General features: G+C 73.8%; 50 protein-coding genes, 1 tRNA gene and 1 pseudogene (1 of these 52 running past the window's edge). 12 read left to right on the forward strand and 40 right to left on the reverse strand.

Going from position 1 to position 56,396, the window contains the following annotated elements; all coding sequences use genetic code 11:
* Positions 1-320: 320 nt before the first annotated feature.
* From ACIRQF_RS13545 to ACIRQF_RS13570, 6 genes are all read right to left on the reverse strand, one after another.
* Complete coding sequence (locus ACIRQF_RS13545; RefSeq protein WP_376626613.1) at positions 321-1,085, reverse strand: ABC transporter permease; 765 nt, start codon at positions 1,083-1,085, stop codon at positions 321-323.
* Entirely contained in the window at positions 1,082-2,038 is a 957-nt protein-coding gene (locus ACIRQF_RS13550; protein ID WP_404091925.1) for an ATP-binding cassette domain-containing protein, read from the reverse strand. Before ACIRQF_RS13550 ends, ACIRQF_RS13545 begins: the two co-directional genes overlap by 4 nt.
* 123 nt (positions 2,039-2,161) lie before the next feature.
* Entirely contained in the window at positions 2,162-2,806 is a 645-nt protein-coding gene (locus ACIRQF_RS13555; RefSeq protein ID WP_376627601.1) for a PadR family transcriptional regulator, read from the reverse strand.
* 81 nt (positions 2,807-2,887) lie between these two features.
* Complete coding sequence (locus tag ACIRQF_RS13560) at positions 2,888-3,430, reverse strand: DinB family protein (protein WP_376626617.1); 543 nt, start codon at positions 3,428-3,430, stop codon at positions 2,888-2,890.
* Between the two features lie 134 nt (positions 3,431-3,564).
* On the reverse strand, positions 3,565-5,040 hold the full coding sequence (locus ACIRQF_RS13565) for an aldehyde dehydrogenase family protein (protein WP_404091928.1): 1,476 nt from the start codon (positions 5,038-5,040) through the stop codon (positions 3,565-3,567).
* Positions 5,041-5,134: 94 nt separating this feature from the next.
* Positions 5,135-6,007: a helix-turn-helix domain-containing protein gene (locus tag ACIRQF_RS13570; RefSeq protein ID WP_376626621.1), complete on the reverse strand. Its 873-nt coding sequence runs from the start codon at positions 6,005-6,007 to the stop codon at positions 5,135-5,137.
* Between the two features lie 325 nt (positions 6,008-6,332).
* Between ACIRQF_RS13570 and ACIRQF_RS13575 the strand changes: the two genes are divergently transcribed.
* Positions 6,333-6,836 (forward strand): ATP-binding protein, encoded by a 504-nt coding sequence (locus ACIRQF_RS13575; protein ID WP_376626623.1) that lies wholly within the window; start codon positions 6,333-6,335, stop codon positions 6,834-6,836.
* Between the two features lie 67 nt (positions 6,837-6,903).
* On the opposite strand, the gene ACIRQF_RS13580 is transcribed toward ACIRQF_RS13575, so the two are convergent.
* From ACIRQF_RS13580 to ACIRQF_RS13610, 7 genes are all read right to left on the reverse strand, one after another.
* Positions 6,904-7,116, reverse strand: coding sequence for a DUF397 domain-containing protein (locus ACIRQF_RS13580; protein WP_030219358.1), 213 nt, complete (start codon positions 7,114-7,116; stop codon positions 6,904-6,906).
* Between the two features lie 238 nt (positions 7,117-7,354).
* Positions 7,355-8,203 carry a hypothetical protein gene (locus ACIRQF_RS13585; RefSeq protein ID WP_404091932.1) on the reverse strand — a complete coding sequence of 283 codons (849 nt, stop codon included), beginning with the start codon at positions 8,201-8,203 and terminating at the stop codon, positions 7,355-7,357.
* 57 nt (positions 8,204-8,260) lie between these two features.
* A complete protein-coding gene (locus tag ACIRQF_RS13590) occupies positions 8,261-8,806 on the reverse strand; it encodes a SigE family RNA polymerase sigma factor (RefSeq protein ID WP_404091934.1) in 546 nt (181 codons plus the stop codon).
* Positions 8,807-8,890: 84 nt separating this feature from the next.
* Complete coding sequence (locus tag ACIRQF_RS13595) at positions 8,891-9,496, reverse strand: hypothetical protein (protein WP_404091936.1); 606 nt, start codon at positions 9,494-9,496, stop codon at positions 8,891-8,893.
* 87 nt (positions 9,497-9,583) lie between these two features.
* Positions 9,584-11,629 (reverse strand): FUSC family protein, encoded by a 2,046-nt coding sequence (locus ACIRQF_RS13600; protein ID WP_404091939.1) that lies wholly within the window; start codon positions 11,627-11,629, stop codon positions 9,584-9,586.
* A 300-nt stretch (positions 11,630-11,929) separates the two neighbouring features.
* Positions 11,930-13,063, reverse strand: coding sequence for a DUF2786 domain-containing protein (locus ACIRQF_RS13605; protein WP_404092834.1), 1,134 nt, complete (start codon positions 13,061-13,063; stop codon positions 11,930-11,932).
* Positions 13,064-13,197: 134 nt separating this feature from the next.
* A complete protein-coding gene (locus ACIRQF_RS13610; protein WP_404091941.1) occupies positions 13,198-13,659 on the reverse strand; it encodes a winged helix-turn-helix transcriptional regulator in 462 nt (153 codons plus the stop codon).
* A gap of 90 nt (positions 13,660-13,749) precedes the next feature.
* Between ACIRQF_RS13610 and ACIRQF_RS13615 the strand changes: the two genes are divergently transcribed.
* From ACIRQF_RS13615 to ACIRQF_RS13630, 4 genes are all read left to right on the forward strand, one after another.
* Complete coding sequence (locus ACIRQF_RS13615; RefSeq protein ID WP_404091944.1) at positions 13,750-14,577, forward strand: NAD(P)H-binding protein; 828 nt, start codon at positions 13,750-13,752, stop codon at positions 14,575-14,577.
* A gap of 320 nt (positions 14,578-14,897) precedes the next feature.
* Positions 14,898-15,674 (forward strand): ABC transporter ATP-binding protein, encoded by a 777-nt coding sequence (locus ACIRQF_RS13620; protein ID WP_404091947.1) that lies wholly within the window; start codon positions 14,898-14,900, stop codon positions 15,672-15,674.
* Positions 15,668-17,929: an FtsX-like permease family protein gene (locus ACIRQF_RS13625; protein WP_404091950.1), complete on the forward strand. Its 2,262-nt coding sequence runs from the start codon at positions 15,668-15,670 to the stop codon at positions 17,927-17,929. The genes ACIRQF_RS13620 and ACIRQF_RS13625 overlap by 7 nt, the downstream gene beginning before the upstream one ends.
* Positions 17,930-18,150: 221 nt before the next feature.
* Positions 18,151-18,633 carry a DUF1877 family protein gene (locus ACIRQF_RS13630; protein ID WP_404091953.1) on the forward strand — a complete coding sequence of 161 codons (483 nt, stop codon included), beginning with the start codon at positions 18,151-18,153 and terminating at the stop codon, positions 18,631-18,633.
* 126 nt (positions 18,634-18,759) lie between these two features.
* On the opposite strand, the gene ACIRQF_RS13635 is transcribed toward ACIRQF_RS13630, so the two are convergent.
* Both ACIRQF_RS13635 and ACIRQF_RS13640 read right to left on the reverse strand, forming a co-directional pair.
* The gene (locus ACIRQF_RS13635) at positions 18,760-19,236 is read right to left on the reverse strand and encodes a DUF4265 domain-containing protein (RefSeq protein ID WP_376626640.1); all 477 of its coding nucleotides are present in this window, start codon (positions 19,234-19,236) and stop codon (positions 18,760-18,762) included.
* A 246-nt stretch (positions 19,237-19,482) separates the two neighbouring features.
* Positions 19,483-20,400 (reverse strand): NADP-dependent oxidoreductase, encoded by a 918-nt coding sequence (locus tag ACIRQF_RS13640; RefSeq protein ID WP_404091956.1) that lies wholly within the window; start codon positions 20,398-20,400, stop codon positions 19,483-19,485.
* Between the two features lie 119 nt (positions 20,401-20,519).
* Here ACIRQF_RS13640 and ACIRQF_RS13645 point away from each other — a divergent pair, with 119 nt between their 5' ends.
* Entirely contained in the window at positions 20,520-21,932 is a 1,413-nt protein-coding gene (locus ACIRQF_RS13645; protein WP_404091959.1) for a LuxR C-terminal-related transcriptional regulator, read from the forward strand.
* 238 nt (positions 21,933-22,170) lie between these two features.
* Complete coding sequence (locus ACIRQF_RS13650; protein ID WP_404091962.1) at positions 22,171-23,901, forward strand: bifunctional 3'-5' exonuclease/DNA polymerase; 1,731 nt, start codon at positions 22,171-22,173, stop codon at positions 23,899-23,901.
* Positions 23,902-24,153: 252 nt separating this feature from the next.
* Here the strand turns inward: ACIRQF_RS13650 and ACIRQF_RS13655 are convergent, their stop codons facing one another.
* The gene (locus tag ACIRQF_RS13655; protein ID WP_404091964.1) at positions 24,154-25,479 is read right to left on the reverse strand and encodes a hypothetical protein; all 1,326 of its coding nucleotides are present in this window, start codon (positions 25,477-25,479) and stop codon (positions 24,154-24,156) included.
* 73 nt (positions 25,480-25,552) lie between these two features.
* Positions 25,553-26,062, reverse strand: coding sequence for a SigE family RNA polymerase sigma factor (locus tag ACIRQF_RS13660; RefSeq protein WP_376626650.1), 510 nt, complete (start codon positions 26,060-26,062; stop codon positions 25,553-25,555).
* A 243-nt stretch (positions 26,063-26,305) separates the two neighbouring features.
* Between ACIRQF_RS13660 and ACIRQF_RS13665 the strand changes: the two genes are divergently transcribed.
* Positions 26,306-26,695 carry a DUF6479 family protein gene (locus tag ACIRQF_RS13665; RefSeq protein ID WP_376626652.1) on the forward strand — a complete coding sequence of 130 codons (390 nt, stop codon included), beginning with the start codon at positions 26,306-26,308 and terminating at the stop codon, positions 26,693-26,695.
* Positions 26,696-26,719: 24 nt separating this feature from the next.
* The gene (locus ACIRQF_RS13670; RefSeq protein ID WP_404091969.1) at positions 26,720-27,502 is read left to right on the forward strand and encodes a sigma factor-like helix-turn-helix DNA-binding protein; all 783 of its coding nucleotides are present in this window, start codon (positions 26,720-26,722) and stop codon (positions 27,500-27,502) included.
* A gap of 225 nt (positions 27,503-27,727) precedes the next feature.
* Here the strand turns inward: ACIRQF_RS13670 and ACIRQF_RS13675 are convergent, their stop codons facing one another.
* Positions 27,728-28,072 carry a VOC family protein gene (locus tag ACIRQF_RS13675; RefSeq protein ID WP_376626656.1) on the reverse strand — a complete coding sequence of 115 codons (345 nt, stop codon included), beginning with the start codon at positions 28,070-28,072 and terminating at the stop codon, positions 27,728-27,730.
* 125 nt (positions 28,073-28,197) lie between these two features.
* Positions 28,198-28,893 carry a pyridoxamine 5'-phosphate oxidase family protein gene (locus ACIRQF_RS13680; RefSeq protein ID WP_376626658.1) on the reverse strand — a complete coding sequence of 232 codons (696 nt, stop codon included), beginning with the start codon at positions 28,891-28,893 and terminating at the stop codon, positions 28,198-28,200.
* 127 nt (positions 28,894-29,020) lie between these two features.
* Between ACIRQF_RS13680 and lepB the strand changes: the two genes are divergently transcribed.
* Both lepB and ACIRQF_RS13690 read left to right on the forward strand, forming a co-directional pair.
* A complete protein-coding gene (gene lepB, locus ACIRQF_RS13685) occupies positions 29,021-29,809 on the forward strand; it encodes a signal peptidase I (RefSeq protein WP_389750874.1) in 789 nt (262 codons plus the stop codon).
* Positions 29,810-30,431: 622 nt separating this feature from the next.
* Positions 30,432-30,983, forward strand: a complete 552-nt coding sequence (locus tag ACIRQF_RS13690) for an EF-hand domain-containing protein (RefSeq protein WP_404091973.1) — start codon at positions 30,432-30,434, stop codon at positions 30,981-30,983.
* A 219-nt stretch (positions 30,984-31,202) separates the two neighbouring features.
* Here ACIRQF_RS13690 and ACIRQF_RS13695 read toward each other — a convergent pair.
* The 14 genes and pseudogenes from ACIRQF_RS13695 to ACIRQF_RS13760 all read right to left on the reverse strand — a co-directional run bounded on the left by ACIRQF_RS13695 (position 31,203) and on the right by ACIRQF_RS13760 (position 49,405).
* Positions 31,203-31,276 (reverse strand) — tRNA-Thr (locus ACIRQF_RS13695).
* Positions 31,277-31,371: 95 nt separating this feature from the next.
* A complete protein-coding gene (locus tag ACIRQF_RS13700; protein WP_404091976.1) occupies positions 31,372-32,907 on the reverse strand; it encodes an alpha/beta hydrolase in 1,536 nt (511 codons plus the stop codon).
* 110 nt (positions 32,908-33,017) lie between these two features.
* On the reverse strand, positions 33,018-34,220 hold the full coding sequence (locus tag ACIRQF_RS13705; RefSeq protein ID WP_376626664.1) for a DNA polymerase III subunit delta': 1,203 nt from the start codon (positions 34,218-34,220) through the stop codon (positions 33,018-33,020).
* A 96-nt stretch (positions 34,221-34,316) separates the two neighbouring features.
* The gene (gene tmk, locus ACIRQF_RS13710; RefSeq protein ID WP_404091980.1) at positions 34,317-37,640 is read right to left on the reverse strand and encodes a dTMP kinase; all 3,324 of its coding nucleotides are present in this window, start codon (positions 37,638-37,640) and stop codon (positions 34,317-34,319) included.
* A gap of 119 nt (positions 37,641-37,759) precedes the next feature.
* Positions 37,760-40,582: a type I DNA topoisomerase gene (topA, locus tag ACIRQF_RS13715; protein WP_382477105.1), complete on the reverse strand. Its 2,823-nt coding sequence runs from the start codon at positions 40,580-40,582 to the stop codon at positions 37,760-37,762.
* A gap of 236 nt (positions 40,583-40,818) precedes the next feature.
* Positions 40,819-41,016, reverse strand: coding sequence for a hypothetical protein (locus ACIRQF_RS13720; protein WP_376626670.1), 198 nt, complete (start codon positions 41,014-41,016; stop codon positions 40,819-40,821).
* A gap of 352 nt (positions 41,017-41,368) precedes the next feature.
* A pseudogene (locus ACIRQF_RS13725) lies at positions 41,369-42,061 on the reverse strand (ABC transporter permease); the annotation flags it as partial.
* Between the two features lie 143 nt (positions 42,062-42,204).
* The gene (locus tag ACIRQF_RS13730; RefSeq protein ID WP_404091983.1) at positions 42,205-42,876 is read right to left on the reverse strand and encodes a winged helix-turn-helix domain-containing protein; all 672 of its coding nucleotides are present in this window, start codon (positions 42,874-42,876) and stop codon (positions 42,205-42,207) included.
* Positions 42,877-42,882: 6 nt separating this feature from the next.
* On the reverse strand, positions 42,883-43,209 hold the full coding sequence (locus tag ACIRQF_RS13735) for a hypothetical protein (protein WP_404091986.1): 327 nt from the start codon (positions 43,207-43,209) through the stop codon (positions 42,883-42,885).
* Positions 43,206-44,759, reverse strand: a complete 1,554-nt coding sequence (locus ACIRQF_RS13740; RefSeq protein ID WP_404091988.1) for a methyltransferase — start codon at positions 44,757-44,759, stop codon at positions 43,206-43,208. The genes ACIRQF_RS13735 and ACIRQF_RS13740 overlap by 4 nt, the downstream gene beginning before the upstream one ends.
* A gap of 316 nt (positions 44,760-45,075) precedes the next feature.
* Positions 45,076-45,705: a small secreted protein gene (locus tag ACIRQF_RS13745; RefSeq protein WP_376626680.1), complete on the reverse strand. Its 630-nt coding sequence runs from the start codon at positions 45,703-45,705 to the stop codon at positions 45,076-45,078.
* 190 nt (positions 45,706-45,895) lie between these two features.
* Positions 45,896-48,250, reverse strand: a complete 2,355-nt coding sequence (locus ACIRQF_RS13750) for a sodium-translocating pyrophosphatase (protein ID WP_376626681.1) — start codon at positions 48,248-48,250, stop codon at positions 45,896-45,898.
* A 302-nt stretch (positions 48,251-48,552) separates the two neighbouring features.
* On the reverse strand, positions 48,553-49,011 hold the full coding sequence (locus tag ACIRQF_RS13755; protein ID WP_376626683.1) for an ATP-binding protein: 459 nt from the start codon (positions 49,009-49,011) through the stop codon (positions 48,553-48,555).
* A 40-nt stretch (positions 49,012-49,051) separates the two neighbouring features.
* Positions 49,052-49,405 carry an STAS domain-containing protein gene (locus ACIRQF_RS13760; RefSeq protein ID WP_265865258.1) on the reverse strand — a complete coding sequence of 118 codons (354 nt, stop codon included), beginning with the start codon at positions 49,403-49,405 and terminating at the stop codon, positions 49,052-49,054.
* Positions 49,406-49,484: 79 nt separating this feature from the next.
* On the opposite strand from ACIRQF_RS13760, the gene ACIRQF_RS13765 reads away from it, so the two are divergent.
* The gene (locus ACIRQF_RS13765) at positions 49,485-51,944 is read left to right on the forward strand and encodes a DEAD/DEAH box helicase (protein ID WP_404091991.1); all 2,460 of its coding nucleotides are present in this window, start codon (positions 49,485-49,487) and stop codon (positions 51,942-51,944) included.
* Between the two features lie 123 nt (positions 51,945-52,067).
* On the opposite strand, the gene ACIRQF_RS13770 is transcribed toward ACIRQF_RS13765, so the two are convergent.
* The 7 genes in view from ACIRQF_RS13770 to ssd are tightly spaced (at most 41 nt apart) and all read right to left on the reverse strand, a layout consistent with a single transcriptional unit that may run on beyond the window.
* The gene (locus ACIRQF_RS13770; RefSeq protein WP_404091993.1) at positions 52,068-52,562 is read right to left on the reverse strand and encodes an Rv3654c family TadE-like protein; all 495 of its coding nucleotides are present in this window, start codon (positions 52,560-52,562) and stop codon (positions 52,068-52,070) included.
* On the reverse strand, positions 52,559-52,915 hold the full coding sequence (locus tag ACIRQF_RS13775; protein ID WP_404091996.1) for a TadE family type IV pilus minor pilin: 357 nt from the start codon (positions 52,913-52,915) through the stop codon (positions 52,559-52,561). Before ACIRQF_RS13775 ends, ACIRQF_RS13770 begins: the two co-directional genes overlap by 4 nt.
* Positions 52,902-53,108, reverse strand: a complete 207-nt coding sequence (locus ACIRQF_RS13780) for a DUF4244 domain-containing protein (RefSeq protein ID WP_382477088.1) — start codon at positions 53,106-53,108, stop codon at positions 52,902-52,904. The genes ACIRQF_RS13775 and ACIRQF_RS13780 overlap by 14 nt, the downstream gene beginning before the upstream one ends.
* A 41-nt stretch (positions 53,109-53,149) precedes the next feature.
* Positions 53,150-53,911: a type II secretion system F family protein gene (locus tag ACIRQF_RS13785; RefSeq protein WP_404092000.1), complete on the reverse strand. Its 762-nt coding sequence runs from the start codon at positions 53,909-53,911 to the stop codon at positions 53,150-53,152.
* The gene (locus ACIRQF_RS13790; RefSeq protein WP_404092003.1) at positions 53,908-54,777 is read right to left on the reverse strand and encodes a type II secretion system F family protein; all 870 of its coding nucleotides are present in this window, start codon (positions 54,775-54,777) and stop codon (positions 53,908-53,910) included. Before ACIRQF_RS13790 ends, ACIRQF_RS13785 begins: the two co-directional genes overlap by 4 nt.
* Positions 54,774-55,925, reverse strand: a complete 1,152-nt coding sequence (locus tag ACIRQF_RS13795; RefSeq protein WP_404092005.1) for a TadA family conjugal transfer-associated ATPase — start codon at positions 55,923-55,925, stop codon at positions 54,774-54,776. Before ACIRQF_RS13795 ends, ACIRQF_RS13790 begins: the two co-directional genes overlap by 4 nt.
* Positions 55,922-56,396: the final stretch of a septum site-determining protein Ssd gene (gene ssd / locus ACIRQF_RS13800; protein WP_404092007.1), read on the reverse strand. The gene runs 656 nt beyond the window's last position; 475 of the gene's 1,131 nt are visible here — the last part of the coding sequence; its start codon lies off the right edge, out of view; the stop codon is at positions 55,922-55,924. Before ssd ends, ACIRQF_RS13795 begins: the two co-directional genes overlap by 4 nt.

Genomic DNA, 56,396 nt, shown 5'->3' on the forward strand with positions numbered 1-56,396 from the left:
ACTCCCCCTGCTCTCCTCCACGTTCCGTGTCTGCTTCTGTTACACCGCTCGCCGCCTCCGGGTTCCCGTCTCCGTCCCACCAATTTCCGCGACTTCCGCGGCTGCCGCGCCCTCCGCGGCTCCCCCGGCTCCCCCGCCCCAGTAGCCCCACAGCCCCACAGGCCCACAGGCCCACCGGCCCACCGGCCCGCAGCCCCGTGGGCCCAGAGCCGGCAGCACGCGCCACCGAGCACCGCAGCCCCTCCCCCGACCCCCGCAGCACCGCCCGAGCCCCGCGGCGCCGCAGCCCCCGCGCCCCGACATCCCGCGACCGGCCCCGGCTACCTCCCGAGCCGCCCGAACCGCCGTACCGCCAGCGGGAAGAAGACCGCGAGCAGCACCAGTGGCCACGCCACCGCCGCGCCCACCCAGCCCGGTTCGCCGCCGGGACCGCCGAACAGGTCACGGACGGCGGTCGCCGTCGCCGACATCGGGTTCCACTCCACGACCGTGCCCAGCCAGCCCGGCATGGCGTCGGGCGAGGCGAAGGCGTTGGAGAGGAAGCCGACCGGCCAGACCAGGATCTGCACGGCCTGCACGAGCTCGGCGCGCCCCGCGAGCAGGCCGAGGAAGATCCCGATCCAGAGCATCGCGAAGCGCAGCAGGAGCAGCAGCCCCACCGCGCCCACGAAGGCCCCGAAGCCGCCGTGCACCCGCCAGCCGATCGCGTGGCCCACCCCGATCATCAGGAGCAGCCCCACGGTCGACTGCAGCATGTCGGCCGCCGCCCGCCCCACGAGCACCGCGCCGTCCGCCATCGGCATGGCGCGGAAGCGGTCGATCACGCCCTTGTTCAGGTCCTGGGTGACCGCGGTCAACGTCCCTTCGAGGCCGAAGACCATGGTCAGCGTGAGCATCCCGGGGACGAGGAAGTCGACGTAGTCGCCCTCGACGGCCCGCCCGCCGCCGACGAGGTAGCCGAACATCAGCAGCATCATGACCGGGAAGACCAGCCCGACCACCACCTGGACCGGTTGCCGCGCCCAGTGGGCCAGCTCCCGGCGGGTCATGGTCCAGCAGTCGCTCACCGCGTACGCCGCGCTCATGCGGCCACCTCCTCGGCCCGGGCGCTCGTCAGGTGCAGGAAGACCTCGTCGAGCGTGGGCCGCCGCAGGGCGATGTCCTCCGCCTCGATCCCGGCCGCTTCCAGGGCCCGTACGGTCTCGGCGAGCGAGGCCATCCGGTCCCGCACGGGGGCGCTGATCCGCCGCCGGTCGCGGTCGACGTCGGCCTCGGCCGTGCCCGACGGCAGCAGTCGCAGCGCCTCGTCGAGCCGGGCCCCGTCACGGACGACCACGTCGATCCGGTCCCGGCCGACCCGGGTCTTCAGCTCGTCGGGGGTGCCGTCGGCGACCACCCGCCCCTGGTCGACGACGGAGATCCGGTCGGCCAGCTGGTCGGCCTCCTCCAGGTACTGGGTGGTCAGCAGCACCGTCGTGCCCCCGCCGACCAGCGAGCGCACGGACTCCCAGACCTCGCCGCGCCCGCGCGGGTCGAGCCCGGTGGTGGGCTCGTCGAGGAAGAGCACCTCCGGGTCCGTGATCAGCGAGGCGGCCAGGTCGAGCCGCCGCCGCATGCCGCCGCTGTACTGCCGTACGGCCTTGCGGCCGGTGTCGGCGAGCCCGAAGCGTTCCAGGAGCTCCTCCGCACGCCCCACCGCACGCCGGGCGCCCAGGTGGTGCAGCCGCGCGAACATCTCCAGGTTCTGCCGGCCGGACAGCTCCTCGTCGAGCGCCGCGTGCTGCCCGAGCAGCCCGATCCGCCGCCGCACCTCGGCGGCCTCCCGCCGTACGTCGTGCCCGGCCACCCGCACCTCGCCCTCGTCGTGCCGGAGCAGGGTGGCCAGGACCCGTACCGTCGTGGTCTTCCCGGCGCCGTTCGGGCCGAGCAGCCCGTGCACCGTGCCGCGCCGGACGGCCAGGTCGAGCCCGTCCAGCGCCTGCTTCCGTCCGTACCGCTTCCGCGCGCCCTTCACGAGGATCGCGTCGTCCACTGACATCTCTTTCCTCCCGAAAACCATGTAGTCAAATTTGACCACCATCAAGCCGGGGGAGGTTATGCCCTCCCGGGCAACTAGTCAAACTTGATTACGCACGGGATCACGCGCGGGATTGCCCGCGCCTCAGCCCGCCTTCTCGTCGTCCGGGTGCGGACCCGTCGCGTACGGGTTCTCCTCGCCCTCCGCGAGAACGCCCACGAAGGGCTCGCCCTCGCCCGCGAACACGTACGCCCCGCCCTCGATCCGGTCGATCAGGCCGAGCGTCCATTCCCGGCTGGAGTCGGCCGAGTGCACCCAGAGGTGCATGATCTCCCCGATGTGGCCGAGCTGCCCGGGACCGCCCTCCGGGGTGTAGTACGTGGTGACCGCCGCCCGCCACTCGTCCAGGCCCCGCACCCGGGCCCGGAGCAGCTCCACCGCCTCGTCCCGCGGCAGGTCCACGACGAAGCCGAGGGCCGCCGACAGGACGTCCATCTCCTGGTCGTACGTGGACAGGGCCGCGCGCAGCAGCCGGAGGTACTCCTCGCGGCCGGCGTCCGTGATCTCGTACTCGACCCGCGGCGGACCGCCCGCCGTGCTGGGCGCGATCTCGTCGGCCGCCAGCAGTCCCTGCTTCGCCATCTGCTTCAGCGCGTGGTAGATCGAGCCGGGCTTGGCGTTGGACCACTCGTGCGCGCCCCAGTACTCCAGGTCGTTGCGCACCTGATAGCCGTGGGCGCGGCCGTGCATCTTGACCGCGCCCAGGACGAGAAGGCGGATCGCCGACATCCCGCGGACCTCCCTGGTCAATTTCGACCAGGGTAGGCCAGGGGCGACGGCGGGACGGGGAGCGGGGCAGGGCGGCCCGGCTCAGCCCTGCTGCTTCTCCAGCTCGATCAGCTCGAAGGAGCCCTTGCCGTCGAGCGACTCCCGGATGATGTCCGCGTGCCCGGCGTGCCGGCCGATCTCCTGGACCAGGTGCAGCAGCATCCAGCGCACCGACACCCGCCCGTCCTTCGGGAACCAGGGCGCCGGCGGCAGCGGGAAGGTGTCGTCCAGGCTCGGTGCGTTCCGGACGAACTCCTCCGTCTCCTTCGCCACGCCCTCCCAGAAGGCCACGGTCTCAGGGATCGACTCGCCGTCGAGGAGCCGGAAGGCCTCGCCCCAGGTCTCCCGGGTCCGCTGCCGCTCGTTCGGCCGCTGCTGGGCCAGCCGCAGCCAGTTGAGCTCGACCTCCGCGACGTGCTTGACCAGTCCGGAGAGGCTGAGCTCACTGGCGCTGGGGCGGCTCGCCGCCTGCTCCTCGGAGAGTCCGAGGGTCGCCCGCACGACCGCGGCACGCTGTGCCTCGATGAAGTTGAGGAACGCGCCGCGCTCGTCGCCGGGGGTCTCCGCAGGAACAAGAGCAACCATGATGTCCGCCTTCCGTATGCGTCCTTAGCCGTTCGCCGGAGCCTCAGCCCCTCCGACAACGACCACGCTACGGACCCTTGCGGACAGCTACGGTCCTCAATCCGGAATTGACCGACGCGGAAGTGGAGCCGTGGCTAGAACGGGAAGCGGCTGCGCCCGTACTGGATCGAGATCCACTTCTGCGTCGTGAAGGCCTCGATCATCGCCGCGCCGTTGAGCCGGCCGATGCCCGACTGCTTCTCGCCGCCGAACGGCACGATCGGCTCGTCGTGCACGGTGCCGTCGTTGATGTGGATCATGCCGGTGTGGATGCGCTTGGCGATCCGCACACCCCGCTCGATGTCACCGGTGTGCACGGCGCCGCTGAGCCCGTAGGGGGTGTCGTTGGCGATCCGTACGGCCTCGTCCTCGCCGTCGAAGGGCACGATCAGGGCCACCGGGCCGAAGATCTCCTGGTTGAGGACGGGCGCGTCGGCGGCGATGCCGCCGAGGACGGTCGGGGAGACCAGGCTGCCCTCGACCGAGCCGTGCAGCAGGGCGGTCGCACCGCCCGCGACGGTCTGGTCGACCAGCGCGGCGACAGCCTCCGCCTGCTGGGAGTTGATGAGCGGGCCGATGTGGGTGGCCGGGTCGGCCGGGTCGCCGACCCGCAGGGTCTTCACCTTGGCGACGAACTTCTCGGTGAACTCCGCCTCCAGGGTGCGGTCCACCAGGATGCGGTTGGCGGCCATGCAGACCTGGCCCTGGTGCACGAAGCGGCTGAAGACCGCCGCGTCGACCGCGTAGTCGACGTCGGCGTCGTCGAGGACGATCAGGGCGCTGTTGCCGCCGAGTTCGAGGACGGCGTGCTTGAAGTGCTGGGCACAGACCGTGGCGACGTGACGGCCGGTGCGGTCGGAGCCGGTGAAGGAGATGACCTTCGGGACCGGGTGGGTCAGCAGGGCGTCGCCGATCTCGGCGATGTCCGTGACGACGACGTTGAGCAGTCCGGCCGGCAGACCGGCGTCCTCCAGCACCTTGGCGACCAGGGTGCCGCCGCAGATCGGGGTGTTCTGGTGGGGCTTGAGCACGACCGCGTTGCCCAGGGCGAGGGCCGGGGCCACCGACTTGATCGACAGGAGGAAGGGGAAGTTGAAGGGCGAGATGACGCCGACGACACCGACCGGGAGGCGGTAGACGCGGTTCTCCTTGCCGTCCACGGGGGACGGCAGGATGCTGCCCTCGGGGCGCAGCGCCAGCTGGATCGCCTCGCGCAGGAACTCCTTCGCCAGGTGCAGCTCGAAGGCGGCCTTCAGGCGCGTGCCGCCGAGCTCGGCGACGATGGCCTCCGCGAGCTCGTCCTCGCGCTCCTCGACGATCCGCAGCGCCCGCTCGAAGACGAGCCGGCGGGTGTACGGGTTGGTCTCGGCCCACTCCGCCTGCGCGCGCTCGGCGGCCCGGTAGGCGCGGTCCACCTCGGCGACGGTCGCGATGGTGATCGCGGCCAGCTTCTCCCCGGTGTACGGGTTGAAGTCGATGATGTCCCACGAGCCGCTGCCGGGCTTCCACTCGCCGTCGATGTACTGGTGAGCCAGTTCGGTGAAGTAGGCCGAAGACGAAGCAGACGCCATGGAACGAGACCCCTTACCCGCGGTGGCGGATTTCGGCATGGACAGCTGCCGCGTCACAACTGTCTCACTGATGTCTCGTCATCGTACTGACGTATCAGGAGAGTTGAAGGAGTCCTCGGAGAAGATCACGGCTTTCCGCGGGATCGGGGCTGTCGGCCTGCAGCCGCTCCAGCACCCGGCCGTACTGCGCCACTTCCTCGCGCTTGTCGAGATACAGGGCGCTGGTCAGCTGTTCCAGGTAGACGACGTCCGAGAGGTCCGACTCGGGGAAGCTCAGCAGGGTGAAGGCGCCGCTCTCGCCCGCGTGCCCGCCGAAGCTGAAGGGCATGACCTGGAGCGTGATGTTCGGATGCTCCGAGACCTCGATGAGATGCCTCAACTGTCCCTGCATGACGCCCCGGTCGCCGTACGGACGGCGCAGCGCGGCCTCGTCGAGGACGGCGTGCAGGTGCGGGGCGTTCTCCGACACGAGGACCTTCTGACGCTCCAGGCGCAGCGCGACCCGGCGCTCGATCTCCGCGTGCGGGGCGCCGGGCATGCCCCGGGTCACGACGGCGTGGGCGTACGCCTCGGTCTGCAACAGGCCGTGGACGAACTGGACTTCGTAGAAGCGGATGAGGGAGGCGGCGCCCTCCAGGCCGATGTACGTCTGGAACCAGCCCGGGAGCACGTCGCCGAAGCTGTGCCACCAGCCGGCCACGTTGGCCTCGCGGACGAGGCTGAGGAGCGCGCCGCGCTCGTTCTCGTCGCTGACCCCGTAGAGCGTGAGCAGATCCTCGACGTCCCTGGCCTTGAAGCTCACCCTTCCCAACTCCATACGGCTGATCTTGGATTCGGACGCTCGGATCGAGTAGCCGGCGGCTTCCCGGGTGATGCCGCGCGATTCGCGCAGTCGCCTCAACTGGGAGCCCAGCAGAATGCGGCGCACCACGCTCCCGCTCGCCCCGCTCGATTCGCCTGCCGTCACGGCTCCAGCCTCCCCTTCACGGTGCTGCTCTCGCTGTCGAGCCCCCGTCGAGCCCCGGATTCTGCCACTAAACGCTTCAGCGCGTACACATTCGATTACGGATAGACGGCGGGTTCCGGGCACCCGCGGTCCGCGGGGCGGACGACTTATGCACAGATTAGGCACGGGGCCGGACAGGTCCGGCGCGTGCACGTGCATCTGCCCTTGCATCCCCACGGCGCATTCGGAACCATGGTGCTCGCGCAGCGCGTACTCGCGCGGGCTGCCGCACCGTTCTCGCACCGCCTTTGTCGCACCACCGCCGCGATTCCCGGGAGTGCCTCGCATGGGACCGAATGGATCGACCATGCTCGAGCCGTTACGGCAGGGACTTCCGCCGATCGATCCCGCGACGGTCTCCAACTCCGCCTCCTGCGCACTCCCACCCCGCTACGAAGCGGTCCGCGGTGCGCGGACCTTCACCCGGCAGACGCTCGGCAACTGGGATCTGTCCGACCGTTTCGACGACGTCGCCCTCGTCGTCTCCGAACTGGTCACGAACGCCCTGCGGCACGCGGTGCCGGGCGAAGCGGCCCCGGAGCACGAGGAAGGCCTGAATCCGCCGGTCCGGCTGCACCTCATGCGCTGGGCCTCGCGCCTGGTGTGCGCCGTGCGCGACCCCAGCCGGGAGAGCCCGGAGGCGCGGCAGAGCGAGGAGGACTTCGCCGCCGAGTCGGGCCGGGGGCTGTTCCTGGTGGAGTCGTTCAGCGACAGCTGGGGCTGGCACCCGCTCGCGGGCACGCTCCAGGGCAAGGTGGTGTGGGCGCTGTTCCGGCTGGCGCCGGAGTAGTCCGCCACGACATACGGAGAAGGGCCCCGGGGGCAGCAGCCGCCCGGGGCCCTTCGCGTTCCGCTGTTCACACCAGGTGGTCGAACTCGCCGTCCTTGACGCCCAGGAGAAGGGCCTCTATCTCGGCGGGCGTGTAGACGAGCGCGGGGCCGTCGGGGTGCCGTGAATTGCGCACGGCGACGTTCCCTCCCGGCAGCTTGGCGAACTCCACGCAGGACCCCTGGGAGTTGCTGTGCCGGCTCTTCTGCCACACGACACCACGAAGCTCCGTGGCCGCCATGCCGTTGTACGCGTGGTGCGCGTGATGCACTGGTAGCTCCCCGAGATCTTTGGTGCAGGTGTCAACTTCCTCGGATCATAGCTGTGTTCACATGCCGATGCATGAGCAGATGCACGTGCACGCGGGGTGGCGTAGCGACTACACGACTCAGCGTGCTACTCCCCGGTACGCCGGAACGGACGGCTCCCACCAGCATGTTGACCCACATGGGCTGGGACGCAGCCGCGGCCCCTCCGGTTCACGAGCCGGGCATCCCGTCGAGGCCGGCCAGGCGCCTGCCCGTACGGTCGTACAGGGCGAGGTCCGGCGTACTGCCCGGGTCCCGCAGCGAGGCCGGCAGGTGCGCGTACCAGACGCCCCAGCCCGGCCGGCCCGGCAGCTCCAGCAGGGTCGCGAGCGCGGTCCGGCCGTCCGCGTCCCGCAGCTCGACCCGGCCCACCGCGCGCGTTCCGTAATAGAGCCCCGACAGGAAGATCCCGGACGGGCCGCCCTCCGACTGGGCCGAGATCCCCGGCGTGGACGTCTCCACGTTGCCGTCCGTCACACTGCGGAAGTTCTCCTCGCTCTCCGGCCCCGACCAGTGCTTGCCCTCGCTCGTCAGCCACACCCGCCAGCCCCGGCCCGCGTCCACCCGCTGCCCTGCCTCCACCACGCGCACCGGCGTCACCTGGGGCGCGGTCACCCGGCCCGGTCCGGCCGTGCCCGTCGGCAGCGCCGGGACGGACGGCACCAGCGGGGCGAGCCGGACCGGCCGCTGTTGCTCCCCGGGCAGGGCCAGCGCCGCCACCGTGGCCGCGCCGGACACCGACAGCACCGCGAGGGCCGCCAGCGTCACCGTCCGCCGCCGCCGGTGCGCCAGCCCCCGCCGCCGAACGGCCGCCAGCGGCACCGGACCCGGCGTGACGTCGTACGCGGCCCGCGCGAACACGGCCCGGAGGCGGTCGTCCGTGGCGGGATCGGGGCCGGGTGCACCGGGGGAGGCGGGATCGGGGCCGGGGACGCCGAGGGAGGCGGGCGCAGGGCCCGAGGCGGGGTCGGGGCCGGAATCGGCACCGGCATCTGGGCCGGGGCCGGGGGCCGGGGTCATCACCGGACTCCGGTGCGGGTGGGGGTCATCATTCGGCTCCGGTGGGGGTGTCGGGCATCATCGGGCTCCCGCGGGCGCGGAGGGAAGGGTGAGGCCCGGATGGCTCCGCAGCGCCGCGAGACCGCGCCGGGCGTGCGTCTTGACCGTACCGATCGAGCAGCCGAGCACCGTCGCGATCTCCTGCTCGCTCAGGTCCTCCCAGTAGCGCAGCACCATGACCGCCCGCTGCCGCGCGGGCAGGTCGGCCAGTGCGGCGAGCAGCGCGGTGCGCTGCTCCACCGACTCGGCGTGCCCTCCGGACGCGTGGCGCAGCGACTCCGGCAGCACCGGCGTCAGCAGGTGCACCACCCGCTTGCGGCGCAGCCGGCTGAGGTTGTTGTTGACCAGCGCCCTGCGCACGTAGAGGTCGATCTCCTCGCGCGGCACCCGCCGCCAGCGTCCGTACACCTTGGCGAGGGTCGTCTGCACCAGGTCCTCGGCCTCGTGGAAGTCGCCCGTCAGGAGCTGTGCCGTGCGCACCAGCCGGGGCCAGGCGGCGACGGCGAACGCGGCGAAGCCGTCGTCCGCGTCGGTGGACTCCTGCGGTGCGGGCTCGTACGACACGCTGACGGACCTCGTGCTCGCTGCGGGTGAGGGGCAGGGCCCGCCCCGTGCCGGGCCCTGCCATGAGACACGCATGACGAGGGGTCAGGCGTTCCAGCCCGGCAGGTCCGCGAGCAGCCGCCCGTTGCGGTCGTAGAGCGCGACGGCGGCACCGCCCCTGCCCTCCGGACCGGTGTGCGCGTACCAGACGCCCCAGCCGGGCCGTCCGGGCAGTTCGAGCAGGGTGGCGGAGGTCTTCCTGCCGTCCGTGCCGGTCAGCACGACCTTCCCGACCTTCTTGGTGCCGTAGTAGAGGCCGGAGTGGAAGACGCGGACCGGGTCGCCCTGCGACTGGTGGCTGACGCCCGGCCGGGACAGGTCCACGTTGCCGTCGACGACGCTGCGGAAGTTCTCGTAACCGTCGGGACCCGACCAGTACTTGCCCTCCCCGGTCAGCCACACCGCCCAGCCCTGGCCGGCGTCGACGCGCTCGCCGGAGGCGACGACCCGGACGGGGGACGGGGCCTTGGCCGCAGCGGACAGGAGGGGAGCGGCCGCGGGCCGGGCGGACGCGGCAGGGTGGGACGCGGTCTGGGCGGACGGGGCGGACGCGGTGCGAACGGCGGCCCGGTCCGGGGCGGCGACGGCGGGCGCCGCGGCGGTCGTGCACACGGCCACGACCACGGCCGCGGCCCACAGGTACTTCTTCATACGGTGGCTCCTGGTCTCCGATGAGCTGTCCTCACCCCTTCCAACCCCCCTCCGCCGTATCCCGGATGACATGCCGTACGCAAAATCTCAGCTGTCGCGGCGAAGGACCGCCGTCAGCTCGTCCAGGGCCTCCAGGAGCAGCACGGCCCCCTTGCGCAGCAGGAAGTGGTCCGGGCCGTCCCTGTCCCAGGCCGCGACCGTCTCCCGCAGGTCGTCCCAGTGGGGCGGCTTCCGCTCCCGCAGCTCCCTCGCGCCCCGTTCGGTCGCCCGCCGCAGCGCCTCCGCCAGGGCGGCCGCCTCCGGCACCGCCGGCGCGCCGCGCTCCGGGAGGTGCGCCTCCAGGAGCATCGCGACCCGCCCGAACTGGGCCAGGGCGTGCTCGGCGTCGTCCGCCGCCGCGTGCGACAGACCCCGGTGCCGAACCGGCTCGTGGGTGGCCCGGGCCACGCCCTCCTGCCAGGCGATACGGGCCTCGCGGGCATCGAGCAGCGCCTCGCGCACGTCCGCGCAGGCGGGCCCGGCCGGGTGGGCGTAGTGACCGACGACGGAGGCCGCGTACCGCCCGCTGGTCTTCAGCCAATCGGCGAGCCGACCGCTCAGCCGGGGTGTCTCCCAGGCCGGATAGACGGCGTACGACAGCATCGCGAGCACCCCGCCGAGGAGCGTGAGGAGCACCCGGTCGCGGACGGTCTGGGCGGCACCCTCGCCGGCCATGCCGAGCAGGAAGACCACGTACGCGCCGACGAAGGCCTGCGTCACCGCGTACCCGGTGCGCATCAGCAGGTACATCCCGAAGGCGCACAGGACGGCGAGCGTCGCCAGCGCGTAGGTGCCCGGATGCCCGGCCTGCACGACGCCCGTCGCGAGGGCCACCCCGACGAGGGTGCCGCCGAAGCGGGCGACGGAACGCCCGTACGTCTGCGAGAAGTCGGGACGCATCACCATCACCGAGGCCAGCGGCGCCCAGTAGCCGTGCCCCAGCGGGAGCGCCGTGCCCAGGAGATAGCCGGCGGTCGCCACGGCCGTCACCCGGATCGCGTGCCGCAGGATCGGCGACTCGTGCCGCAGCTCGGCCCGCATCCGGGCCGTCGCGACCGGCACCAGCCGCATGAGGGTGGGCCGGCTGCGGGCCCCGGCCGCCGTCTCCGTCCGCGGCTCCGCCGTCTCCACGACGTCGCCGAGCAGGGCCGCGAGGCGGGTCGCGGCCCGGCGCGGTGCGCCGGTCAGGATCGCGCCGGTGTCCGGCGTGCGGAGCGCGGCGAGCGCGGGCGGCGGCAGCACGACCGGTTCGCCGTGCCGGATCGCGTGCGCGCAGGCGTCCAGGACCTCGCCGGCCGCGGCGAGCAGCTCGCGGACCCGGTCCCGCTCCGGCCCCTCGTCCGCCGCCCCCACCGCCGGGTCCGCGAGCGAGGCCAGCACCGGCCGGATCCGCTCCGCGAGCCCCCGCGCCCCGTGCAGCTCGGCGGGCCGGCGACGGGCCTGGCGCGGGGTGACGGCGGCCGCGCTGCGGGCCGCCATCAGCGGCACGGGGTCGAAGGCGGCGATCGGGTCCTGCCGGAGCCGACGCGCGTAGTCCGCCTCCGCCGCGAGGGCGTCGGCGAGGGCGTCGCGCTGCACGCCCCAACGGCGCACGGGCAGCAGCACGATCAGCGCGGCCTGCACCAGGCCGCCGACCGCGATCATCGCGGCATGACCGGCGGCGGTCGCCACGGACGTGGGAAGGGTGACGGTGACCAGCATGATCGCCACGTTCGAGGAGGCGATGAGCCCGACGGTCGGACCGGCGGCCCAGGCGAGCCCGGACAGGAAGGTCCACACCGCGAGGAGGACGAGGAAGAGAAGGATATGGGCCCCGGTCAGATAGCCGAGGAACGTCGACACGGCCAGACTCGCCCCGGAGGCGAGCGCCAGTGTCGGGCGCGGCCGGTACGAGCGTTGGAAGGTCGCGATCGCCGCCTGGAACGCCCCGAACGCCGACGCGGCCGCCACCGACGGCCCGAAGAACGCGAGCGACATCCCCACGACGAGCGCCAGCCCGAGCGCACCCCGCGCGGCGACGGCCGGTTCCAACCGCCGGCGCTCGACCCGGAGCCCCGAGCGCGCGGTCTCCTTCAGCGCCCGGAGCCAGCTCATGGGGCGAGCCTAGTCGCGACGGCGGGCGAATCAGGCATTCGAGGCGTTGCGGGCGGGGAGGCGGCCGACGAGGTGACGGGGAGGCGGCGACGTGCCCCTGTCTGTCCTGGGAGGCGGCGAGGCGCCCCTGTCGGTCCCGGGAGCCGGCGAGGCGCCCCTGTCCTGGGAGGCGGCGAGGCGCCCCCGTCTGCCCTGGGAGCCGGCGAGTCCGCGGCGACAGGTCCGCCAGCGGTCCCGCCCCGCGGTGGCGCGCCCAGGCCCGCCAGCGGATCCCGCCCCGCGGTCGCGGCGGCAGGTCCGCTACCGGATCTCGCCCCGCGGTGGCGCGCCCAGGCCAGCGCGGTCCGCCGCAGACGTCCCATGGTCCCAGCCCGCCTCGTCCCAGGCGGCGCGGACCCGGGTCGTCCGGGTCTCCGGGAACAGCTCGTCCGTGCGGGTGGTGACCGCCACCTCGCGCGACGCGAGGGCCGGGAGCAGCGTCGGGGTCTCGGCGGCGACCCGGCGGGTCGTCGCGGAGAGGCGGGCGCCGAGCCGGTTGGCGTAGGCGAGCAGGAAGGACTGCCGGAAGGACTTGGTGCGCTTGCGGCCGCCCTTGCGCTGCTCGGCCTCCGCCCGGGTCATCGCCGCGGTGCCCTGGACGAGCAGGGAGGTGTAGAGCAGCTCGACCGGTTCCAGATCGGCCTCGAAACCGACGACCGTCGAAAAGCCATAGGCCTCGTTCCACACGGCCCGGCAGTGGTTCGCCGTGGCGACCGCGTCGAGCAGGATCGCCTTGGCCTGCTCGTACGGCGGGTCCACCCCGATCCGGATGGCCCCGGGCGTCTCCGGCGAGGGCGCTCCGGCGGCCAGCGACGCCTCGTCGAGGCTGTGCCGGGCCATCAGCTCCTGGGCCTTGGCCGTCAGGGCCTCGGCCTCCTCCGCGTAGGTGGTCGCCTCGGCCTTGGCGAGCAGCGCGCGGATCCTGGTCAGCATCTTCGGCTCGCCCGCGACGGCGGGCGGCAGGGCCTCGCCGGGCACTGGCCCGACGGCGTCGAGGCGGGGCAGCCGTACGAGGAGCCGGTAGAGCTCCAGCGTGGTGGTCGCGTTGGAGAAGCGGTCGGCCGGCGGCCTCTCCTCGGGGTCGAACGCGTCGAGCTGGGCCTGCCAGCGGTGCGGGAGCCGCTCGTAGCCGGCCGTCTCGGACCGTACGAGCGAGACGAGCAGGCGCACGTGCTCGTCGGCGAGTTCGCGGCGGGCCATGCGGACGAGATCGGCGGGCTGCCAGCCGCGTGTCCACAGAGTGCGGACGAACTCGCGTCCCCGCCGGGCGAGTTCGGCGTCGGCCGAGCGATCGGCGGCAAGGAGGGAGGCGGCGGTGTCGAGCGCGTGGTCGTCGCGGCCGTCCCCGTAGAGCGCCTTGAGGGCCTCTCCTACGGTGCCCACGCCTGCGCCCATGCTCTCGTTCCCGCCCTCGCTCTTGCCCTTGCTCCTGCTCTCGCCCTTGCCCTGGCTCCTGCTCCGACTCTTGCTCTCGTCGCTGTTCTTGTTCTTGTTCTTGTTCTTGTTCGTGTTCTCGTTCTTGTCGGCGCTCATGCGGGATGCCTCGCGTCGAACGCCTCGCGGGACCGGGCGATGACGGCCCGGTGGTCGAGGGACCAGTCGACCAGTTGCCTGATCAGGTGGGTCATGCTGTGGCCGGTGTCGGTGAGGGAGTACTCGACCTGCGGCGGAGTGGTCGGGAAGACCTGTCGCGCGACGAGGCCGTCCCGTTCCAGGCGGCGCAGCGTGAAGGTGAGCATGCGCTGCGAGACGCCCTCGACGAGACGCTGAAGCTCCCTGAACCGCCTTGGCCCGGCGGCCAGTTCGACGACCACATGGACGGTCCACTTGTCACCCAGCCGGTCCTGGACATCGCGCACGCCGCACTCGTCGGCGCAGCTGACGACCGGGGCGGCGACGTCGGGGGCGGTGCCGTCCGGAGTGGCGACGTCCGGGACGGCCTCGGTCCCGACGCCCACCCGGGTGGTTACGTCGGTGTGCCCCTCCGACATCAATGTGCCTCCTTACGAGATCCTCCCCGCCTCGGCACGATGGTCCCGGGCGCTCACTTCACCGCCATCATCCATGCTCAGGGGGAATCCATGCTGCTCGTCACCGGTGTCTCCGGCGCACTCGGCTCGCTCGTCGCGGAGCGGGTCGCCGGCCGCGAGGACGTCGTCCTCGGCACCCGCGCCGGTCTGCCGGGCACCCGGCACGTCGACTTCGACGCCCCGGACACGCTCCCGGAGGCCTTCGCCGGGATCGACACGCTGCTGCTGATCTCGGCCGGGTACGGGGAGGACGACGTGGTCGTCGCCCGCCATGAGGCCGCGATCTCGGCCGCGGAGCGGGCCGGCGTCGGTCACGTCGTCTACACGAGCCTTTCCGGGGACGGCGACCACCTCACGTACGCACTGGCCCACCGCTGGACCGAGCGGCGGCTGCGGCGGTCGACGGCGGACTGGACGATCCTGCGCAACGGCCTCTACGCCGAGTTCCTGACCTGGATCGCCACGCCCGGCGCCGACAGCCGGCTCACCGGTCCGCTCGGCACGGGCGGTCTCGCCGCCGTCGCCCGCGCGGACCTCGCCGACGTCGCGGTCTCCGTGGCCTCCGATCCGGCACCGCACGCGGGCCGCGTCTACGAACTGGTCGGCGAGCGCGCCCTGGGCGGCGCGGAGCTGGCGGAGGCGCTGGGCGCCACGTACGCGCCGGTGACGCTCGCGGAGGTCCGTTCCGCCCTCGCTGCGTCCGGGGCGCAGGCCTTCCAGGTGCCGATGCTCGCGAGCACGTACTCGGCGATCGCGCACGGCTTTCTGGACGGCTCGGGCGTGAAGAGCGACCTGCGCGAACTGCTGGGCGGGCGGGAGCCGCTGGATGCGCTGCAGATCTTCGCGACGGCGGTACGGGAGGGGCGGGCGGACCGGTAGGTAGGCCTGGCACTACCTCGGGGACGCCTGCTGGTGGTCGTGATCGGGAGGCGCGGAAACGGTTCGCTTGAGGCATGCGACCGAACCCCTCGAAGCTCCCGTCGGGCCCTCCGGACCCGTCGACCCAGCCGACCCAGCCGGGCGGCCGGCCGGCCCTGGCGGCCCCGTCGACCCGTCCGGCTCCGTCGACCCTGACGACCCCGTCGGCCCCTCCGGCTCGGTCGACCCTGACGACCCCGTCGCCCCTGGCGATCGCGTCGCCCCTGGCGTTCGCGTCGGCTCCGGCTCCGACACCCGCTCCGGCACCGGCGTCCGGAGCCGTGGCGCCCGTGGCGGTGCGCATTCGCGGTCTGCGCCGCCACCACCGAGACGTGCGCGCCCTCGACGGGGTGGATCTCGACCTTCCCGCCGGGACGTTCACCGCCGTCATGGGCCCGTCCGGCTCGGGCAAGTCGACGCTGCTGCAGTGCGCGGCCGGCCTCGACCGCCCGACGGCGGGCAGCGTGGAGATCGACGGGGTCCCGCTGGCGGGCCTGAGCCCGCGCCGCCTCACGCTGTTGCGGCGTGGCCGGATCGGCTTCGTCTTCCAGTCCTTCAACCTGCTGCCGTCGCTCACCGCCGCCCAGAACGTCGCCCTGCCGCTGCGGCTGGCCGGCCGCCGCCCGTCCCGTACGCAGGTACGGGACGCCCTCGCCCGCGTCGGACTCTCAGGCCGCGAGCGCCACCGCCCCGGGGAGCTCTCCGGGGGCCAGCAACAGCGCGTGGCCCTCGCCCGCGCCCTGATCACCCGCCCTGCGGTCCTCTTCGCCGACGAGCCGACCGGTGCCCTCGACTCGGCCACCGGCCGCGAGGTGCTGACCATGCTGCGTGCACTGGTCGACGGCGACGGGCAGACGATCGTCATGGTCACCCACGACCCGGTGGCGGCGGCCTGCGCCGACCGGGTGGTCTTCCTGGTCGACGGGCGGGTGCAGGGGGAACTGACCGGGCCCACGACGGACGCGGTGGCGGCGCGCATGGCGGGGCTGGAGACGGCCGTGCCCCTCGCCCCGACCACCAGGGCCGCCGTGGCCCGGAAGGCAGGTGCCCCGTGCTGACCGTCGTTCTTGCCGGGCTGCGGGCCCGCTGGGCCTCCTTCGTCGGCGGGTTCACCGCGCTGACGCTCGGGGTCGGGCTCGTCGCCGTCATGGGGCTCGGACTGTCCGCCACCCTCCGTGCGCCCGAGCGCGCCCCGGAGCGATTCGCTTCGTCACCCGTGGTCGTGCAGGGTCGGGACCGGATCGCCGTGGAGGTGCGGCGCGGACCGGGAACGGCCGTGGTGACGACACCACTCGACCGTCCACAGCCTGTGGACAGAGAACTGTTGCGCGAACTGCGCGCCCGATGGACGGTCACGACGTCCGCCACCGACACCACCACCCCGGCCGCTCCCGCTCCTCCTTCTGCTACTCCTGCTGCTCCTCCTCGTTCTGCTACTCCTGCTGCTGGCATCCCCCTCGCCGCCGCACCCCCCGACGGTCCCGACGCCGTCGGGGTCGACGCCCCCGCGGCCGAGGTCCGGGCCCTCGTCGGCGACCGGGCGCGGGTCCTCACCGGTGCGGAGCGACGGGCGGTCGACCCGGAGGCGGCGCGGGACGCCCAGGCGCTCGTCACCCTCAACGCCCTGCTCGGCACCGCCGGGGGCGTGACCACCTTCGTCTCCGTCTTCGTCGTCGCCTCGACCTTCGCCTTCGCCGTGGCGCTGCGGCGCCGCGAGTACGGCCTGCTGCGGATGGCCGGAGCCACCCCCGGCCAGGTTCGGCGGATGCTCCTCGCCGAGGCGACGGGTGTCGGGATCGCGGCCTCCGCCGCCGGCTGCCTGCTCGGCGCCTGGGGCGCCTCCCGGCTCGCCCGGGTGCTGGTGGACGGCGGGGCGGCCCCGTCGTGGTTCGCGATCGACCCGGGGGCGGCGGCCTGGCCGTACCACCTGGCCTTCTGGACCGGGACGACCGTCGCCCTGGCGGGTGCGCTGGCGGCGTCCCGTCGGGCCGGGCGGGTCGGGCCCACGGCCGCCCTGCGCGAGGCGGACGTCGACGCCGACGTCCTGCCGCGGGGCAGGGCGCTGCTGGGTGCGGCCCTGCTCCTGACCGGCGTGGGCCTGATGGTGTGGACGTGCGTCACGGAGCCGTCCGAGCTCCTGAAGCGCAAGACGTACACGACCCAGCCGATGCTGCTGATCACGGGCGTCGCCCTGCTCTCCCCGCTCCTCGTGCGGCCGGCCGCACGGGCGGTACGGCTGTGGGGGGCGACGGGGATGCTCGTACGGGAGAACAGCGCGGCGGCCGTCCGCCGTACCGCCGCCGTCGCCGCCCCGGTCCTGGTGACGGTCGCCCTCGCGGGCACGCTCCTCGGCTCGGCGGCGACGGTGACGGGCGCCAAGGCGGCAGAGGCCCGGCGGCAGACGACGGCGGCGTACGTGACGACGCCGGGGAAGGCCCTCCCGCTCCCGGCCGCCTCTGCGCCCGTGCCCCCGGCGCCCACGCCCGTGCCCCCGGCGCCCTCGTCCGTGCCCCGCGCGTCGGTCGCCTCCACCGGAGCGACCTCGGTCTTCGTACGGGAGGGGGCGGAGGCCCTGGTCAAGTACGGCGCACGGGCCGTCGCCGACCCGGCCGCCTGGGCCTCGTACGCGCGGCTGCCGGTGGTCGCGGGCGACCTTCGGAAGCTGGACGACGGATCGATCGTCGTGAACGAGGAGTTCGAGCGACGGACCGTCGGGGAGACGGTCGAGGTGTGGCGGGCGGACGGCCGGGGGCCGGTGCGGCTGCGTGTCGTGGCGGTGCTCGCGAAGGGGACGGGCGCCAACGGACCGTACGTGACCTGGGCGAACGCGCCGGGCGCGACGGTCGACCGGATCGACGCGGACCGGCCGGTGCGCGTGCCCGGCGGGACCGTACGGACGGCCGACGCCTGGGCGGCCGCCACCCATCCGACGACGACCCCGCAGACCCGTCTCGGCCTGCTCCTGGTCCTCGGCATCGCGCTCGTCTACACGGTGATCGCCCTGGCCAACACCCTGCTCATGGCCACTTCGGTCCGGGGCCCCGAACTGACCGCCCTCCGCCTGGCCGGCGCCACCCGGGCGCAGGTCCTGCGGGTGGTCGCGGGCGAGTCGCTGCTGGCCACGGCGATCGGCGCGGTCCTGGGCCTGGCCGTCACGGCCCTCTGCCTCGGCACCCTGGGCACCGGCCTCGCGGCCCTCTCCGCCCCGGTCGCCATGGCCGTCCCCTGGGCCGCCCTCGGCCTGGCGGCGGGGATCTGCGCGGCGGTCGCGACGGCGGCGGCGACCGTCCCCGCGTGGCGGCTGTCGCGCTGAGGGGCGAGGCTGGTGAGTCGGGACGGGACAGGGACTGGGGTCGGAGCCGGGTCCCTGTCCCGTCCCGCTTCGCCGGGGGTCCGGAAAGCGAGTCCCAGGACGGCCTGGGGGCGAGTCGCGGAAACGGCCTCGGGCCGGCGCACGCAGCCCCGCCCGACTGTCAGTGGCGGGCGATAGCTTCCCCTGAACGGACACCTAATCGGGGGCAAAGGGGGGCGACCGTGCATCTGCACCTGCGCGCTGCGGCGGAGACGGACCTACGGGACGACCACGTGTGGCTGACCGCCTTCATGGGCATGGCCTGGGAGAACCACGAGGTCGAGTGTGCGGCGGGGGTGTCCGACTCCGTCGAGAAGGACTTCCGGACACTCCACGAGCTGTACGAGGCGAGCGCCGAGAGCGACGCCTGGCTCCCGGTCTTCGGCGGCCGCCAGCCCGCCGGGGCCCCCTCCGAACGGCTCGCCCATCCGCCCCTGATGCTGCTCACGCCGGACGAGACGGTGCGGGCCGCGGCCTTCCTGACCTCGGTGTCCTTCGACGACCTGTGGTCCCGCGCAGGTGCCGGGATCCACGCCTCCTTCGGCCCGGGCTGGCCGGAGACCACGGTCCGCGAGATCTTCCGATCGCACCACCGGGACCTCCGCGCCTTCTACGCACGAGCGGCGGCGTCGGGCCACACCGTCCTCAAAGCCGGCTGGTTCTGACAGGCCCGCGTCCGACCGGGCCTCGCCCCTCCGTGCGGGCAGGGCGAGTGGGCCTGCCCCCGGACGGCGTCGGCAGCCGGCGCGTGTTCCCTCCGGCGGCCCGCGGCGCGGGTCGGCGGTCAAGGGTCACGCCGCGTTCCACGCCTCCGTCGTGCAGCCCGTCTCCCAGTGCCACCACCCGTCCTCCGTCCCCCGCTCCAGCACCGCCTTGATCTCCCTCATCGGGGCATCGGCCGGCACCGTGAGGGCCACGAGCGGGAAGTCGCCACTGAAGGACTCGCCACCGAGTCCGAAGGGCGCGAGGCGTTCGTGGACCGCCCGGGCGTCCGGGCCGAGGGGCCCGGAGCGGACGGGCAGGACGCGGACCGTGACGTTCCCGGACGCGGCCGCCCGGCCCGTGGCCCAGTGCATGCCCTCGGCGTCCGTCGTGTAGCGCACGACGTCCCCCTCGGCCACGCCGTCCTGCAGGAACGGCACGTTCGCCACCTGAGCCGTGCCCTCGCCGACCCGGACGGCCCACAACCCCTCGGTGTCCTGCGGAAGCCAGCCCTCGCGGGGGACGAAACGGAACCAGATCTTGATGCGATCGGCGGGTGTGCTCACCCGGCGAGGTTAGCCCCCGCGACCGCGGACCGCCCCCGGGAGCGAGGCCCGGGGACACCCTTGAACAAGCCCCGGGACACCCGGGAGCGAGGCCCGGGACAACGTTGGGCGAGGCACGAGGCCCGGGACACCCCTGAGCGAGGCCCGGAACACCCCCGTGATCCCGGACCGCGCCGCCGCTTCCCCCACCCGGGCTGACCGGGCCGCCCCGCCGCTGATCGCGATGCCACCGGCCGGCCGGACTCCCTACGGCAGCAGCACCAGCTTCCCCCGCACGTGCCCCGCCTCGCTCAGCTCCTGCGCCCGCGCCGCCTCCTTCAACGGCAGGGTGTCCGCGATGTCGAGCCGCAGCCGGCCGTCCACCGCCAGGGCCGCGAGCCCGGTCAGCCACTCGCGGGCGGTCGCCGCCTCGACGGTGACACCGGAGAAGACGATGCCGTGCTCGGCCGCGTCCGTGGCCGCGATGGTCACGATGCGCGAGGTCTCGCCGCCGAGCAGCTCGATCGACACGGGCAGGGTGTCGTGACCGGCGGCGTCGAAGACCGCGTCGACGCCCTGCGGGGCTGCCGCGCGAACCCGGTCGCCCAGGCCCTCCCCGTACGTCACGGGGGTCACGCCCAGCTCCCGCAGGAACGCGTGGTTCCGCTCGGACGCTGTGCCGATCACCGTCACGCCGGCCGCGACGGCCAGCTGGGCGGCGACCGCGCCGACCGCGCCCGCGGCGCCGTGCAGGAGCAGCGTCTCTCCGCGCTCCACTCCGAGCAGTTCCAGGACGCGCTTGGCGGTCTCGCCGGCGACCGGAATGCTCGCGGCACTCTCCCAGGACAGGCCCGCGGGCTTGCGGGCGACGACGTCGGCGATGGCGTACTCGGCGTACGCGCCGGTCCTGCTCCAGCCGAACACCTCGTCGCCGACACCCAGTTCGGTGACTCCCTCGCCGAGCGCGTCGACCGTGCCCGCGAACTCCAGACCGGGCACCGCCGGGAACGCCGTCGGGTAGAACGCCTCCACCCACCCGTAACGGCGCTTCCAGTCCACCGGGTTGACGCCGACCGCCGCCACCTTCACCCGTACCTCACCGGGTCCGGGCAGGGGCACCGTCACGCCCGCCTCGTGGCGCAGCACCTCGGGGCCGCCGAACTCCTCGTACACGATCGCTTCCATGGTTCCCCCATGTCCTGAACTCGGTTTCGATGGGACAAGCCTCCGTCACGGACCACTCCGCCCCCGCCATCCGAACGAACAGGCCCACCTGACCGAAAGAACGGCCGTAGCCTGCCCCCATGGAACTCATGGCGGACCCCACGGCACCCCTCCCGACCCCTCCCGCAGCCGAGCCCGCCGCGGCCGGGCCCCTCACGGCCGAAGCGGCCGCCACCGAACCGCCCCCGGCCGGAGCCGTTCCGCCGGCCACCCCGGAGCTCACCTCCCAACCCGCCGCCCTCACCGCCCTCCTGGCCGCGCACGACATCCTGCGCCAACCCCTCGGCGAAATCCTGCCCCGCCTGTCCGAGCTCCTCGCCCCGCTCGTCCCGCACCGCGCCGCCGCCGAACTCTCCACGCACTGCGCGCACTCGCCGTTCAAGCGGACCGGTGACGTCGACGTGCCGTTCACCGCCGCCGAGCTCACCCCGCTCCTGGCCGCCGTCGACGCCGGCCGGCCGTGGCAGGGCCGGGCCGCGGCCGTCGGCGGGGCGGAACGCGACGTGATCGCGGTACGGAGCGACGCCACGCCCCGGGGATCGGTCCTCGTGCTCGTACGGGAGGACGGCGCAAGGCCCGTCGGACCGGCCGAACTCGCCCTGGTCCAGGCCCTGTGGGACCTGGTAACCAGCCACTTCGACCGCTTCGCGAGCGAGGCGATGCCGGGCGCACTGGCCCGTTCGCGGGCGGCAGCCGACACGCGGGCGCGGGTCACCGCCGAACTGACCACCGCGCACGCGGCCGCCCTCTCCGGTCTGCTCGGGGTGCTCCGCAGCCGCGCCCTGGACGACTCCGCCGCCCGCGCGACCGCCACCGATCTGGCCGTGTCGGCGCTGATCGAGCTGCGGGCCGAGTCCCAGCGGGACCGCTCGGTGGCGGAGGAACCCGCGTTCGAGGCCTTCGCCCGGCTCGCGGACGACCTGCGCCCGATGCTGCGGCACAGCCCGGTACGGCTCGAACTCGGCCCCCCGGACGGCCCCGACGCCACCCGCACCCTCCCGGCGGACCTGGCGCACGGCGCACGCGCGATCGTCCGGGCGCTGCTCCTGGTGGTACTGGAGCAGGAGGCGGTGTCCCGGGTGCACGTCGGCTGGACGCTGACCGAGCACGAACTGCGCGCGACCGTGCGGGACGACGGGCCCGGCCTCCTCGACGCCTGCCCGGTGGGCGCGGGCAGCGTCACCGACCGCCTGGAGGTCCTCGGCGGGCGCCTGGAGCTCGACGCGGTGCCCGGCTGGGGCACGACGCTCGCCGCGACCCTGCCGCTGTCCACCCCGGACGCCCCGGTCGCCGCGATGGACCCGCTGAGCGGCCTCGGCGGGCGCGAGATCGAGGTCCTGACCCACCTGGCCCTCGGGCACCGCAACCGGCAGATCGCGCAGGAGCTGCACATCAGCGAGTCCACGGTGAAGTTCCACGTCGCCAACATCCTGAACAAGCTCGGCGTCGGCTCCCGCGGAGAGGCGGCCGCCCTGTTCCACAGGGCGGCGTGACGGCGGGGCCGGACGCCGGATCCCTCGCCCCCGCCCTCCCGAGGCCCCGCCCTCCCGAGGCCCCGACCGCTCGGCAGCCCGCAGCCCGGCGACCCGACGGCCCGACGACCGCCGCCCCCGCCGCCCGGCGACCCGACGGCGCGCCGCCCTGACGGCGTCTCCCTGGCACCTGACGGCATTACCAGACAGAACGGCCCGAAAGCCCCCTTTGTCAGTGCTGGGTGCCAGACTCGCACCCGTGAACGAAAGGTGGGCGCTCGCGCCCGAGCCGGAGGGGGACGGGGCACTGCTCGTCCCCCTCGGCGGCGACGGCCTGCCCGCCGGGGAGGTGCGGCGCGAGGCGGACCTGGTGGCGGCCGTCCGCTCCCGGCCGGACGTCGCCCGCTGGGTGTGGCGGAACACCGCCGAGGTGTATCCGCGGCTGCTCGCCGCGGGCGTGCGGGTGGAGCGGTGCTACGACATCGAGGACGCCGAGCAGCTCCTCCTCGGTCACGAGGGCCGGCTCGGCGAGCCCCGCTCGGCAGCGGCCGCATGGGCCCGGCTCCGGAACGCGCCGGTGCCGCCCGACCCGCCACTCAGAGCCGCCGAACCGACCACGCAGGACTCCCTCTTCGAGCCGGCGGCCACCACCACGACACTCCCCTTCGACGCGCTTCTCGCCGTGTACGCGGAACAGCAGCACCGCCACGACCGGGCCGAGCACCCCGGCCGGATGCGGCTGCTCACGGCGGCGGAGTCGGCGGGGATGCTGATCGCCGCCGAGATGCACCGGGCCGGGCTGCCGTGGCGGGCCGACGTGCACCGGGAGCTGCTGCACGAGCTGCTCGGCGAGCGGTACGCGGGCGGGGGCGAGCCGCGCCGGCTCGCGGAGCTGGCGGACGAGGTGTCCGCGGCCTTCGGGCGCCGGGTCAGACCGGATCTGCCCGCCGACGTCCTGAAGGCCTTCGCGCAGGCCGGCATCCGGGTGCGGTCCACCCGGCGCTGGGAGCTGGAGGAGATCGCGCATCCGGCCGTCGCCCCGCTCGTCGCGTACAAGAAGCTGTACCGGATCTGGACCGCGCACGGCTGGTCCTGGCTGGCCGACTGGGTGCGGGACGGGCGCTTCCGTCCCGAGTACCTGCCGGGCGGCACGGTCAGCGGCCGCTGGACCACCAACGGCGGTGGCGCGTTGCAGATCCCGAAGGTCATACGGCGGGCCGTGGTCGCCGACGAGGGCTGGCGGCTGGTGGTCGCCGACGCCGACCAGCTGGAGCCGCGGGTGCTGGCCGCGATCTCGCGCGACCCGGGGCTGATGGAGGTCGCGGGGCACCCCGACGACCTGTACACCCGGCTGTCCGACCGGGCCTTCTCCGGCGACCGCGACCACGCCAAGCTCGCGCTGCTGGGCGCGATCTACGGGCAGACCAGCGGTGACGGTCTGAAGAACCTGGCCGCGCTGCGCCGCCGCTTCCCGCGCGCGGTCGCGTACGTGGACGACGCGGCCCGGGCGGGCGAGGAGGGCCGGCTCGTACGGACCTGGCTGGGCCGCACCAGCCCACGGGCGGCGGGCACCGACGAGGACGGGGAGGCGGGCATCCCCCCGTCCGAGCTGCCCCCGGACTCCGGGGGCCCACCGGGGTCCGGGGGCTCCCAGGAGGGCGGGGCGGACGGGTACGTGCCGGGCTACGCGTCGACGGACGCCCGCGCCCGGGGCCGGTTCACCCGCAACTTCGTCGTCCAGGGCAGCGCCGCCGACTGGGCCCTGCTGATGCTGGCGGCCTTGCGGCGCGCCACCGCCGGAATGCGCGCCGAGCTGGTCTTCTTCCAGCACGACGAGGTGATCGTGCACTGCCCGGCGGAGGAGGCCGAGGCGGTGACGGCGGCGATCCGCGCGGCGGGCGACGAGGCGGGACGGATCGCGTTCGGCGAGACGCCGGTGCGCTTCCCGTTCACGACGGCGACCGTCGAGAGGTACTCGGACGCGAAGTGACGACCCGGCAGGACCCGACCCGCCATCCTGGCCGTGGCCCGGCTGCTCGGCCGCCCGAGGCGGGGACAGTCCGACGGCGGGGCGGGCTGGGCCGCGGAGAAGCGAGGGCCCGGGCCCCCGCCGGGACCCGGACCCTCACGTTCGATGCGGCCTGACCACCCCGGGATCAACGCGCGCGGTCACTCAGAACGGCCCGACCGGTGCCGCGATCAGTACGCGCGGTCACTCAGAACGGCCCGACCGGTGCCGCGATCAGCGCGCGCTCCCGGTCAGCTGCCGCCACTTGGGGCTGAGCGCGATCGCCTTCAGCTGCTCGGTGGTCAGCGCCGGCTCCGCGCGGGTCGCGGCCTCGTGCTGGGCGGCGGTGTTGAACGAGGAGACGACAACCCGGAAGCCGTCCGTGGCCATGGTGTCGGCGCTCCACCAGACGACGCCCGCACCGCCCTTCTCGCCGGGCCGCTTGTCCAGCTTCACGACGGTGCCGTCGGGCAGGGTCTGGACGTCGCCCGTGCCGAAGAGGTCGTCGCGGACGTCGTTCATGTGGGGCTGCACGTCGATCCCGACGAGGCTCGCGCCCTTGCCGTCGTCGACGACCAGGTAGCCGTAGCCCTGTTCGCCGCCCTTGTCGACGACCTTGAGGCCCTTGCCCTTGGGCAGCAGCGAGCGCAGGGTCGCCTGGACGACGGCGGGGCTGGGCTCCGCCGGCGGGGCGGCGTCACCGGCGGTCGGCTTCCCCTTCGGGGGCACGGGAACGGGGAGCTGCTTCAGCAGCGGACGCCAGCCGTCCGCCAGCACCAGCGACTTGAGCTGGGCCGCGCCGAACGGCGGGGTCTCGCGGCTGATCTCGGCGCCCTTCTCGGCCGGCGCGTTGTACTCGCTGGCGTCGACGATGAAGCCGTCCGCGGTCAGCAGCACGGCCCGCCAGTTCTTGGTGAGGACCCGCTTGTCCGGGTACTCGTACCCCTGGAAGACCATGAGCCGCCCGCCGCCCGGCACCCGCGCGGTCGTGCAGGCGTCGTACGGGACGGCCGCCTTGTCCGGGCAGGTCACCTGGTCGAGACCGGTCTCGGCGCTCTTGCCGGCGCGGTAGAGGCCGACGGAGACGGCCGCCTTGCCCTTGCCGTCGTCGTAGATGCCGGAGACGGCCTGACCGGTGCCCCCGAGGTTGTCGATCTGCCAGTCCCCGGCCGGGGTGTTCGCCTTGAGGACGGCGGCGAGATCGGTGACGGGGATCTCGGCCATGCCCTTCCCCTGTTCGGCGGCGCCGCTGCTGCTGCCGCCCGGCTTGGGCCCGGCGACCGAGACCTGATCGGGGCCGCCGCTGCCGCCGAGGACCGAACCGCCGTACACACCGCCCACGCCGATCGCGGCGAGGGCGAGGGCGCCGCCGGTCACGGCCAGGCGGCGGCGGAACAGCCGGCGCCGGCCGCGGGCGAGCCCGCCGGTAACGAGCTCGCGCCGGTCGTCGGCGGCGAAGCCTTCGCCGGTGTGACGCAGGACCGCGCCGAGCTCCTCCTCGAAGTATCCGTCCGTCGGGTCGAGCTCGTCGTGCGGTCCGTGCTCTCCGTATTGAGGCATGCCGAGATCACCGTCTCCGGTTCGTGGGTGGGAAAAGTATGGGGTCGGCGGGCGGCGGGGCCGCCGGCCGGGGTCAGCGGGCGGCGAATTCGGCGATGCTTCCGCCGAGCCGTTCCCGCAGCTTCGCCAGAGCGCGCACCGAGCGGGTGCGGACGGCGGCCGAGCTGACGTGCAGGGCGTCCGCGGTCTCCTCGATGCTGCGGTCCTCCCAGTAGCGCAGGACCACCACCGCCCGGTCCTTGGGCGCGAGGCCGGCGAGGGCGTCGAGCAGGGCGATCCGCAGGGCAGGGTCCTCGCCGGTCTCGGGAGCCCGGTCGGGCAGCTCCCCGAGGGGGCGCTCGGTGGCCGAGCGGCGCCTCCGGTGGCTGAGGAAGGTCCGTACGAGCACGGTCTGGGCGTAGCCCGCGGGGTTTCCGATGCGGTTCGCCCGCCCCCAGAGGGCGTACATCCGGCCCAGGGTCTCCTGCGTCAGATCCTCGGCGAGATGGGTGTCGCCGCTGGTCAGAAGGCATGCCGAGCGGAACAGATGCCCCGTACGGGCGGAGGCGAACTCCAGGAACTCGTCCGCGCGGGACGTTCTCATGCCCCTCCCCTCCATCGCTGTCACGAGTTCGCTTGTGTGGTGCGTCGTGGTGCTTCTCGGCGCTCGTTCGCGCCTACACCTCACTGACGCGATGGGCCGGGGGAAATGTTTCACCCCGTTTTTCGGGGCGGGAGGGCTCTGCAAGGCGCTCGGGGGGCTCCGCAGGGACTTCGGGCGGGCTCCGCGAAGGACTTCGGGTGTACTCATAGGAACAAACGGTCGGAAACGGGGTAATGCTGGAGTATGAACACTTTCCTCGTGGATTCGGCACAGGTCACCACGGCGGCCGGTGTCTGGCAGTCCGGCCTCGGGCAGGTCATCGGCGGTCTCGTCGTGGTCTTCGTCCTGATCGGTGCCTTCGCGCTCGGTATCAGGCTCAAGAACAAGGAACTCCCCCCGCCCGACCCCGAGACCCAGCCCCACCGGCCCGACACCGACGCACTCCCCGGTGAGACGACCGAGTACCGCCGGCCGGCGGAGATGCCGCAGACCGACGGCGAGCACCGGCTCATGCCCTACCAGCTCAAGGACGGCTCCGAGCCCAACCCCGACCCGCCGACCGAGGAGAAGCGCAAGTGGGGCGGGATCTCCAGCGGAGGCTTCGGCAGCGGCGGACCCGGCCACGGCGACTGACGCCGCCCGACGGACGCGCACGCCGTGCTCACCGTGAGCGTGGAGGAGCACCGGACGCGACTGCGCGCGGTCGCGTTCCGGTTGCTCGGCTCGTACGACGAGGCCGACGCCGCCCTGACGGCGGCCGGCTCCCGCCTGACCGGTTCCGAGGCGGACCTGGACGCCCTCGCCCGGGTGTGTCTGGACCTCCTGCGCTCGCGCGAGGCGCGGCGCGAGCCCGGAGACCGGGCGAACCGGCCGCCCGTACCCGATGACCCACGAGGGCCGGAGGAAGCGGTCCTGGACACGATGCCGCCCTCCGAGCGGCTGGCCTTCGTGCTGCACGACGCCTTCGGCGTGCCGAACGAGGAGATCGCGCCCGTCGTCGACCTGACCCCCGCCGCCACCCGCCAACTGGTCGCGCGGGCGCGACGCCGGGTCCAGGGCACGGAAGAGATGCCCGAACCGGACCCGGCGCGCCAGCAGGAGGCCGTCGCGGCGTTCCTGGCGGCCGCGCGGGCGGACGACACGGAGGCGCTCCTCGCGCTGATGGACCCGGACGTGGTGCTGCGGGCCGACGCCGAGGCGGTACGGACCGGGACCGAGCCCGCGCACGGGGCGTACGCGGTGGCGCGGAGCCTGGCGGGACGGACCCGTGAGGCCCGCCTCGCCCTCGTCGACGGCGCGGCGGGCCTGGTGCGGTCGGCACCGGGCGGCGGACCGGAGGCGGTTTTCGCGTTCACCGTCCTGGACGGCCGGATCACGGCGGTGGACGTCCTGGCAGCCCGGGACACCCTGGACGCACTGGCGCTCACCGGGCCCGCCTGACGGCGACGGTCCACGGGCGAACGGGCCGACGGCCGACGAACAGGCGGGCCGATCACCGGTGAAAGGGCCGCCCGACCACCGACGGAGGGGCCACTGACGGAGGGCCTCACGCCCAGCCGGGCGGCCGCCCGACCACCCGCGACCGGGCCACCGACGGAGGGCCCGACGCCCAACCGGGCCGACCGACGACCGACCACCGACAACCGACGACGGCGGGCGCGCGGCCTAGCTACCGGCGGACGACCTGATCCCGATCATGTTCCCGTCCGCGTCCTTCACGGTGGCCACCTGCATGCCGCCGCCGACGTCCTGCACGTCCTGCACGGCCTGGGCCCCGGCGGCGAGCAGGCTCTGGAGCGTGCCGGGCAGGTCGTCGACGTCCCAGAAGGGCACGGCCCCGGTCAGCCCCTTCCCGTGGCCGTTGGGGTCGAGCCCGTAGTGCCGGCCGTCGACGTCGAAGCCGACGTAGTACGGCTCGTCGATGCTGGGCCCGGTCCCGAGCAGCGCGGTGAGCAGGGCCTTGCCGCGGTCGAGGTCCGAGACGGGAAAGATCACCGTGTTCATGGGCATGAGGTGCTCCTCAGGGATGGCGGCGAGCAGGGCCGGAGACAGGGGAAGCGAACGCTCCCCCCGCCATGACACCCGCCGCCCGCGCCCGGGGCGCGCCGAGACGGCGCCGGGCAGACCCGAACGGGTCACACGCCGCCGACAGGCTCCCCCGACGGCGCCCCGGCCACCCGCCCGGCCCGCTCGGCGATGTGGGCGGGCGGTTCGATCCCGGCCGGCAGCAGCGGATCCGCCACCGGCTCACCGAACCGGGTGACGAGCGGCAGCACGCCGGCCCAGAGCCCGAGCTCGGCGTCCGGCCCGTCACCGTCGTCCGGGGGCCCGCTCGCGATCTTCACCGAGGCCTCGGTGAGGTCGAGCGCCACGAGCGAGGTCGCGGCGAGTTCCTTGCGGCTCGGCTGCCGCACGTACTCCCACTGCCCGGGCGAGGACTGCTCGGTGAGCGCGCGCAGCCCGCGCAGCTTCTCCTCGGGATCGGTCACGAGGCGCGGGACGCCGTAGATCATGGCGCTGCGGTAGTTCACGCCGTGCTCGAAGACGGACCGCGCGAGCACGAGCCCGTCGATGTGCGTGACGTTGAGGCACACGACGCCGTCGGGGGCCTGCACGAGACTCCGGCTGGCGACGGAGCCGTGCACGTAGACGCGGTCGCCGTCGACCCCGTACACCGTGGGCACCACCATCGGGGTGCCGTCCACGACGACTCCGAGGTGACAGAGGAAGCCGGCGGCGAGCACGGCGTCCAGATCGGCCCGCCGGTGGCTCCCCTTCTCCCGCATCCGCCGCAGCCGCGTGCGCTCGGTGACCTCGAGCTCCTCACCCATCCGGTGTCCTCCCCGTTCTCCTGGCCGTGCCCGCCACCCTATTGGCACCCTTCAGGGGTCACTCGAACGTGGTGCGGGACGGCCGACGGGCACCTTCGGGGCGGTGAGGGGCATAGGGTCCGTTGGCATGGCAGGTGTGCGACGAGACCGGGGAGTGGAAGTGGGGGACGTGGCGATCGAGGCGCGGTCCGAGCGGGAGGAGCCGGAGGGCGACCCGGCCCCGCCGGCCGGTCGCAAGCCGAAGCGCGGCCGCCCCGCCTGGCTGGAGCTGCCGCTCCTGGCCGCGATCGCCCTGGTGATGGCCTTCCTTATCAAGACGTTCCTGCTCCAGGCCTTCCTGATCCCGTCGGGCTCCATGCAGAACACGCTGCAGCAGGACGACCGCGTCCTGGTCGACAAGCTCACCCCGTGGTTCGGGGCGGAGCCCGACCGGGGCGAGGTCGTGGTCTTCCGCGATCCCGGTGACTGGCTGGCGGGCCGCCCGGTGGCGGAGCCCAACGCGGCCCAGAAGTTCCTGAGTTTCATCGGCCTGATGCCGGCGGCCGGCGAACAGCACCTGATCAAGCGGGTCATCGGCGTCGCCGGGGACACGATCGAGTGCAAGGGCACGGGCCCGCTGAAGGTGAACGGCAAGCCGCTCGACGAGCCGTACGTCTTCGCCGGCAACACCCCGTGCAGCACGGACGCGCCCGGCCAGTTCAAGGTCACGGTCCCGAGCGGCCACCTGTGGGTGATGGGCGACCACCGCCAGAGCTCCCTGGACTCCCGCTACCACCAGTCCGACCCGCGCGGCGGCATGGTCCCCCTGACCGACGTCGTGGGCCGCGCCGTCGTCATCGCCTGGCCGGTCTCCCACTGGGACACCCTCCCGGTCCCGGACACCTTCGACCAGCCGCACCTGACGCCGACCAACTGAGCCCGGTGCGGGGCCCGTCCGCCCCGCGACCGGCCGGGCGGGCCCTGGGCGCGCCCCGCGCGGACTCCTCCAGCCGCCCAGATCACCCTTCCGCCCCGCAGCGGCTCCCCGACCGGCACCTCGCGACAGGCCGTAACGGGAGCCGGGCGCGGCGTCCCTCGCCCGCCGGATCGGCGTCCACCGCGACGGTCATGACGCCGAGGCCGAAGCGCACACCGCCGCGATCGTGCAGGCGCTGGGACCAGCGCCCCACCGTCCGCCCGTGCCGGATCCGCCGCCGCGTCCGCTGAACCACGAAGCCCCAGGTCAGAGTTGATCTGACCTGGGGTTTCAACTGAGCCGCCTCCGGGATTCGAACTCGAGACCTCACGCATGACGAGTTCACAACTTCCAGCGGCAGCGGTGGGTGACTGGTCGCGTATCGCCGGCACGCAGGCAGCGTGAGAACCGCATGCGATACCCGATCCACCTGAGATCACACCGTCCGAGAAGAGGATTCGCATCATCGAGCGAACTTGCCCCTGGCATGGGCTTTTGGCAGCTTTTGGTAATGATCTCGGGCCTAGCCTCGGGGAGGACGCGCGGATGCGCGCCGCCACCTCACTCTCGAGAAAGGGCAATCATGGCGACCGCCACCACTGACCCGATCAGCCTCAAGCTGGACCAGATGTTCGCCGCCACCGACACCGACGGTGACGGCTACGTCGACTGGAGCGACTACCAGCACATCGTCGACCGCTACCTCGCCGCTTACAAGATCGGCAAGAGGGACCTCCGGGCGCAGGCGCTGCTGGCTTCGTACCAGATGCAGTGGGCCGAGCTGCTGCGTCACGCGGACGGCGCCAACCGTCTCTCCAAGGAGCAGTACCACTTCGCCATCCGCGCGGTGAGCGTGGACACCAGCCGCTTCAACATGGTCGAGGGCGTGCCGCACGCCGTCTTCGACATCATGGACACCGACGGCGACAACACCATCAGCCAGGCCGAGTTCAAGAAGTACTTGGACGTCTGGAACATCACCGACCCCGGCGCCATGGACACCTTCGCCCAGCTGGACACCGACGGTGACGGATGCATCAGCCGACACGAGTTCATCCGCGCCGTCAGGGAGTTCTTCTACTCCTCGGACCTGGACGCCCCCGGCAGCCTGATCTTCGGACGCCTGTCCGACTGACACGCGAGGCTGCACACGGGCAGCAAGCCCGCCGTGAGGCGGATGGGAGACACGTTCCTCCCTCAGCTCCGGCCGCAGATCCCCGGGCCCGCCGAACCCCCGGCTGGGACCAGAACTGAGACCACGGCCACGCGCGCGGCACGGTCCCGACTCCGTCGCCGCGTCCGCTGAAACCAGAGAACCCCAGGTCAGATTGAATCTGACCTGGGGTTCAGTCTGAGCCGCCTTCGGGATTCGAACCCGAGACCTACGCATTACGAGTGCGTTGCTCTGGCCAACTGAGCTAAGGCGGCATGCCGTGCGTCCCATGGTGGGTGCAGCAGCGTCGCCAAGTCTACACAGTTTCCGGGGGTGCTCCGACCACCCCCCGTGGAGGCCGGCGCGGGGGCTATGAGCAGCGCTTTCCGTCCTTGGGGGCGGTGCCTTCCAGGAGGTAGGCGTTGATCGCGGTGTCGATGCAGTCGCTGCCGCGGCCGTAGGCGGTGTGGCCGTCGCCCTCGTAGGTGAGAAGGGTGCCGGAGGAGAGCTGGTCGGCGAGGGACCGGGCCCACTTGTAGGGGGTGGCGGGGTCGCGGGTGGTGCCGACCACGACGATCGGGGCGGCGCCCTCGGCGGTGATGCGGTGGGGGCGGCCGGTGGCCGGGGTGGGCCAGTAGGTGCAGTTCAGGGCCGCCCAGGCGAGATTGCGGCCGAAGACCGGCGAGGCCTTCTCGAAGGACGCCACTGAGGCGTCGACGTCCGCCGGGCCGGTGAAGGCCGGCGGCAGGTCCAGGCAGTTCACGGCGGCGTTGGCGAACATCAGGTTCGCGTACGAGCCGTCCGGCTCCCGCTCGTAGTAGCTGTCCGCCAGGGCGAGCAGCGACGCGCCGTCGCCGCTCATGGCCTGGGTCAGCGCCTCCCGCAGCTGCGGCCAGGCGGCCTCGTCGTACATCGCGGTGATCACACCGGTCGTCGCGAGGGACTCGCCCAGCTGCCGGCTCTCGCCCGTCGGCAGCGGCTTCGCGTCGGTCTCCCGGAAGAAGCGCTGGAGGTTGGCGAGGGCCGCCGGGACGGAGTCCGTGCCCAGCGGGCAGTCGCTCTGCTTCACGCAGTCCGCGGCGAAGGCCTCGATCGCGGTCTGGAAGCCTCCGGTCTGCTCGCGATTGAGGTCCTCGGCGGACAGGGACGGGTCCATCGCCCCGTCGAGGACCAGCCGCCCGACCCGCTGCGGGAACAGCTCGGCGTACGTCGCGCCGAGGAACGTCCCGTACGAGGCGCCCACGTACGAGAGCTTCTCGTCGCCGAGGACCGCCCGCACGATGTCCATGTCGCGCGCCGCCTCCACGGTCGAGACGTGCGGCAGCACCTTGCCCGAGCGCTTCTCGCAGGCCGCCGCGAAGTCCTTGTACGCCCCCTCCAGCGCCTTCTTCTCTGCCGCGCTGTCGGGCGTCACGTCCGCCTGCGTGTACGTGTCCATCTGCGGGCCGGTCAGGCACTCGACCGGCTCGCTGCGGGCCACGCCCCGCGGGTCGACGCCCACGAGGTCGTACCGCGCCCGGACCGGGGCGGGGTAGCCGATGCCCGCGTACCCCTGGAGGTAGCCCACGGCGGAGCCGCCGGGGCCGCCCGGGTTGACCAGGAGGGAGCCGAGCCGCTTGCCGGGGCCGGTGGCCTTCGCCCGGGAGACGGCGAGATCGATCTGGGCGCCCTCCGGCTTCGCGTAGTCGAGCGGGGCCCGCACGGTGGCGCACTGGAAGTTCGCCACACCGCAGTCCCGCCAGGACACCTTCTGCGTGTAGTACTTCTGCAGCGAGGCGGCCGGCGCCCCGGAGGTGGTGGACGGCGCGGGCGCGGCCGCGCCGCTGCCGCTCGTGCAGCCCGACAGGATCAGCCCGGCCGCCGCGAGGGCCGTGGTGGAGGTGCGGAAGAGGCGCCTGGAGTCCATCCCCGGAGCGTATCGGGACCAGTACGTACCGTGTCCAATCGCCCTTGCGGGCGCCCCGGCCCGTGCGCCCGGGTCGTCCCCGGGTGGGGGCGACCGTGTCACGGGCGGCGTCAGTCGCGCAGCGCCATCGTCATCGCCTCGACCGCGAGCAGCGGCGCCACGTTCCGGTCCAGGGCCTCGCGACAGGCCAGCACGGCCTCGATCCGGCGCAGGGTGCGCTCGGGGGTCGTGTCGCGGGCGATCCGCTCCAGGGAGTCCCGCACGTCCTCGTTGGCCAGGTCGGACGCCGCCCGCAGTTGGAGGGCGAGCACATCGCGGTAGAAGCCGGTGAGGTCGGTGAGGGCGAGGTCGAGGCTGTCGCGCTGGGTCCGCGTACGGCGCCGCTTCTGGCGCTCCTCCAGCTCCTTCATCGCGCCGGCCGTGCCCCGCGGCATCCGGCCGCCCTGGGCCGCACCGAGCGCCGCCTTCAGCTCCTCGGTCTCCTTGACGTCGACCTCTTCGGCGACCTGCTTGGCATCCTCGGTCGCCGCGTCGATCAGCTCCTGCGCGGCTCGCAGCCCGCCGCCGACGTCCCCGACCCGGAGCGGCAGCTTCAGCACCACGGAGCGGCGGGCCCGCGCCCGCTCGTCCGTGGCGAGCCGCCGCGCGCGGTCGATGTGGCCCTGGGTGGCCCGGGCCGCCGCATGGGCGGTCTCCGGCTCGATGCCGTCCCGGCGGATCAGCAGGTCGGCGACGGCCGCGACGGAGGGCGTGCTCAGCGACAGGTGCCGGCAACGGGAGCGGATCGTCGGCAGCACGTCCTCCAGGGACGGCGCGCACAGCAGCCAGACCGTGCGGGGCGCGGGCTCCTCCACCGCCTTCAGGAGGACGTTGGCCGCGCCCTCGGTCAGGCGGTCGGCGTCCTCGAGGACGATCACCTGCCAGCGCCGGCCTGCCGGGGAGAGCTGGGCCCGGCGGACCAGGTCGCGGGTCTCCTTCACACCGATGGAGAGCAGGTCGGTGCGCACCACCTCGACGTCGGCGTGCGTGCCGATGAGCGCGGTGTGGCAGCCGTCGCAGAAGCCGCAGCCCGGCGCCCCGCCGAGCGCCCGGTCCGGGCTCACGCACTGCAGCGCCGCCGCGAACGCCCGGGCCGCCGTGTCCCGCCCGGCCCCCGGCGGGCCGGTGAACAGCCAGGCGTGCGTCATCTTGGACGCCTCGGGAGCGGGCTCGCCGGCGGCCTGCGCGGTCACGAGCGCGTCGGCGTCGCGCGCGGCGGCGGCGAGCTGCTCCTCGACCCGCGGCTGACCCACCAGGTCGTCCCATACGGCCATGTCTGCTGCCCCTCCTCAGGTACGCGTCCCATTGTGGGGCACCGCTCTGACACTCCCGCCGGTCCGGCGGGAGTGCCACGGCCTGGGCCGGACCGCTCAGCGGCGGCGGCCGCGCCGGTCGTCGTCCTCGTCGTCGAAGGTGCCGAGCAGCTCGTCCGCCAGCGTCGGCAGGTCGTCCAGCGGCGTCTCCTCGGCCCAGTCGGAGCGGCGCCTGGGCCGGCCGTGCTCGTCGAGTTGGGGCAGCTCACGGGTCCGGTCGTTCGCCCCGGGCTGCTCCTCGCGCCCGTCGCGCCCGTCCCGCTCGTCGCGGAAGAAGTCCTGCGGCACCCGGTCGACCGGATCGTTCCCCCGGACGGACGGGAGTACGGCGGTCTCGTCGACCTCCCGGATCCGCGGGATGACGGTGGTCTCGTCGTCCAGCTTCACGATCGGGGTGGGGACGGTGATCTCGTTGGGGGAGACGGTCGGCGCGGCGTCGTCCTCCGGCGTCGCCGCCGACTTGCCGCCCCGGCGGCCGGCCGGCGTCGCGTCCGGCTGCACGATCGGGGTCGCCACGGTGATCTCGTTCGCCGACTCCGCCGCCTTGGCGGCGGCAGCGGCACGCGCCGCGGCGGCCTTCTCGGCGGCAGCGCGCTCGGCTGCCGCCCGCTCGGCCGCGGCCTTGTCCGACGCCGCCTTCTCCACGGCGGCCTTCTCCGCCGCCGCCTTCGCCTCGGCCTCCTGCCGAGCGGCCTCCGCCGCACGCGCGGCCTCCGCCGCCGCCTTACGGGCGGCCGCCTCGGCAGCCTCCTCCGCGGCGCGGCGGGCGGCATCCTCGCTCGCCTTGCGGGCGGCCTCCTCCGCCGCCTTCGCCGCGGCGGCCTCCGCGAGCTTGCGGGCCTCCTCGGCACGGATCAGGGCCTCTTCGGCCTTGCGCTGCTTCTCCAGGCGGCGCTCCTCGGCCTCGGCCCGCAACCGGGCCTCCTCCTCGGCCTGCTTGCGGCGCCGTTCCTCCTCCTCGCGGCGGGCCTTCTCCTCGGCCTCGCGCCGCCTGCGCTCCTCCTCGGCGGCGATCCGGGCCTCCTCTGCCCGCTGCCGGGCCTCCTCGGCCTGGCGCTCGGCCTCCCGCCGGCGTGCCTCTTCCTCCTCGGCCTTGCGCCGCGCCTCCTCCTCGGCGCGCAGCTTGGCGAGCTGCTCCTGGCGCTCGCGCTCCAGGCGCTCCTCCTCGGCCTTGCGGGCGGCCTCTTCCTCGGCGCGCCTGCGGGCGTCCTCCTCGGCCTTGCGGCGGGCCTCCTCCTGGGCCTTCACCTCGGCCTCGGAGAGCGGCAGCATCCGGTCGAGCCGGTGGCGGACGACGGTGGTGACGGCCGCGGGCTCCTGGCCTGCGTCGACGACCAGGTAGCGGCCGGGGTCACCGGCGGCGAGGGCGAGGAAACCGGCCCGCACGCGCGCGTGGAACTCCGGCGGCTCGGACTCGAGCCGGTCGGGGGCCTCGGTGAAGCGCTCTCGGGCGGTCTCCGGGGAGACGTCGAGGAGCACGGTGAGGTGGGGGACGAGCCCGCCGGTCGCCCAGCGGTTGATGCGGGCGATCTCGGTCGGGGACAGGTCGCGGCCGGCGCCCTGGTAGGCGACGGACGAGTCGATGTAGCGGTCGGAGATGACGACCGCGCCGCGCTCCAGGGCGGGCCGGACGAGGGAGTCGACGTGCTCGGCGCGGTCGGCGGCGTAGAGCAGGGCCTCGGCGCGGTTGGACAGTCCGGCGCTGGAGACGTCGAGCAGGATCGAGCGGAGCCGCTTGCCGATCGGCGTGGCGCCGGGCTCACGGGTGACGACGACCTCGTGGCCCTTCGCGCGGATCCATTCGGCGAGCGCCTCGACCTGGGTGGACTTGCCGGCGCCGTCGCCGCCCTCCAGGGCGATGAAGAAGCCGGTCGCCGACCGGGCCTCGGCCGGGTCGGCGCCGCGGACCGCGTCGCGCAGGTCGCGGCGGAGCGGGACACCGGCCCGGTCGTCGGTCTTGGCGAGGACGAGCGCGGCGACGGGCAGGAGCAGCGCGCCGACCAGCATGAGGGTGAAGGCGGCGCCGCCGTGGGCGAAGACGAAGCTGCCGGAGGCGAGCCGGTGCGGGCCGATCGCGGCGGCGAGCAGCGGGGCGCCGAGGGCGCCGACTCCGATGCCGACGCGGACGACGGCCTGCAGGTGCTCGGTGAAGCGGGCCCGGCGGGGCTCCTCGGTCTCCTGGTCGACGAGGTTGTGGCCGGTGCGGGCGGCGACCCCGGCGGCGTAGCCGGCGAGGACGGCGAGCATCAGCACGGTCGCGGTGTCCGGTACGAGGCCCATCGCGAGCAGGGCGATACCGGTGACGGCGACCGCGAGGGCGAAGAGCCGGCGCCGGGAGAGCACGGTGAGGACGGCACCGGCGGTGCGGATGCCGACGGCGGTGGCGCCGCTGAGCGCGAGGATCAGCAGCGCGTACGTGACGGGCCCGCCGCCCAGGTCGTACGCGTGGAGCACGGCGACGGACGCGGCCGCGGCGATGGCCGCGGCGACGGTGGCGCAGGCCAGGACGAGCAGCCCGAGGGCGCCGGTACGGCCCTTCTCGGCTCCCTGGTCACCCGGGGCGGACGGCCGGCGCAGGCCCTCCAGCGGCGAGCGGGGCCGCGGGGTCTGGCCGCCGGGCAGCTCCAGGGCGTACAGGACGGAGACGGAGGCGGCGAAGAGCCCGGCGGCGACGTAGGAGCCGAGGGCGGCCTGGTGCAGGTCGAACCAGTCGATCCCGGCGCCGAGCAGGTTGCCGAGGAGCGTCGCGAGCAGCAGGACGGCGGCGGCCGCGGGCACCGCGAGGAAGCTGGTGCGCAGGCTGAGCGTGCGCAGCGCGCCGAGGTGGTCGGGCAGCGGCCGGACGGCGGCGCCCTCGATCGGCGGGGCGGGCAGCAGCGCGGGCGCGGCGCCCTCCTTGGCGATCGTCCACAGGCGTTCGGCGGCGCCGGTGACGAAGACGGTGCCGAGCAGGAACCAGAGCGCCTTGCCGGGGGTCCAGTCGATCCACAGCGGCGCGATGACGAGCAGCGCGACCCGGACGACGTCGGCGCCGATCATGGTCCAGCGGCGGTCGAGCGGGCCGCCGGGCGCGGTCAGCGCGGTGAGCGGGCCGAGCAGGACGGCGCCGAAGAGGGCGGCGGCGAGCATCCGCGCGCCGATGACGGCGGCCACGGCGAACGCGGCGCCCCGGTATCCGCCACCGAGCGCGCCGGTCGCGACGGCCGCCTGGAGACCGAGCAGGATCAGGACGATCAGGGCGAGGGCGTCGCCGGTGCCGCCGACGAGCTGGGCGCTCCACAACCTCCGCAGGGGTTGATGGCGCAAGAGGGCCCGTACGGCACGCTCGCGGGAATCGGCGACGAGTGCGGCGTCGGTGTCTGGCTGCTCTGCTCGCGTCATCCGTCCACCCTATCCGGACGCCCTTGCTCCTCGCGGCCTTCGCCCGAACAAAGAAGCGGGGAGGGAGGAGGCCGCGGCCCCCTCCCTCCCCGCGGTGTCGGGAGAGTCACTCCGGAAGGTCACTCCGGCTTCGCGGCCGCCGTCTTCTTGGCAGCCGCGGCCGTCGTCTTCTTGGCCGTCGTGGTCTTCTTCGCCGCCGTCTTCTTGGCGGCGGTCTTCTTCGCCGTGGTGGTCTTCTTGGCGGCGGTCTTCTTCGCCGGCGCCTTCTTGGCCGTCTTCTTCGCGGGACCCTTGGCCCGCTTCTCGGCGAGCAGCTCGTAGCCACGCTCGGGCGTGATCGTCTCCACGCTGTCGCCGGTGCGCAGGGTGGCGTTGGTCTCGCCGTCCGTCACGTACGGGCCGAAGCGCCCGTCCTTGACGACCACGGGCTTCTCGCTGACGGGGTCGTTGCCGAGTTCCTTCAGCGGGGGCTTGGCGGCGGCCCGGCCACGCTGCTTGGGCTGGGCGTAGATCGCCAGCGCCTCCTCCAGCGTGATCGTGAACAGCTGCTCCTCCTCGGTGAGGGAGCGCGAGTCCGTGCCCTTCTTCAGGTACGGGCCGTAGCGGCCGTTCTGCGCGGTGATCTCGACGCCCTCGGCGTCGGTGCCGACGACGCGCGGCAGCGACATCAGCTTGAGCGCGTCCTCCAGGGTCACCGTGTCCAGGGACATCGACTTGAAGAGGGAGGCGGTGCGCGGCTTGACCGCGTTCTTGCCGGTCTTCGGGGTGTCCTCGGGCAGGATCTCGGTCACGTACGGGCCGTAGCGGCCGGCCTTGGCGACGATCTCGTTGCCGCTGACCGGGTCGGTGCCCAGCTCGAAGTCGCCGCTCGGCTTGGCGAGCAGCTCCTCGGCGTGCTCGACGGTGAGCTCGTCGGGGGCGAGGTCGTCGGGGACGTCGGCGCGCTGGTGGCCTTCCTGGTCCTTCTCGCCGCGCTCGACGTACGGGCCGTAGCGGCCGACGCGCAGCACGATGCCGGCGCCGACGGGGAAGGAGGAGATCTCCCGGGCGTCGATGGCGCCGAGGTCGGTGACCAGCTCCTTCAGTCCGCCGAGGTGGTCGCCGTCGCCGTTCCCGGCGTCGGCGGCACCGGAGCCCTCGGGGCCGCCCTCGCCGAAGTAGAAACGCTTCAGCCACGGCACCGCCTGGGCCTCGCCGCGCGCGATGCGGTCGAGGTCGTCCTCCATCCGGGCGGTGAAGTCGTAGTCGACCAGCCGCCCGAAGTGCTTCTCCAGGAGGTTGACGACGGCGAAGGAGAGGAACGACGGCACGAGCGCCGTCCCCTTCTTGAAGACGTAGCCGCGGTCGAGGATGGTGCCGATGATGGAGGCGTAGGTCGACGGGCGGCCGATCTCGCGCTCTTCCAGCTCCTTGACCAGGCTGGCCTCGGTGTAGCGGGCCGGCGGCTTGGTCGCGTGGCCGTCCGCCGTGATCTCCTCGGCGGCGAGCGCGTCACCCTCGGCGACCTGCGGCAGGCGCCGCTCGCGGTCGTCGAGCTCCGCGTTCGGGTCGTCGGCGCCCTCCACGTAGGCCTTCATGAAGCCGTGGAAGGTGATCGTCTTGCCGGAGGCCGAGAACTCGACGTCCCGGCCGTCGGCGGCGGCGCCGGCGATCTTGACGGTGACCGAGTTACCGGTCGCGTCCTTCATCTGGGAGGCGACGGTCCGCTTCCAGATCAGCTCGTAGAGCTTGAACTGGTCGCCGGTCAGTCCGGTCTCCGCCGGGGTGCGGAAACGATCACCCGAAGGGCGAATCGCCTCGTGCGCCTCCTGGGCGTTCTTGACCTTGCCGGCGTAGACGCGCGGCTTCTCCGGCAGGTACTCGGCGCCGTACAGCTGCGTGACCTGGGCGCGGGCCGCCGAGACGGCGGTGTCGGACAGCACGGTGGAGTCCGTACGCATGTAGGTGATGAAGCCGTTCTCGTACAGCTTCTGCGCCACCTGCATCGTCGCCTTCGCACCGAAGCCGAGCTTCCGGCTCGCCTCCTGCTGGAGGGTCGTGGTGCGGAAGGGGGCGTACGGCGAGCGGCGGTACGGCTTCGACTCGACCGAGCGGACGGCGAAGCGGGTGTCGGCGAGGGAGGCGGCGAGCGCGCGGGCCTTCTCCTCGTCGAGGTGGAGCACGTTCGCGGTCTTCAGCTGTCCGTCGGCACCGAAGTCACGGCCCTGGGCGACCCGCTTGCCGTCGACCGTCGCGAGCCGCGCGACCAGCGAGGACGGGTCGGAGGAGTCGCCGGCGCGGCCGGTGGAGAAGGTGCCGGTGAGGTCCCAGTACTCGGCGGAGCGGAAGGCGATGCGCTCGCGCTCACGCTCGACGACGAGGCGGGTGGCGACGGACTGGACACGGCCGGCGGAGAGGCCGCGCATGACCTTCTTCCACAGGACCGGCGAGACCTCGTAGCCGTAGAGGCGGTCGAGGATGCGGCGGGTCTCCTGGGCGTCGACCATCCGCTTGTTCAGCTCGCGCGGATTGCGGACGGCCTGCTGGATCGCGTCCTTGGTGATCTCGTGGAAGACCATCCGGTGGACCGGGACCTTGGGCTTCAGGACTTCCTGGAGGTGCCACGCGATGGCCTCGCCCTCGCGGTCCTCATCGGTGGCGAGGAAGAGCTCGTCCGACTCGGCGAGCAGGTCCTTGAGCTTCTTGACCTGGGCCTTCTTGTCGGAGTTGACGACATAGATGGGCTGGAAGTCGTGTTCGACGTCGACACCGAGCCGACGCACCTCGCCCGTGTACTTCTCGGGCACCTCGGCGGCGCCGCTGGGGAGGTCGCGGATGTGCCCGACGCTCGCCTCGACGACGTAGCCGGGGCCGAGGTAGCCCTTGATCGTCTTCGCCTTGGCAGGCGACTCGACGATGACGAGTCGGCGGCCGCCCTGTGCGGTCTCGCTGGTCGGGGACAACTTCGCTCTTCTCTCCGGTCGACGCTCTCTTGCACGTACTGCGTACGTACGGCGCTGGCACGCACGGCAGCGGCACCCACGGTGACACTGCCGTCGCTGCGGAGTGTGACGGTACAACCCGCCCCCGTGTCAAACAGGGAAAGCCCGCAACGGCCACTCGAACGGTAACCCGACTCCTGCCTTTCCTGCCGCCCGGACTCCCGGACGGGCGGGGCGTCCATCCGGCCGGGCGCTCGTCACAGGCGCCCGAAGCACCAGATCCCGAGCACGAGGAAGACGGCGCCGAAGAGGGCGGTGAGGGCGGCGGCGGCGCGCGGCGCGACCCCGAGCGCGACGGGCTCCCCCTGCCGGACGCGGACGCCCGTCCAGAGCAGCAGCGCCGCTCCGAACAGCGTGAACGCCGCTCCCGCGAAGATCGCCGGCCCGCTCTCCATGCCCGTACCCCGTTCCGTCGCCCGTGGCTCTTCGGCCCCCGGAGCCGAGGCTGGCACCTCCCGGCGTCAGGGGGGCGAATTCGCGGTGAACGGCACGGACGGCCCCGAACGGTTTCACGAGGATGGCCGGTACTCCCCCTTCCTCCTCCCTTCCTTCGTCACCTCCCCAGTCGTCTCTCTCACATCGGCTCTCACGTGGGATCTCATGTGGGATCTCACATCCGATCCCTCCCGAGGGCTCTCGCACCGGCCGGCACATCACGTCGAGCGTGGCGCGGCGCCGGCTGCCCCGCTCGAAGAGCGCGAGCAGCACCACCGCGAGCACCGCGTAGCCCGCGCCGACCGGCAGCTCGGTCCCGAGCAGCCGCCCGTCGAGGCCGCCGCCCGCCGTGAGCCGGCGCGCCGCGTCCGCCGCATGGGTCAGCGGCAGCAGCTCGCCGGCGACGCGCAGCCCGTCCGGCAGGGTCTCCCGGGGCACGGCGGCGCCCGTCAGGAGCAGCAGGGCCGAGCTCGCCACGTTCGAGACCAGGAACACGTCGCGGAAGCGCAGCCCGAGCGCGCCGAGGGCGAGCCCGAAGGCCGAGCAGGCCGCGGCCCCCGCGAGCAGCACGAGACCGAGCCCGGGCAGGGCACCCGCCGGCACGGGCAGGCCGAGCACGGTCGCGGCCGCCGCGAGCACGAAGGCGCTGACCAGCAGCCCGTTGAGGACATACGGCAGAGCGCGACCCGCCCACAGCGGGACCCGGTGCCGGGGCGAGAGCAGGACGGCCCCGAGGGTGCCGTACCGGCGCTCGTTGGCGACGGCCATCGTGCCGCCGTACACGCAGGAGGCGGAAGCTGCGAGCACGGCGTTGCCGACGAGAGGGAAACGGGTGTCGGCGACGCCGAGTTCCCGCCCGAGGAAGACGAAGAAGAAGACCTGAAGCAGCGGCCCCACCAGCAGGGTTCCGATGAACATGGGCGGGCTCGTCCAGTTGAACAGGGCGCGGTACGAGAGGACCCCGCCGACGAGCAGAAGCCGCGCGGAGCCGAGGAAGCGGAACATCTCGGGGCCTTTCGGGGGCACGGTCTCGAACGGGAGGCCGGACGGGAGGTCACGCGACAGGCCCGGGCGACCGGGGCCGGGACGTCGGACCGTGCCCGGGCCACAGGCGACCTCGCCCGCACCGGCCGCCCGCGTCCGAACCGTCAGGCGACCGCGCCGAGGACGCCTTCCCCGACGAGCAGTGCGAGCAGCGAACGCCCGGTGTCCGTCAGCTGGTAGGAGACGGAGCGTCCCACCCGGTGCCGCGTGACCACGCCCGCGCCGGCGAGCAGCGACAGGTGCTCGGAGACGGTGCTGGGGGCGAGGCCCAGCCGGTCGGCGAGACCGGCGGCGGTGCGGGGCCCGGCCAGTTCGCGCAGGACGGCCGCCCGACCGCGCCCGAGCAGCAGACCGAGGCGGTCGTCGGCGGCGGGCTCCACCGGTTCGCGCAGCGCGGCGGCGCCCATGGCCTGGAAGGAGACGGCCGGCACCTCGGGGTCGTCGGTCGAGTAGAGCCGGCAGCCCTCCGCGAAGACGAGCGGCACGAGCACGAGCCGCCGCTTCCCCGCCGCGTACTCCGCCTCGACGTACTTGGTCAGTTCGAGCACGGGCCGCTCCCAGCGCGCCCGGCTCTCCAGGCCGCTGAACAGCGCGTCGACGCCCTCGGTGGCGAAGGTCCGGGCGCGGACGAGGACTTCGTCCTCGACGAGCCGCCGCATCACCGGCCAGTGCGGCGCGACGGCCTCCTCCCACCAGGCGGCGTACGCGTCGGCGAGCGCCGCGCAGGCGGCCTGCGGGTCCGTCAGATACGGCCGCAGGAACGGCTCGTCGGCCATGCCCGGTTAGCAGGCGGCGGCCTGCTCGCGGACGAACGCGGGGTCGGTGGCCCGGAGCAGGTCCAGCTCCTCGTACACGTCCGGGGTGCCGACCGGCCGGGGCAGCAGGAAGTCGGAGTCGTCGTACCGCCCTTCGGCGAGCAGGTCCCGCAGCGGCCTGAGCCGCTCGTCCTCCCGCCACACGGCGCGGGCATGACCCACCCACTCCTGGTACGGCCAGGACGGGGTCCGCCACGGAAGCTGGAGGTGCGGGGCGCAGAAGGCGTCCCGCAGCGGGCTCATCGCGATACGGGTCGCGCCGAGGGCGGCCTCGTCGAGCTCGATCCGTATCAAGCAGCGCCCCCGTCCCCGTCCCGGGCGGGCAGCAGGAAGCCCTCCTCCACGAGGAGCCGGATCGCCTGCGGGGTGCGGTCCCGCAGCATGACCGGGTCCTCGCCGGTGAGCTGACCGATGGCGTCGAGGATCCGCCCGGCGCTCAGCGTGCCGTCGCACACGCCGGCGAACCCGGCGGCGACGTGGTCGACCCGGGTGGCGCGCCGCATGCCCCGGTTCTGCCGCAGCAGCACGTGCTCGGGGTCCTCGGCGCCGGGCAGGCCGACCTGCTCCTGCACGACCTCGGGGGCGAGGACGAAGTGGTCGGCGAGCAGGGCCGCGTCGTCGTGGGCGCGTAGATAGTCCTGCCGCTCGAAGTGGGCCCGCACGGTGTCGCCGAGCGGCTGCTCGACGGGGTGCGGCCACTCCTCGACGACGATCGACTGCTCGACGGTGCCGGAGGCGACGTCGGGGTTCTTGCGGAGGGTGATCCAGCCGAAGCCGATCGCCTTCGTCCTGCGGGCCTCGAACTCGTCGAGCCAGCGCCCGTACGCCAGGCGGTACTCGTCCGGGTCGCCGCGGTGCTCACCGCTGTCACGCAGCCAGAGCTCGGTGTACTGGGTGACGTCCTGGACCTCGCGCTGCACGATCCAGGCGTCGCAGCCGCGCGGCACCCAGGAACGCAGCCGGTCCTGCCACTCCTCGCCGTCGACGTGCTGCCAGTTGGCGAGGAACTGGGCGTAGCCGCCGTCGTTGAGACGCTCCCCGGCCTCCTGCACGAGGGTGCGGCACAGGTCGTCGCCGCCCATGCCGCCATCCCGGTAGGTGAGCCCGGCTCCCGGGGAGATCACGAACGGCGGGTTGGAGACGATCAGGTCGTACGTGTCACCGTCGACCGGCTCGAAGAGCGAGCCCTGCAGCAGCTCGGCGCCGCGGGCCCCGGAGAGGGCGAGCGTGAGCCGGGTGAAGTCGAGGGCGCGCGCGTTGAGGTCGGTGGCGGTGACCAGGGTGGCGTGCTGCGCGGCGTGCAGGGCCTGGATGCCGGAGCCGGTGCCGAGGTCCAGCGCGGTGGCGACGGGCTTGCGGACGGTGATGCCGGCGAGGGTGGTGGAGGCTCCGCCGACGCCGAGGACGACCCCTTCGTCCTTCTTGCCGATGCCGCCGGCGCCGCCGACGGCGCAGCCGAGGTCGGAGACGATGAACCAGTCCTCGCCGTCCGGTCCGCCGTAGGGCCGCACGTCGACCGCGGCGTACACGGTGTCGTCCGCACGGACCAGCCAGCCGTCGGCGAGGGCCTCCTCCAGGGGCAGCGCGGCGGCGGCCCGCTCGTGCTCGACGGCCTGCTGGAGCAGGAAGAGGCGGACGAGGGTCTCCAGCGGGGAGTCCCCGCGGGTCGCCCGGAGGGCGGGCACGGTCTCGCTGCGCGCCAGGGCCGCGTAGGCCTGGGCGCCGAGCAGGTCGAGCAGGCCGTCGGCGGTGAAGTCGGCGGCGAGCAGGGCCTCGCGCAGTCGGACGGCGTGCGTGGGCACCGGAAGGCTGGGGGTCGTGCTGGTCGTACTCACGTGCCCCATTGTGACGGCCGCCACCGACAACCGTCGCCACCGACATCGGACGGGCCGGAGGACGCCGTCGCGGAGAGGCGCGGCGGCGGATCGGCGCGGGAGCCCAGTGGCGTGACGGCACGGCGGACGCTCTGAGCGGACGCGCGCGACGGACGGGCCGGAGACGGACGCTCTCAGCGGACGCGCGCGACGGACGGGCCGGGGACGGGCGCGACGAACGGCCGGCGTGGTGGTCGCCGGGCCGGGCCGTCCGCCGCGCCGTCGCGTCTGTCCGGGTGCTCCCGCCTGCGTCCTGAGCCCCCGCGTGCTGTGCCTCCGGGAAGGCCTACTGGCTCTTGGGGGAGGCGGTGGACTTGGCGGACGGGGTGGTGGCCGGGGCGCCGGCCTTCGGGGAGGCGCTCGCCGGGGCCGAGGCCTTCGGGGTCTGGCAGCCCGGCTGCTTGGCCATGGCCTGGCCGAGCTCGCCGGCCTGGAGCTTGGCGACGGCGTCCTGGTCCATGGTCTGGATCTTCGCCAGGCTGTCGGAGACGACCTTGAGACCGTCGGCGAACTTCTGCTGGTTCGTCGCGTCGAGCGCGTCGACCTGCTTCTTCAGCCCGTCGTACGCCACGGCCGTGGCGTTCAGCTCCTTGATGGCGTCCTGCTGGATCTTCTCGCCGTTGTCGACGGGCGGCGCCCCGGCGGACTCGACGGCCTTGGCGAGGGCGCGGTCGGCCGCGGCGATGTCCTGGAACGCCTTCGAGTCGGCGGCCTTGATCGTGGCGGGCTTGCTGTCGGCCGCCGTGGAGATGATCAGCTGGTTCGCGTTCGCCCGCTTCTGGATCTGCGGCTGCGCCTGGTCGCAGAAGGTCTTGGCCCAGTCGTTGACCTTGTCGCCCTCGTCGTCGCTGCAACCGGACAGCACGAGCATCAGTACCGCGCCGCCGGACAGTGCGGCCGCAAGCTTCTTGTTCACCGGATCGGTCCCTTCCAAGGCTCTCGGCCCCGGAACATACACGCCGTGCGGGTGACATCCACCGATCGTGCGACCGATTCATCCCATATTGCAGCCTTTTGAACCATGCAGACAGGGGCGGACGTCACGTCAGAACGCGACATCCGCCCCTGCTTTGACAGTGGCTCATCAAGCTTTGCCCGGTACGCCCTTACGGAGTCACCGCGGCGTCCTTCGAGGAACCGTCCCGGTCCTGCGAGTCGTTCCCCATGACCACCGAACGCCGCTTGGAGACGCGGACGGCACCCACGATGACGGCGACCGCCACGACCGCGACCAGGGCCCGCAGCCAGACGCTGGCGTCGTCCCCGTAACTGAACTGCACGACCGCCGGGGCGATCAGCAGCGCGACCAGGTTCATCACCTTCAGGAGCGGGTTGATCGCCGGCCCTGCGGTGTCCTTGAAGGGGTCGCCGACCGTGTCACCGATGACGGTCGCCTCGTGGGCGTCGCTGCCCTTGCCGCCGTGGTGCCCGTCCTCGACCAGCTTCTTGGCGTTGTCCCAGGCACCGCCGGAGTTGGCGAGGAAGACGGCCATCAGCGCACCGGTGGCGATCGCCCCGGCGAGGTACGAGCCGAGCGGGCCGACGCCGAGGGTGAAGCCGACCGCGATCGGCGCCATCACGGCGAGCAGCCCGGGCGTGGCGAGCTCGCGCAGGGCGTCCTTGGTGCAGATGTCCACGACCCGCCCGTACTCGGGGGTCTCGCTGTAGTCCATGATCCCGGGGTGCTCGCGGAACTGCCGCCGCACCTCGTAGACCACCGCCCCGGCCGACCGGGACACCGCGTTGATGGCGAGCCCGGAGAAGAGGAAGACGACCGCGGCGCCGAGCACCATCCCGAAGAGGTTGTTGGGGCGCGAGATGTCCATGGACAGGTTCATCTCGCTCGCCTTCGCCCCGACGTCGGCGACCGAGGTCGCGATGGCGTCCCGGTAGGAGCCGAAGAGCGCGGCGGCGGCGAGGACGGCCGTGGCGATCGCGATGCCCTTGGTGATCGCCTTGGTGGTGTTGCCGACGGCGTCGAGGTCGGTCAGGACCTGCGCGCCCGCGCCCTGGACGTCGCCGGACATCTCCGCGATGCCCTGGGCGTTGTCGGAGACCGGGCCGAAGGTGTCCATGGCGACGATCACGCCGACCGTGGTGAGCAGCCCGGTGCCCGCGAGCGCGATCGCGAACAGCGCCAGCATGATGGAGGCACCGCCCAGCAGGAACGCCCCGTAGACGGCGAGGCCGATCAGCAGCGCGGTGTAGACGGCCGACTCCAGGCCGATGGAGATGCCGGCGAGGACGACGGTGGCGGGGCCGGTCAGCGAGGACTTGCCGATGTCCCGCACCGGGCGCCGGTCGGTCTCGGTGAAGTAGCCGGTGAGCTGCTGGATCAGGGCGGCGAGCACGATGCCGATGGCCACCGCGACGAGGGCGAGGACCCGCGGGTCGCCGCCGTGAGTGGGGATTCCGGGCTCGGTGACGCCCTTGAGGTCGGCGTAGGAGGACGGCAGGTAGGCGAAGACGGCCACGGCGACGAGCGCGAGCGAGATCAGCGCCGAGATGAAGAAGCCGCGGTTGATCGCCGTCATCCCGCTGCGGTCGGCGCGCCGCGGGGCCACCGCGAAGATGCCGATCATCGCGGTGACCACGCCGATCGCCGGCACGATCAGGGGGAAGGCGAGGCCGAGGTCGCCGAAGGCGGCCTTGCCGAGGATGAGGGCGGCGACCAGGGTCACCGCGTACGACTCGAAGAGGTCGGCGGCCATGCCCGCGCAGTCGCCGACGTTGTCGCCCACGTTGTCCGCGATCGTGGCGGCGTTGCGCGGGTCGTCCTCGGGGATGCCCTGCTCGACCTTGCCGACCAGGTCGGCGCCGACGTCGGCGGCCTTGGTGAAGATGCCGCCGCCGACCCTCATGAACATCGCGATGAGCGCGGCACCGAGGCCGAAGCCCTCCAGGACCTTCGGCGCGTCGGCCGCGTAGACGAGCACGACGCAGGACGCGCCGAGCAGTCCGAGCCCCACCGTGATCATGCCGACCACTCCGCCGGTGCGGAACGCGATCTTCATGGCCCGGTGGGCGACAGAGGTCAGGTCCTTCTCCGGTTCCCCCTCCGCCGGGGTGGCCTCCCGGGCCGCCGCCGCGACCCGCACGTTCGCCCTTACCGCGAGCCGCATCCCGATGTATCCCGTGACCGCCGAGAAAAGCGCGCCCACCAGGAAGAACAGGGACCGTCCGGCCCGTTGCGACCAGTTGTCGGCCGGCAGCAGGAAAAGCAGGAAGAACACGACGACGGCGAACACGCCGACCGTGCGCAGCTGCCGGGCGAGATAGGCGTTGGCGCCCTCCTGCACGGCGGCCGCGATCTTCTTCATGGTTTCCGTGCCCTCGCCGGCCGCGAGGACCTGTCGTACGAGGAGTCGGGCCACGACCAGCGCCGCGAGCGCGACGGCTGCGACGACGACCACGATCACGCGGTTCTCCTCAGTGAGCACCGCGGCTGCAAGACCCGCCATTCCGTCCTCCTTGACGTCGCGAGGTCAAGACAAGCCGGATTGTAAGGAGGGAAACCTGATCAAAACAGGCCGCCGCAATGAGAATTCCGGAATACCTCACAAGTACCGCCGAATGCGGTAATGGGACGAAAGCATTCGCCGACGGCGGGCGGCTCCTTCGCGGCACCGCGAAAACGAGAAGAGGCCCTGCGGGGCGGGGCCTCTTCTCACATTCTCGGGCGGACCGGGCCGTCCGGGTGACAGACCACCCCGGCCGAGAGGCGCTCGGGCACCGGACGGCCGGACGATCGGGCGTCCGGCGCTCAGGTGAGCGCGGCGTCCGGGTTGGCCGGCCAGCTCATCCTGATGGTGCCGCCGTCCTCGCGGGCGCTCACCTCGAAGTCGTCGACGAGGCCGCGGATCACCGCGAGCCCCATCTCGTCCTCGCCGTCCGCGTCGTCGTAGTCCTCGGCCGGAGCCGCGTCCCGCGCGCCGGGCACGCCGGCGGCGTCCGCAGCCGCCACGCCCGCTCCCGGCACCTCGTCGCCGACCTCGATGGAGAAGGTCTTCTCCTCCTCGGTCAGCACGACCCGGACCGGGGTGGTGACCCCGTTGCTCCGATGCAGGCCGACCGCGCGGGAACAGGCCTCGCCGACGGCGAGCCGGACCTCGTCGAGGACCGCCTCGTCGACCCCGGCCCGGCGGGCGACCGCGGCGGCCACGAGGCGGGCCGTGCGGACGTGCTCGGGCTGGGCGCTGAAGAGGAGTTCAACGGTGGCCATGCAATCCCCCTGGGATTCTCGGCGACGGCTGCGCGCGACCTCAGTCGGCCGCGTTGATGGCCTCTTCGACCGACGTGTGGATCGGGAACACCTTGGTGAGGCCGGTGATCCGGAAAATCTTGAGAATGCGCTCCTGGTTGCAGACCAGGCGCAGCGATCCCTCATGCGCGCGCACGCGCTTCAGTCCGCCCACAAGCACGCCGAGACCGGTCGAGTCGAGGAAGTCCACGCCTTCCATGTCGACAACCAGGTGGTAGCTGCCGTCGTTCACCAACTCGACCAACTGCTCGCGCAGCTTGGGCGCGGTATACACATCAATCTCGCCACCGACCTCGACGACCGTACGGTCGCCATTGGGGCCGGGCACAGTGCGAGTCGACAGAGACAGGTCCACGGGTCCTCCAGCACCTAGCTATCGAGCGGCCGTCCCTCGGGACCCCCGTGCGGAGCCACGGGACGGATCGCCGGCCGCGATGGCATTCAATCACTTACCGGCAGCCATGCACGACGCCTTGGGACCATTGTCCGTCATGCCGGTGACACACTCGGTGCCGATGGCCGAGAATCACCGCCCCAGTCGACCCGCCGGAGCAAAGGGCAGCCGCCCCTCTCCCGACCAGGTCCTCGACCGGCTCTCCAGAGGCGAGAGCCGGGCCGCGCGCATCACTCATACGGAGCATCTGCCCGCCCGTGCGGGCAGGCATGCCGTCTGGCCGCACCGCATCCGCGCGGAGGTGATCTCCGCCATCCAGCGGGCCGGGATCGAGCACCCCTGGGCCCACCAGGCCGAAGCCGCCGAGCACGCGCTGGACGGCACCTCGGTGGTGATCTCCACAGGAACCGCCTCGGGCAAGTCGCTCGCCTATCTCACCCCCGTCCTCTCCACCCTCCTGGACGGCGCGGAGGCCGCCAACGGGCGCGGCGCCACCGCCCTGTACCTGGCCCCCACCAAGGCGCTCGCCGCCGACCAGCGGCGCGCCGTGCGCGAACTGGCCGCCCCGCTCGGCAACCGGATCCGGCCCGCCGTCTACGACGGCGACACGCCGGTCGAGGAGCGCGAGTGGGTCCGCCAGTACGCGAACTACGTGCTCACCAATCCCGACATGCTCCACCGGGGCATACTCCCGTCCCACCCCCGCTGGTCCTCCTTCCTGCGCTCCCTGCGCTACGTCGTCGTCGACGAGTGCCACACCTACCGGGGCGTCTTCGGCTCGCACGTCGCCCAGGTGCTCCGCCGGCTGCGCCGCGTCTGTGCCCGGTACGGCTCCGAGCCCGTGTTCCTCCTCGCCTCGGCCACCTCGGCCGAGCCCGCCCTGGCCGCCGGACGGCTGACCGGCCTGCCCGTCACGGAGGTCTCCGACGACGCCTCCCCGCGCGGCGAGCTGGTCTTCGCCCTCTGGGAACCGCCACTGACCGAACTCCACGGCGAACAGGGCGCCCCGGTGCGCCGCACCGCCACCGCCGAGACCGCCGACCTGCTGACCGACCTGACCGTCCAGGGCGTCCGCTCGGTCGCCTTCGTGCGCTCCCGGCGCGGCGCCGAGCTGATCTCGGTGATCGCCCAGGAACGTCTCGCCGAGGTCGACCGCTCGCTCGCCCGCCGGGTCGCCGCCTACCGGGGCGGCTACCTGCCGGAGGAGCGGCGCGCCCTGGAGCGGGCCCTGCACTCCGGCGAGCTCCTCGGCCTGGCCGCGACGACCGCCCTGGAGCTGGGCGTGGACGTCTCAGGCCTGGACGCGGTGGTGATCGCCGGCTACCCGGGCACCCGCGCCTCCCTGTGGCAGCAGGCGGGCCGAGCCGGACGCTCGGGCGAGGGCGCGCTCGCGGTCCTGGTCGCCCGCGACGACCCGCTGGACACCTTCCTGGTCCACCACCCGGAGGCGATCTTCCGGCAACCGGTCGAGTCGACCGTCCTCGATCCCGACAATCCCTACGTCCTCGCCCCCCATCTGTGCGCGGCGGCATCGGAGCTGCCGCTGACCGAGGCGGACCTGGCGCTCTTCGGCCCGGCCGTGCCCGAACTCCTCCCCCAGCTGGAATCCGCCGGGCTGCTGCGCCGCCGCAGCACCGGCTGGTACTGGACCCGCCGGGAGCGGGCCGCCGACCTCACCGACATCCGCGGCGGCGGCGGGAGCCCCGTCCGGATCGTCGAGGCCGGCACCGGCCGACTGCTCGGCACGGTCGACGAGGCCGCCTCGCACACCGCCGTCCACGAGGGTGCCGTCCACCTGCACCAGGGCCGCACCTATCTGGTCCGGGAACTCGACCTGAAGGACTCCGTGGCCCTGGTCGAACAGGCGAACCCGCCCTACTCGACCACCGCCCGCGACACCACCTCCATCTCCGTCCTGTCCACCGACACCGAGATCCCCTGGGGAGCCGGCCGCCTCTGCTATGGCTCCGTCGAGGTCACCAACCAGGTCGTCTCCTTCCTCCGCCGCCGTCTGATCACCGGCGAGGTGCTCGGCGAGACCAAGCTCGACCTGCCGCCCCGCACCCTGCGCACCCGGGCCGTGTGGTGGACGGTCACCGAGGACCAGCTGGACGCCGCCCGGATCAACCCGGAGATCCTCGGCGGCGCCCTGCACGCCGCCGAGCACGCCTCCATCGGCATGCTGCCGCTGTTCGCCACCTGCGACCGCTGGGACATCGGCGGCGTCTCCGTCCCGCTCCACCCGGACACGCTGCTGCCGACCGTGTTCGTCTACGACGGGCACCCCGGCGGGGCCGGCTTCGCCGAGCGCGCCTTCCACACCGCCCGCTCCTGGCTCACCGCCACCCGCGAGGCCATCGCCTCCTGCGAGTGCGACTCCGGCTGTCCCTCGTGCATCCAGTCCCCCAAGTGCGGCAACGGGAACGACCCGCTCCACAAGCGCGGCGCCGTCCGCCTGCTCACGGAGCTCCTCCGAGCGGCTCCCGACGAGGGGCCGTGAAGGAGGAGTCCCGGGCCGAGAGGGCTCCGGACCAGGCAGCCCCGCATCAGGCGACTCCGGACCAGGCGGCTCCGCACCAGGCGGCTCCGCACCAGGGTGAACCGGATCCTCGGGCGGGCCGACCTAACCGGGGGACGACCCGGGAAGACCCCGCTGGTCCGGAAGGCCCCGTGGGTCCGGGATCGCCCGCTGGTCCGGAAGGCCCCGTGGGTCTGGGATCGCCCGCTGGTCCGGAAGGCCCCGTGGGTCCGGGATCGCCCGCTGGTCCGGAAGACCCCGCGGGTCCGGGGGGCCCGCTCTCGATCTGACCTCGGTCGTCCACGGCCCGAGGGCGACTCTCGCGGTGACGTCCGCGATGTCCTCGCGGACCTGGCAGCGCGTGAGGGCGGCGCCCTGGGCGCCGGCCACTCGGGTCGCGGCGGCACAGGCGTCCGACTCACCCCACAGGGCCCGGTCGGCGGCCGCGAGGGCGGCCAGGTCGGCCGCGCCGCCCGCTCGATGCCGGGCGGTGACCGCCTGTCCGAGCGCGAGGACGGCCCCGAACAGCATGCACAGGGCGCACGCGGCGAACGCGGTCCACACCGTCGCCGCTCCCCGGTCGGCCCGTCCCCGTCTCATGCCGCCGCCTCCCCCACCGTGTCCTCGGCGAGCGCCGCCGCCCGGGCTCTGAGCGTCAGCCCCAGGCCGCCGGGGCCGGGCGCCGTCGCCTCCACCGTCACCCGCCAGAGCTCGCCCTCCCGTACGACGCCGACCCGGGCGCCGTCGGGCGCCGCGGCCCTCGCGGCCGCCTCCGCGGCCGCGACCGGCTCGGAGCGGGCCACCGCCCGCGCCCCCGCCCTGGCCGCGTCCACGCACTGGATCTGCGCCGCGGCCGCGGCCAGCGCCCAGAGCAGGGCTGCCGTGAACAGGACCAGGGCCGGCAGCGCGACCGCCGCCTCGGCGGTCACCGAGCCCCGGTCAGAACGGCGCATCGAGGGCCTTCCCGATCACCGACTCCAGCGCCTTCGAGACCGCCCCGCTGGTGAGAACCTTGTAGAGCACGGCCGCGAAGGCCGCGGCCGCGATGGTGCCCATCGCGTACTCCGTCGTGCTCATTCCCGCGTCCCGCCGGGCCGCCGCCATCCGGGCCGCCCACCATGCGCGCGTACGCCGCATGACCTTCATGTCCGAACCTCCTCGTGTCGTCCGTGTCGCTTCGTGCGTGTTCATGTACCGGCGAGCAGCCCGCTCGCCAGGCCGATCACCACCGGGGCCACGCCCACCGCCAGGAAGGCCGGCAGGAAGCAGAGGCCGACAGGTGCGGTGATCAGCACCTGGGCCCGCTGGGCACGGGCCGCCGCCGCGCGGGCGCGGGCCGCCCGGAGGGCCTCCGCGTGCCGCGCCACGGCCTCGGCCGCGGGCGCTCCGGAGGAGGCCGCGCGTTCCAGGCAGCGGGCCAGCCCCTCCGCGCCGGGTATGGCCCCGAACCTCCGCCACACCTCGGCCGGTTCGCCCCCGAGCCGCAGCTCGGCCGCCGTACGCATCAGCCGCTCGCCGACCGGCCCTCCGAGCGACCGGCCCACCGCCTCGGCGGACTCGGCCGGCCCCGCCCCCGCCGAGGCGCAGGCCGCCAACAGATCGGCCGCGAGGGGCAATTGACGTGCCGTCTCCGCGCCCTCGGCGCTGCCCGCGTCCGCATCACGCGGGCGTCGCGTCCGCCGGTACCGCAGGCTCCAGGCGAGGCCGACGCCGACCGTCAGCCCGACGGGGCCGCCCATCAGCACCCAGGCGACGAGACCGACCGCGCACGGGACTCCCCAACCCCGCAACGATGCGGGTAGCCCGGGCCCGCGGGCCCGTGCCGGGGCAGCTGGCGCCAGGGCGAGCAGACCGGCGACACGCCGACGCGACGACCGGGCCTGGCGCCCGTCCACCAGCGCCCCGACCGCCGCGGCGAGGGCGCAGAGCACCGCGAGAAGTGCCGTCACGGCCGCTCACCGCCCCGCACGATCCGGGCCGCCCACCACAGTCCGGCCGCCTCCAGGACCACGCCGACGGCCAGGCAGCCCAGACCGGCGGGGGTGTGGAGCAGCACCTGCAGCGGGCGGGCGCCCAGCGCCGCGCCGAGGCCGAGACCGGCGACCGGCAGCACCGCGAGGACCGCCACCGTCGCCCAGGCCCCGGCCAGTTGGGCCCGGAGCCGCTCCCGCTGGTCCCGGTGGGCGCGCAGCGCGGCCTCCAGCCGGTCGAGGCCGGCCGCGAGGCCCGCACCGCCGTCCACGGCGACCTGCCAGCAGGCGCCGATCCCGGCCAGGCCGTCGGCGCCGTCCTGCTGCGCCGCGCGGCGCAGCGCCGCCGGAACGTCCCCGCCGAACCGGGCCGCCGCGAGGACCGCGGCCTCCTGGTCGCCGAGCGCCGCCGTCGTCCGCGCCGCGAACGCCAGCGCCTGGGCGGGCTGCCAGCCGGCTCTCAGCTCTCCGGCGGCCGCCCCGCACAGCGCCACCACCCCGTCGGAGCGGGCTTCCCGCTCGCGCCGTGCCCGGGCGTTCCGCAGCCCGCGTCCCACCAGCGGCACCGCCACCGCCCCGGCGAGCAGCGGCAGGGGCGAGGCGCCGAGGAGCGCGATCACCCCCGCCACCGGCAGACAGAGCCACTCCCGCCGCCCCCGCGCGACGCTCCACCAGCGGGCAGCGGCGGCCGCCCAGGGCGCCCCCGGCCCGCTCGGCAGCGCCAGAAGCGCCCGGGCCCTGCGGCGCCCGCGCTCCCGTTCGGCCGTCCACCACAGCGCGAGCACCGCGCACAGGGCCGCCGCGCCCTGCGCCGGAAGTCCTCCCGGGACCGGAAGCGCCGTCATCGCGCCCCTCCGATCAGGGACCGCAGCCGCTCCCAGCCCCGCTCCCGCTCGAATCCGCCGGCGCTCCAGCTCAGCGCGGGCACCGTCACCACCAGTCCGTCCCGGTCCCGTTCGAGGACGTGCACCTCGGCGATCCGGCGGCGTCCCTCGCGGTCCCGCACCAGGTGGAGGACCGCCGACAGTCCGGCGCCCAACTGGCTGTGCAGGGCGGCCCTGTCGAGCCCCGCGGCGGTGCCGAGGGCCTCCAGCCGGGCGGGCACGTCCGCCGCCGTGTTGGCGTGGAGGGTCCCGCAGCCGCCTTCGTGACCCGTGTTCAGGGCGGCCAGGAGATCGACCGCCTCGGGACCGCGGACCTCGCCGACCACGAGCCGGTCCGGGCGCATCCGCAGCGCCTGCCGCACCAGGTCCCGCAGGGTCACGAGGCCGGCGCCCTCCTGATTGGGCGGGCGCGCCTCCAGGCGCACCACGTGCGGGTGGTCGGGGCGCAGTTCGGCGGAGTCCTCGGCGATCACGATCCGCTCCCCCGGGCCGACCAGACCGAGCAGAGTGGACAGCAGGGTCGTCTTGCCCGATCCGGTGCCACCGCTGACCAGGAAGGACACGCGTGCCTCGACGAGCGCCCGCAGCACCGGCTCGCCGCCCGGCGGGACGGTGCCCGCCTCGGTCAGCTCCCCGACGGAGAAGGCCCGGGGCCGCACCACCCGCAGCGACAGGCAGGTCGAGCCGACGGCGACCGGCGGCAGGACGGCGTGCATCCGGGTGCCGTCCGGCAGCCGGGCGTCCACCCAGGGCCGTGCGTCGTCGAGCCGGCGGCCGGCCACGGCCGCGAGTCGCTGCGCCAGCCGCCGTACCGCCGCCGCGTCCGGAAAGGTCACGCCGGTCGGTTCGAGTCCCGAGCCGCGGTCCACCCAGACGCGATCGGGCGCGGAGACCAGGACATCGGTGACCCGGGGGTCGGCGAGCAGCTGCTCCAGCGGTCCCGTGCCGATGAGTTCGCTCCGCAGTTCCTCCGCGGCACCAAGCACCTCGGCGTCCCCGAGCAGCCGCCCCTGGGCCCGCAGCGCGGCCGCGACCCGCGCCGGCGTGGGCTCGGCACCGCTCTCCGCGAGCTGCCGGCGTACGGCTTCGAGCAGCACCGCCCCGCTCATGCCGCACTCTCCGGCACGAGCACCCGCTGCCAGAACGCGCCGCAGAAGCGGGCGAGTCCGCCGCGGGCGTCGGCGCCGGGCGGCGGTCCGCCCTCACCGGTCGCGAAGGCCCGGGCCTCCTCGGGGAGTTCCCCGGCGAGGGGCAGCCGCAGGGCGTCGGCGATCCAGCGCTCGTCGAGCCCGGGCTCGTAGGGTCCGCGCACGACGGCGCGCAGATCACGGATCACCGGGCCGACCATCGCGGCCACCCGGTGGGCGGCGGTGACGGCGCGCAGTTCGCCGGGGACGAGCAGCAGTCCGAGGTCGAGCTGGGCGAGGGCCTCCGTGCCCGCGTCGTCGATCCGGCGGGGCAGGTCGACCACGACCACTCCGCCGCGCCGGCGGGCGGCGGCGAGCATCGAGCGCATGGCTTCGGGCGGCACCAGGACGGGGTCGCCCCGGTCCCAGCTGAGCACCCGCACGCCCCGCACG

It is taken from the genome of Streptomyces sp. NPDC101191, assembly GCF_044767915.1.
Classification (GTDB): Bacteria; Actinomycetota; Actinomycetes; order Streptomycetales; family Streptomycetaceae; genus Streptomyces.

Bases quoted from the DNA above. Each gene is read 5' to 3' on its own strand.
- ACIRQF_RS13780 (WP_382477088.1), bottom strand. From the start codon at position 53,108: ATGAAGGTCATGCGGCGTACGCGCGCATGGTGGGCGGCCCGGATGGCG.
- ACIRQF_RS13645 (WP_404091959.1), top strand. From the start codon at position 20,520: ATGGAACTCATGGCGGACCCCACGGCACCCCTCCCGACCCCTCCCGCA.
- ACIRQF_RS13545 (WP_376626613.1), bottom strand. From the start codon at position 1,085: ATGAGCGCGGCGTACGCGGTGAGCGACTGCTGGACCATGACCCGCCGG.
- ACIRQF_RS13700 (WP_404091976.1), bottom strand. From the start codon at position 32,907: ATGGACTCCAGGCGCCTCTTCCGCACCTCCACCACGGCCCTCGCGGCG.
- ACIRQF_RS13640 (WP_404091956.1), bottom strand. From the start codon at position 20,400: ATGGAAGCGATCGTGTACGAGGAGTTCGGCGGCCCCGAGGTGCTGCGC.
- tmk (WP_404091980.1), bottom strand. From the start codon at position 37,640: ATGACGCGAGCAGAGCAGCCAGACACCGACGCCGCACTCGTCGCCGAT.
- ACIRQF_RS13575 (WP_376626623.1), top strand. From the start codon at position 6,333: ATGGGACCGAATGGATCGACCATGCTCGAGCCGTTACGGCAGGGACTT.
- ACIRQF_RS13775 (WP_404091996.1), bottom strand. From the start codon at position 52,915: ATGCGCCGTTCTGACCGGGGCTCGGTGACCGCCGAGGCGGCGGTCGCG.
- ACIRQF_RS13690 (WP_404091973.1), top strand. From the start codon at position 30,432: ATGGCGACCGCCACCACTGACCCGATCAGCCTCAAGCTGGACCAGATG.
- ACIRQF_RS13600 (WP_404091939.1), bottom strand. From the start codon at position 11,629: ATGAGCTGGCTCCGGGCGCTGAAGGAGACCGCGCGCTCGGGGCTCCGG.
- ACIRQF_RS13795 (WP_404092005.1), bottom strand. From the start codon at position 55,925: ATGAGCGGGGCGGTGCTGCTCGAAGCCGTACGCCGGCAGCTCGCGGAG.
- ACIRQF_RS13750 (WP_376626681.1), bottom strand. From the start codon at position 48,250: ATGGCGGGTCTTGCAGCCGCGGTGCTCACTGAGGAGAACCGCGTGATC.
- ACIRQF_RS13680 (WP_376626658.1), bottom strand. From the start codon at position 28,893: ATGGGTGAGGAGCTCGAGGTCACCGAGCGCACGCGGCTGCGGCGGATG.
- ACIRQF_RS13675 (WP_376626656.1), bottom strand. From the start codon at position 28,072: ATGCCCATGAACACGGTGATCTTTCCCGTCTCGGACCTCGACCGCGGC.
- lepB (WP_389750874.1), top strand. From the start codon at position 29,021: ATGGCAGGTGTGCGACGAGACCGGGGAGTGGAAGTGGGGGACGTGGCG.
- ACIRQF_RS13720 (WP_376626670.1), bottom strand. From the start codon at position 41,016: ATGGAGAGCGGGCCGGCGATCTTCGCGGGAGCGGCGTTCACGCTGTTC.
- ACIRQF_RS13770 (WP_404091993.1), bottom strand. From the start codon at position 52,562: ATGAGACGGGGACGGGCCGACCGGGGAGCGGCGACGGTGTGGACCGCG.
- ACIRQF_RS13550 (WP_404091925.1), bottom strand. From the start codon at position 2,038: ATGTCAGTGGACGACGCGATCCTCGTGAAGGGCGCGCGGAAGCGGTAC.
- ACIRQF_RS13610 (WP_404091941.1), bottom strand. From the start codon at position 13,659: ATGTCGGAGGGGCACACCGACGTAACCACCCGGGTGGGCGTCGGGACC.
- ACIRQF_RS13585 (WP_404091932.1), bottom strand. From the start codon at position 8,203: ATGACCCCGGCCCCCGGCCCCGGCCCAGATGCCGGTGCCGATTCCGGC.
- ACIRQF_RS13655 (WP_404091964.1), bottom strand. From the start codon at position 25,479: ATGCCTCAATACGGAGAGCACGGACCGCACGACGAGCTCGACCCGACG.
- ACIRQF_RS13560 (WP_376626617.1), bottom strand. From the start codon at position 3,430: ATGGTTGCTCTTGTTCCTGCGGAGACCCCCGGCGACGAGCGCGGCGCG.
- ACIRQF_RS13660 (WP_376626650.1), bottom strand. From the start codon at position 26,062: ATGAGAACGTCCCGCGCGGACGAGTTCCTGGAGTTCGCCTCCGCCCGT.
- ACIRQF_RS13705 (WP_376626664.1), bottom strand. From the start codon at position 34,220: ATGGCCGTATGGGACGACCTGGTGGGTCAGCCGCGGGTCGAGGAGCAG.
- ACIRQF_RS13665 (WP_376626652.1), top strand. From the start codon at position 26,306: ATGAACACTTTCCTCGTGGATTCGGCACAGGTCACCACGGCGGCCGGT.
- ACIRQF_RS13605 (WP_404092834.1), bottom strand. From the start codon at position 13,063: ATGGGCGCAGGCGTGGGCACCGTAGGAGAGGCCCTCAAGGCGCTCTAC.
- ACIRQF_RS13740 (WP_404091988.1), bottom strand. From the start codon at position 44,759: ATGGGGCACGTGAGTACGACCAGCACGACCCCCAGCCTTCCGGTGCCC.
- ACIRQF_RS13730 (WP_404091983.1), bottom strand. From the start codon at position 42,876: ATGGCCGACGAGCCGTTCCTGCGGCCGTATCTGACGGACCCGCAGGCC.
- ACIRQF_RS13755 (WP_376626683.1), bottom strand. From the start codon at position 49,011: ATGGCCACCGTTGAACTCCTCTTCAGCGCCCAGCCCGAGCACGTCCGC.
- ACIRQF_RS13615 (WP_404091944.1), top strand. From the start codon at position 13,750: ATGCTGCTCGTCACCGGTGTCTCCGGCGCACTCGGCTCGCTCGTCGCG.
- ACIRQF_RS13565 (WP_404091928.1), bottom strand. From the start codon at position 5,040: ATGGCGTCTGCTTCGTCTTCGGCCTACTTCACCGAACTGGCTCACCAG.
- ACIRQF_RS13555 (WP_376627601.1), bottom strand. From the start codon at position 2,806: ATGTCGGCGATCCGCCTTCTCGTCCTGGGCGCGGTCAAGATGCACGGC.
- ACIRQF_RS13580 (WP_030219358.1), bottom strand. From the start codon at position 7,116: ATGGCGGCCACGGAGCTTCGTGGTGTCGTGTGGCAGAAGAGCCGGCAC.
- ACIRQF_RS13790 (WP_404092003.1), bottom strand. From the start codon at position 54,777: ATGACGGCGCTTCCGGTCCCGGGAGGACTTCCGGCGCAGGGCGCGGCG.
- ACIRQF_RS13765 (WP_404091991.1), top strand. From the start codon at position 49,485: ATGGCATTCAATCACTTACCGGCAGCCATGCACGACGCCTTGGGACCA.
- ACIRQF_RS13595 (WP_404091936.1), bottom strand. From the start codon at position 9,496: ATGAAGAAGTACCTGTGGGCCGCGGCCGTGGTCGTGGCCGTGTGCACG.